Annotated in this window: 61 protein-coding genes (1 of these 61 only partly in view); 35 read left to right on the forward strand and 26 right to left on the reverse strand. The window is 53.2% G+C overall.

Annotated elements, in window-relative coordinates:
* Together PMI17_RS25850 and PMI17_RS25785 are read right to left on the reverse strand one after the other, a co-directional pair.
* A partial coding sequence (locus PMI17_RS25850) for a hypothetical protein (RefSeq protein WP_369751416.1) occupies positions 1-66 on the reverse strand: 66 nt, incomplete at its 3' end.
* A gap of 170 nt (positions 67-236) precedes the next feature.
* A complete protein-coding gene (locus PMI17_RS25785) occupies positions 237-359 on the reverse strand; it encodes a hypothetical protein (RefSeq protein WP_007889544.1) in 123 nt (40 codons plus the stop codon).
* A 330-nt stretch (positions 360-689) separates the two neighbouring features.
* On the opposite strand from PMI17_RS25785, the gene PMI17_RS11310 reads away from it, so the two are divergent.
* Positions 690-1232: a VOC family protein gene (locus PMI17_RS11310; protein WP_036620951.1), complete on the forward strand. Its 543-nt coding sequence runs from the start codon at positions 690-692 to the stop codon at positions 1230-1232.
* On the opposite strand, the gene PMI17_RS11315 is transcribed toward PMI17_RS11310, so the two are convergent.
* Positions 1229-2368 carry a MalY/PatB family protein gene (locus PMI17_RS11315; RefSeq protein WP_007889546.1) on the reverse strand — a complete coding sequence of 380 codons (1140 nt, stop codon included), beginning with the start codon at positions 2366-2368 and terminating at the stop codon, positions 1229-1231. The two genes, PMI17_RS11310 and PMI17_RS11315, sit on opposite strands and share 4 nt — an antisense overlap.
* Before the next feature lie 85 nt (positions 2369-2453).
* On the opposite strand from PMI17_RS11315, the gene cutC reads away from it, so the two are divergent.
* The 3 genes from cutC (at position 2454) to PMI17_RS11330 (ending at position 5010) form a co-directional block, all read left to right on the forward strand.
* The gene (gene cutC, locus PMI17_RS11320; protein ID WP_007889547.1) at positions 2454-3206 is read left to right on the forward strand and encodes a copper homeostasis protein CutC; all 753 of its coding nucleotides are present in this window, start codon (positions 2454-2456) and stop codon (positions 3204-3206) included.
* Between the two features lie 292 nt (positions 3207-3498).
* The gene (locus PMI17_RS11325) at positions 3499-4356 is read left to right on the forward strand and encodes a hypothetical protein (RefSeq protein WP_007889548.1); all 858 of its coding nucleotides are present in this window, start codon (positions 3499-3501) and stop codon (positions 4354-4356) included.
* Between the two features lie 33 nt (positions 4357-4389).
* On the forward strand, positions 4390-5010 hold the full coding sequence (locus PMI17_RS11330) for a LysE family translocator (protein ID WP_007889549.1): 621 nt from the start codon (positions 4390-4392) through the stop codon (positions 5008-5010).
* Between the two features lie 3 nt (positions 5011-5013).
* Here the strand turns inward: PMI17_RS11330 and cmoB are convergent, their stop codons facing one another.
* The 3 genes from cmoB to PMI17_RS11345 form a co-directional block, all read right to left on the reverse strand.
* Positions 5014-5982 (reverse strand): tRNA 5-methoxyuridine(34)/uridine 5-oxyacetic acid(34) synthase CmoB, encoded by a 969-nt coding sequence (cmoB, locus tag PMI17_RS11335; RefSeq protein WP_007889551.1) that lies wholly within the window; start codon positions 5980-5982, stop codon positions 5014-5016.
* Positions 5979-6707, reverse strand: a complete 729-nt coding sequence (cmoA, locus tag PMI17_RS11340; protein WP_007889552.1) for a carboxy-S-adenosyl-L-methionine synthase CmoA — start codon at positions 6705-6707, stop codon at positions 5979-5981. Before cmoA ends, cmoB begins: the two co-directional genes overlap by 4 nt.
* 78 nt (positions 6708-6785) lie before the next feature.
* Positions 6786-7607, reverse strand: a complete 822-nt coding sequence (locus PMI17_RS11345; RefSeq protein WP_007889553.1) for a DUF72 domain-containing protein — start codon at positions 7605-7607, stop codon at positions 6786-6788.
* 232 nt (positions 7608-7839) lie between these two features.
* Between PMI17_RS11345 and aspS the strand changes: the two genes are divergently transcribed.
* The 6 genes from aspS to ruvB all read left to right on the forward strand — a co-directional run bounded on the left by aspS (position 7840) and on the right by ruvB (position 13322).
* The gene (aspS, locus tag PMI17_RS11350; protein WP_007889555.1) at positions 7840-9621 is read left to right on the forward strand and encodes an aspartate--tRNA ligase; all 1782 of its coding nucleotides are present in this window, start codon (positions 7840-7842) and stop codon (positions 9619-9621) included.
* Positions 9621-10052 (forward strand): dihydroneopterin triphosphate diphosphatase, encoded by a 432-nt coding sequence (gene nudB, locus PMI17_RS11355; protein ID WP_007889556.1) that lies wholly within the window; start codon positions 9621-9623, stop codon positions 10050-10052. The genes aspS and nudB overlap by 1 nt, the downstream gene beginning before the upstream one ends.
* Before the next feature lie 241 nt (positions 10053-10293).
* Positions 10294-11037 carry a YebC/PmpR family DNA-binding transcriptional regulator gene (locus tag PMI17_RS11360; RefSeq protein WP_007889557.1) on the forward strand — a complete coding sequence of 248 codons (744 nt, stop codon included), beginning with the start codon at positions 10294-10296 and terminating at the stop codon, positions 11035-11037.
* 37 nt (positions 11038-11074) lie between these two features.
* Positions 11075-11602 carry a crossover junction endodeoxyribonuclease RuvC gene (gene ruvC / locus PMI17_RS11365; protein WP_007889558.1) on the forward strand — a complete coding sequence of 176 codons (528 nt, stop codon included), beginning with the start codon at positions 11075-11077 and terminating at the stop codon, positions 11600-11602.
* 92 nt (positions 11603-11694) lie between these two features.
* Positions 11695-12309, forward strand: a complete 615-nt coding sequence (gene ruvA / locus PMI17_RS11370) for a Holliday junction branch migration protein RuvA (protein WP_007889559.1) — start codon at positions 11695-11697, stop codon at positions 12307-12309.
* A gap of 8 nt (positions 12310-12317) precedes the next feature.
* Complete coding sequence (gene ruvB / locus PMI17_RS11375; RefSeq protein ID WP_007889560.1) at positions 12318-13322, forward strand: Holliday junction branch migration DNA helicase RuvB; 1005 nt, start codon at positions 12318-12320, stop codon at positions 13320-13322.
* Positions 13323-13329: 7 nt separating this feature from the next.
* Here ruvB and znuB read toward each other — a convergent pair whose 3' ends face one another.
* Both znuB and znuC read right to left on the reverse strand, forming a co-directional pair.
* Complete coding sequence (gene znuB / locus PMI17_RS11380) at positions 13330-14115, reverse strand: zinc ABC transporter permease subunit ZnuB (RefSeq protein WP_007889561.1); 786 nt, start codon at positions 14113-14115, stop codon at positions 13330-13332.
* Entirely contained in the window at positions 14112-14867 is a 756-nt protein-coding gene (gene znuC / locus PMI17_RS11385) for a zinc ABC transporter ATP-binding protein ZnuC (protein WP_007889562.1), read from the reverse strand. Before znuC ends, znuB begins: the two co-directional genes overlap by 4 nt.
* 76 nt (positions 14868-14943) lie before the next feature.
* Here znuC and znuA point away from each other — a divergent pair, with 76 nt between their 5' ends.
* From znuA to lpxM, 3 genes are all read left to right on the forward strand, one after another.
* Positions 14944-15915, forward strand: coding sequence for a zinc ABC transporter substrate-binding protein ZnuA (znuA, locus tag PMI17_RS11390; protein ID WP_036620955.1), 972 nt, complete (start codon positions 14944-14946; stop codon positions 15913-15915).
* Positions 15916-15928: 13 nt separating this feature from the next.
* Complete coding sequence (gene mepM / locus PMI17_RS11395) at positions 15929-17257, forward strand: murein DD-endopeptidase MepM (RefSeq protein ID WP_007889564.1); 1329 nt, start codon at positions 15929-15931, stop codon at positions 17255-17257.
* Positions 17258-17383: 126 nt separating this feature from the next.
* On the forward strand, positions 17384-18361 hold the full coding sequence (gene lpxM, locus PMI17_RS11400) for a lauroyl-Kdo(2)-lipid IV(A) myristoyltransferase (protein WP_007889566.1): 978 nt from the start codon (positions 17384-17386) through the stop codon (positions 18359-18361).
* A gap of 24 nt (positions 18362-18385) precedes the next feature.
* Here the strand turns inward: lpxM and PMI17_RS11405 are convergent, their stop codons facing one another.
* From PMI17_RS11405 to PMI17_RS11415, 3 genes are all read right to left on the reverse strand, one after another.
* Positions 18386-19621: an MFS transporter gene (locus PMI17_RS11405; RefSeq protein ID WP_007889567.1), complete on the reverse strand. Its 1236-nt coding sequence runs from the start codon at positions 19619-19621 to the stop codon at positions 18386-18388.
* An 86-nt stretch (positions 19622-19707) separates the two neighbouring features.
* The gene (gene pyk, locus PMI17_RS11410; RefSeq protein WP_007889568.1) at positions 19708-21150 is read right to left on the reverse strand and encodes a pyruvate kinase; all 1443 of its coding nucleotides are present in this window, start codon (positions 21148-21150) and stop codon (positions 19708-19710) included.
* Between the two features lie 107 nt (positions 21151-21257).
* Positions 21258-22112 carry a MurR/RpiR family transcriptional regulator gene (locus PMI17_RS11415; RefSeq protein WP_007889570.1) on the reverse strand — a complete coding sequence of 285 codons (855 nt, stop codon included), beginning with the start codon at positions 22110-22112 and terminating at the stop codon, positions 21258-21260.
* Positions 22113-22484: 372 nt separating this feature from the next.
* On the opposite strand from PMI17_RS11415, the gene zwf reads away from it, so the two are divergent.
* Together zwf and PMI17_RS11425 are read left to right on the forward strand one after the other, a co-directional pair.
* A complete protein-coding gene (zwf, locus tag PMI17_RS11420) occupies positions 22485-23960 on the forward strand; it encodes a glucose-6-phosphate dehydrogenase (RefSeq protein WP_007889571.1) in 1476 nt (491 codons plus the stop codon).
* A gap of 187 nt (positions 23961-24147) precedes the next feature.
* Complete coding sequence (locus PMI17_RS11425; protein ID WP_007889572.1) at positions 24148-24789, forward strand: bifunctional 4-hydroxy-2-oxoglutarate aldolase/2-dehydro-3-deoxy-phosphogluconate aldolase; 642 nt, start codon at positions 24148-24150, stop codon at positions 24787-24789.
* Between the two features lie 71 nt (positions 24790-24860).
* Here PMI17_RS11425 and purT read toward each other — a convergent pair whose 3' ends face one another.
* Positions 24861-26039, reverse strand: a complete 1179-nt coding sequence (purT, locus tag PMI17_RS11430) for a formate-dependent phosphoribosylglycinamide formyltransferase (protein ID WP_007889573.1) — start codon at positions 26037-26039, stop codon at positions 24861-24863.
* Positions 26040-26200: 161 nt separating this feature from the next.
* Between purT and PMI17_RS11435 the strand changes: the two genes are divergently transcribed.
* Positions 26201-26842: a tellurite resistance TerB family protein gene (locus tag PMI17_RS11435; RefSeq protein ID WP_007889574.1), complete on the forward strand. Its 642-nt coding sequence runs from the start codon at positions 26201-26203 to the stop codon at positions 26840-26842.
* Positions 26843-26982: 140 nt separating this feature from the next.
* Complete coding sequence (locus PMI17_RS11440) at positions 26983-29046, forward strand: prolyl oligopeptidase family serine peptidase (RefSeq protein ID WP_007889576.1); 2064 nt, start codon at positions 26983-26985, stop codon at positions 29044-29046.
* Here PMI17_RS11440 and exoX read toward each other — a convergent pair.
* Together exoX and PMI17_RS11450 are read right to left on the reverse strand one after the other, a co-directional pair.
* The gene (gene exoX, locus PMI17_RS11445) at positions 29040-29708 is read right to left on the reverse strand and encodes an exodeoxyribonuclease X (protein ID WP_007889578.1); all 669 of its coding nucleotides are present in this window, start codon (positions 29706-29708) and stop codon (positions 29040-29042) included. The two genes, PMI17_RS11440 and exoX, sit on opposite strands and share 7 nt — an antisense overlap.
* Positions 29709-29711: 3 nt before the next feature.
* Positions 29712-29942, reverse strand: a complete 231-nt coding sequence (locus tag PMI17_RS11450; RefSeq protein ID WP_007889579.1) for a DNA polymerase III subunit theta — start codon at positions 29940-29942, stop codon at positions 29712-29714.
* A gap of 153 nt (positions 29943-30095) precedes the next feature.
* On the opposite strand from PMI17_RS11450, the gene copC reads away from it, so the two are divergent.
* The 7 genes from copC (at position 30096) to PMI17_RS25535 (ending at position 33406) form a co-directional block, all read left to right on the forward strand.
* Positions 30096-30473, forward strand: coding sequence for a copper homeostasis periplasmic binding protein CopC (gene copC / locus PMI17_RS11455; RefSeq protein ID WP_007889581.1), 378 nt, complete (start codon positions 30096-30098; stop codon positions 30471-30473).
* A gap of 3 nt (positions 30474-30476) precedes the next feature.
* A complete protein-coding gene (copD, locus tag PMI17_RS11460) occupies positions 30477-31358 on the forward strand; it encodes a copper homeostasis membrane protein CopD (protein ID WP_007889582.1) in 882 nt (293 codons plus the stop codon).
* 33 nt (positions 31359-31391) lie between these two features.
* The gene (locus PMI17_RS11465; protein WP_036620970.1) at positions 31392-31739 is read left to right on the forward strand and encodes a YebY family protein; all 348 of its coding nucleotides are present in this window, start codon (positions 31392-31394) and stop codon (positions 31737-31739) included.
* A 493-nt stretch (positions 31740-32232) separates the two neighbouring features.
* Entirely contained in the window at positions 32233-32445 is a 213-nt protein-coding gene (locus PMI17_RS11470) for a cold-shock protein (protein WP_007889586.1), read from the forward strand.
* A 2-nt stretch (positions 32446-32447) separates the two neighbouring features.
* Positions 32448-32591: a cold-shock protein gene (locus tag PMI17_RS25710; protein ID WP_101764610.1), complete on the forward strand. Its 144-nt coding sequence runs from the start codon at positions 32448-32450 to the stop codon at positions 32589-32591.
* Positions 32592-32794: 203 nt separating this feature from the next.
* Positions 32795-33118 (forward strand): hypothetical protein, encoded by a 324-nt coding sequence (locus PMI17_RS11475; protein WP_007889588.1) that lies wholly within the window; start codon positions 32795-32797, stop codon positions 33116-33118.
* Between the two features lie 120 nt (positions 33119-33238).
* The gene (locus tag PMI17_RS25535; RefSeq protein ID WP_007889594.1) at positions 33239-33406 is read left to right on the forward strand and encodes a hypothetical protein; all 168 of its coding nucleotides are present in this window, start codon (positions 33239-33241) and stop codon (positions 33404-33406) included.
* 48 nt (positions 33407-33454) lie between these two features.
* Here the strand turns inward: PMI17_RS25535 and PMI17_RS11480 are convergent, their stop codons facing one another.
* The 3 genes from PMI17_RS11480 to PMI17_RS11490 all read right to left on the reverse strand — a co-directional run bounded on the left by PMI17_RS11480 (position 33455) and on the right by PMI17_RS11490 (position 35424).
* On the reverse strand, positions 33455-33733 hold the full coding sequence (locus PMI17_RS11480) for a hypothetical protein (protein WP_007889595.1): 279 nt from the start codon (positions 33731-33733) through the stop codon (positions 33455-33457).
* Positions 33734-33795: 62 nt separating this feature from the next.
* Positions 33796-34569 (reverse strand): hypothetical protein, encoded by a 774-nt coding sequence (locus PMI17_RS11485; RefSeq protein WP_007889596.1) that lies wholly within the window; start codon positions 34567-34569, stop codon positions 33796-33798.
* A 123-nt stretch (positions 34570-34692) separates the two neighbouring features.
* Positions 34693-35424 (reverse strand): trans-aconitate 2-methyltransferase, encoded by a 732-nt coding sequence (locus PMI17_RS11490; RefSeq protein WP_007889598.1) that lies wholly within the window; start codon positions 35422-35424, stop codon positions 34693-34695.
* A 256-nt stretch (positions 35425-35680) separates the two neighbouring features.
* Between PMI17_RS11490 and PMI17_RS11495 the strand changes: the two genes are divergently transcribed.
* Positions 35681-36328, forward strand: coding sequence for a metallophosphoesterase (locus tag PMI17_RS11495; protein ID WP_007889600.1), 648 nt, complete (start codon positions 35681-35683; stop codon positions 36326-36328).
* Positions 36329-36331: 3 nt separating this feature from the next.
* Here PMI17_RS11495 and rsmF read toward each other — a convergent pair whose 3' ends face one another.
* From rsmF to yebS, 3 genes are all read right to left on the reverse strand, one after another.
* Positions 36332-37756 carry a 16S rRNA (cytosine(1407)-C(5))-methyltransferase RsmF gene (rsmF, locus tag PMI17_RS11500; protein ID WP_007889601.1) on the reverse strand — a complete coding sequence of 475 codons (1425 nt, stop codon included), beginning with the start codon at positions 37754-37756 and terminating at the stop codon, positions 36332-36334.
* 72 nt (positions 37757-37828) lie between these two features.
* Positions 37829-40468: a PqiB family protein gene (locus PMI17_RS11505; protein WP_007889603.1), complete on the reverse strand. Its 2640-nt coding sequence runs from the start codon at positions 40466-40468 to the stop codon at positions 37829-37831.
* On the reverse strand, positions 40437-41681 hold the full coding sequence (yebS, locus tag PMI17_RS11510) for a membrane integrity lipid transport subunit YebS (RefSeq protein WP_036620974.1): 1245 nt from the start codon (positions 41679-41681) through the stop codon (positions 40437-40439). Before yebS ends, PMI17_RS11505 begins: the two co-directional genes overlap by 32 nt.
* Before the next feature lie 217 nt (positions 41682-41898).
* Between yebS and PMI17_RS11515 the strand changes: the two genes are divergently transcribed.
* From PMI17_RS11515 to htpX, 4 genes are all read left to right on the forward strand, one after another.
* Positions 41899-42399, forward strand: a complete 501-nt coding sequence (locus tag PMI17_RS11515; RefSeq protein WP_007889607.1) for a GAF domain-containing protein — start codon at positions 41899-41901, stop codon at positions 42397-42399.
* 96 nt (positions 42400-42495) lie between these two features.
* Positions 42496-43173 (forward strand): RNA chaperone ProQ, encoded by a 678-nt coding sequence (gene proQ / locus PMI17_RS11520; RefSeq protein WP_007889609.1) that lies wholly within the window; start codon positions 42496-42498, stop codon positions 43171-43173.
* A 19-nt stretch (positions 43174-43192) separates the two neighbouring features.
* Complete coding sequence (prc, locus tag PMI17_RS11525) at positions 43193-45232, forward strand: carboxy terminal-processing peptidase (protein ID WP_007889610.1); 2040 nt, start codon at positions 43193-43195, stop codon at positions 45230-45232.
* A 220-nt stretch (positions 45233-45452) separates the two neighbouring features.
* Entirely contained in the window at positions 45453-46334 is an 882-nt protein-coding gene (gene htpX, locus PMI17_RS11530; RefSeq protein ID WP_007889611.1) for a protease HtpX, read from the forward strand.
* Positions 46335-46383: 49 nt separating this feature from the next.
* Here the strand turns inward: htpX and PMI17_RS11535 are convergent, their stop codons facing one another.
* Positions 46384-47766: an MFS transporter gene (locus tag PMI17_RS11535; protein WP_007889612.1), complete on the reverse strand. Its 1383-nt coding sequence runs from the start codon at positions 47764-47766 to the stop codon at positions 46384-46386.
* Between the two features lie 193 nt (positions 47767-47959).
* On the opposite strand from PMI17_RS11535, the gene kdgR reads away from it, so the two are divergent.
* Positions 47960-48751: a DNA-binding transcriptional regulator KdgR gene (gene kdgR, locus PMI17_RS11540; RefSeq protein ID WP_007889613.1), complete on the forward strand. Its 792-nt coding sequence runs from the start codon at positions 47960-47962 to the stop codon at positions 48749-48751.
* 36 nt (positions 48752-48787) lie between these two features.
* Here kdgR and PMI17_RS11545 read toward each other — a convergent pair whose 3' ends face one another.
* The gene (locus PMI17_RS11545) at positions 48788-49024 is read right to left on the reverse strand and encodes a YobH family protein (protein WP_007889616.1); all 237 of its coding nucleotides are present in this window, start codon (positions 49022-49024) and stop codon (positions 48788-48790) included.
* Between the two features lie 218 nt (positions 49025-49242).
* Between PMI17_RS11545 and PMI17_RS11550 the strand changes: the two genes are divergently transcribed.
* The 4 genes from PMI17_RS11550 (at position 49243) to rlmA (ending at position 51516) form a co-directional block, all read left to right on the forward strand.
* A complete protein-coding gene (locus PMI17_RS11550; RefSeq protein ID WP_007889620.1) occupies positions 49243-49518 on the forward strand; it encodes a YebO family protein in 276 nt (91 codons plus the stop codon).
* A 683-nt stretch (positions 49519-50201) separates the two neighbouring features.
* On the forward strand, positions 50202-50276 hold the full coding sequence (locus PMI17_RS25390; protein ID WP_110866451.1) for a DUF2627 domain-containing protein: 75 nt from the start codon (positions 50202-50204) through the stop codon (positions 50274-50276).
* Between the two features lie 83 nt (positions 50277-50359).
* Positions 50360-50569, forward strand: coding sequence for a transcription antiterminator/RNA stability regulator CspE (cspE, locus tag PMI17_RS11555; RefSeq protein ID WP_007889622.1), 210 nt, complete (start codon positions 50360-50362; stop codon positions 50567-50569).
* Positions 50570-50709: 140 nt separating this feature from the next.
* Positions 50710-51516, forward strand: coding sequence for a 23S rRNA (guanine(745)-N(1))-methyltransferase (rlmA, locus tag PMI17_RS11560; RefSeq protein ID WP_007889624.1), 807 nt, complete (start codon positions 50710-50712; stop codon positions 51514-51516).
* On the opposite strand, the gene PMI17_RS11565 is transcribed toward rlmA, so the two are convergent.
* From PMI17_RS11565 to manX, 4 genes are all read right to left on the reverse strand, one after another.
* A complete protein-coding gene (locus PMI17_RS11565; RefSeq protein WP_007889636.1) occupies positions 51513-51971 on the reverse strand; it encodes a DUF986 family protein in 459 nt (152 codons plus the stop codon). The genes rlmA and PMI17_RS11565 overlap by 4 nt on opposite strands.
* A 92-nt stretch (positions 51972-52063) precedes the next feature.
* Positions 52064-52909 (reverse strand): PTS mannose transporter subunit IID, encoded by an 846-nt coding sequence (locus tag PMI17_RS11570; RefSeq protein ID WP_007889639.1) that lies wholly within the window; start codon positions 52907-52909, stop codon positions 52064-52066.
* 14 nt (positions 52910-52923) lie between these two features.
* Complete coding sequence (locus PMI17_RS11575) at positions 52924-53724, reverse strand: PTS mannose/fructose/sorbose transporter subunit IIC (protein WP_007889646.1); 801 nt, start codon at positions 53722-53724, stop codon at positions 52924-52926.
* Between the two features lie 58 nt (positions 53725-53782).
* Positions 53783-54754 (reverse strand): PTS mannose transporter subunit IIAB, encoded by a 972-nt coding sequence (gene manX, locus PMI17_RS11580; RefSeq protein WP_007889647.1) that lies wholly within the window; start codon positions 54752-54754, stop codon positions 53783-53785.
* A 510-nt stretch (positions 54755-55264) separates the two neighbouring features.
* On the opposite strand from manX, the gene PMI17_RS11585 reads away from it, so the two are divergent.
* Positions 55265-56364, forward strand: partial view of a TerC family protein gene (locus PMI17_RS11585; RefSeq protein WP_007889648.1) — the 5' portion only. 466 nt of this gene lie beyond the right edge of the window; the window shows 1100 of its 1566 coding nt (coding positions 1-1100); it begins with the start codon at positions 55265-55267; its stop codon lies beyond the right edge, outside the window.

A 56364-nucleotide genomic window follows, 5' to 3' on the forward strand; every position in this document is an offset into this window, starting at 1 on the left:
GGCAGGCGCCCCCGCCGCTACCATTGCCTGACTGACTTTGTCGGAAAGAAGAGCCTGAATATTCACCGCGTTACCTTCATATGCTGAAAAGGCCCGCCTATTGGCGGCGAGCCGATGTCGTCATCCCGCAACTGCGCGGCGGGACGGAAAAATAGGAGGGGAAGTATACGTGAAATGTTAAAGTGAGTCAGCTTTTCGGTATGCTGTAAGGCGCAACATCGGGCCCTCAGCGCCGATTAACGGCGCCGTGGGTGACGACGAGGATTTTTAACGCTTTTGTCTTCACGCACCTTCCAATGGCGGGAAATTGCAAATCCCATTAATGCAATCAGGACCGCGACAACAATGAGCATAGACATAAGGCCGTTCCTTGTAGTTGTGAAACCCAAATTTATAAGAAAGGGTTTCTGGCTGCAATTGTTTGCAACTTAAATAAGAGTTATCTCATTGTATTAACTATTTTCAATAATAACAGTAGTTTAAGTCACTTTCATAAAGTAACTGCTGGACCTGATTTGACGATAAATCCGAAATGAATGGGCAATTTATGCGGTTTCGGGCCTTTTTGATGCGGAAATCGGATGAATCCGACAATTTTGTCAAGCGGAATCAATAGTTATCAATTTTCAAAACGATTAATAAACCTGAACAGATGTAGAGGTAAAAGCGTGACGCAGACCAACTTTCCTATGGAACTTGATGATTTAAAACAAGACTTGACTCATTTTGAGCACTCTTTGCAAGATTTTGCAGAACGCTTGGGTATTCGGTTGGCTGAACATGAGGCCGATCACGTTGCGGTGCGCTGCCATCAAATCGCCACGGCGGAGCGCTGGAAAGCGGGATTTTTGCAAATTGGGAGCCAATTCTCTGAAGCGATCATCAATGGACGCCCAATCTGCCTGTTTAAACTGCATCAGCCATTGCAACTGGCGGGATGGCAAGTCGATGTGATTGAGCTGCCGTGGCCGGGGGAGAAACGTTATCGCCACGAAGGTTGGGAGCATGTGGAGCTTGTGTTGCGCGGCGAACCGGAAACGCTTGGCATGCGCGCGATGGCGCTGCTATCAGATGACGCTCTGACGCAGCCCGGTATCTCGTTCAAAACCAGTGCGCCAAAAGGGGAGAACGAGCGTTTGCCCAATCCAACGCTGGCGGTGACGGATGGGCAAACCACGATAAAATTTCATCCGTGGCGACTGGAAGAGATCGTCGCCAGCGAACAGGCCTAACGCTGCGCGGTGACCGCGCGCTGCAAGCGTGTGACAGCTTGCTCTAGCGTGTCGCGCGTACAGCCAAAGTTGAAGCGTACGAAATTATCGTCACCAAAATCGTGGCCAGGCGAAAAGCCGAGTCCGTGCTGTTCAAAGTAGAGCGCGGGGCTGGCGACCGCTAACTGGCTGGCATCTATCCAGCCAAGATAAGTCGCTTCAGGCGCCGCCATTCGCAGCTCCGGCAGGGCATTTACCTGCGCGACCAGAAAGTCACGGTTGGCGCGCAGATAATCCAGCTGCGCCGTTAGCCAGGCTTCGCCATCACGCCACGCCGCTTCCGCCGCCACTAACGCCAGGATATCAACGCCTGGCACGATACCTTCACGTACGCGTTTGAAGCGCTGGCGTAATTCCGCATTGGGTATAATCGCCATCGAGGCGCCTAATCCAGCAATATTGAAGGTTTTCGAAGGAGATAGCAGCGTAATGCTGCGCTGCGCGGCATCTTCACTCAAGGCAGCAAAGGGAATGTGCTGCACTTCCGGGGATAACAGCAGATCGCAATGGATCTCATCAGAGCAGACGATCAAATCATGTTGCTGCGCAAAGGCCAGCTGGGCTTCCAGCTCCTCACGGCGATAAACCGTACCACCGGGATTTTGCGGATTACACAACATCAGCAGGCGCTCATTGCCCTGCATCTCGGGAGCGTTGAGATCCATTACCCAGCGGCCGTCCTGTAAACGCAGCGGCAGGTTCACCTGCGCGCGATCGGCTAATTTTGCCGCGCCGCGAAACGGTGGATAGATTGGCGTGGGTGCCACCGTCGCTTCGCCTGACTCTGTGAATGCGCGGACCGAAAGATTCAAACCGCACACTACGCCAGGCAATAACACAATCCATTCCGGCTGAATATGCCAGTTGTAGCGCTGCGCTAATCGGGAAAGGGTGATATCAATCAAGCCGGTTGGCGTTGCGCCATAGCCAAAAACGCCGTGTTCGGCGCGCTTTTTTATGGCCTCAATCACGCACGGCGGTGAACGAAAATCGCTGTCCGCCACCCAGAGCGGCAGCACATCACGATCGCCATATTTGTGCCATTTCAAACTATCGCTGTGACGACGGTCTATCCATTGATTAAAATCGAATGCCATTGTGCGAGTTCCACGTAAACTATCCAATTGAGCAGACTAACTGAAGCATTCCTCCCGAGCCAGAAGTCATGAAAAGGAGCAGGGTATGACGATACTGGAAATTTGTTGCTACGGCATCGACTGTGCAATGACTGCGCAGCTGTCCGGTGCCGATCGCGTGGAGCTGTGCAGCGCACCGCGCGAAGGTGGGTTGACGCCTTCAGCTGGCGTGCTGGAAGCCGCACGACGTGAAATTTTGATCCCGGTACATCCTATCGTCCGTCCGCGCGGCGGCGATTTTTGTTACACCCACCATGAATTTGAATCGATGAAATCCGACGTTGCGCTGATGCGTGAACTGGGTTTTCCTGGGCTGGTCATCGGCATGCTGGATGAAGACGCGCATGTTGATATCGCCCGCATGCAGCAAATTATGAAGCTGTGTGATGGCATGGCCGTCACTTTCCATCGCGCCTTTGATTTGTGCCACAGCCCCAAACGTTCGTTAGAGGTGCTGGCTGATTTAGGCATCGCGCGTATTCTCACTTCCGGACAGCAACAGAGTGCCGAAGCAGGAATTGCATTATTACGGGAACTAAATGAACACAGCACGGGTCCGATTATTATGGCGGGTGCGGGCGTACGTTTGAGCAATATCCAGAAGTTCATTGACAGTGGATTGCAGGAAGTTCACAGCTCCGCCAGCCGATTAGTCGCTTCGCCGATGCGCTACCGTAAAGCCGGTGTTTCTATGTGCTCCGAAGCGGAAACCGATGAATTCAGTCGCTACTGCGTTGATGGTGATGTTGTTGAAGCCATGAAAAGCATGACGCAGTTGACCACCGTCCGGGTAGCCTGATTTCACGCCGATTTTGCCGCGCAGCACGCCAGTTCTAATGACGTGATGTTTGCAAGTACCAACCCCAGTTATTCTAACTGGGGTTCTTTTTGCCTGGCATCTTTATACTTCAAGTTACAGATGCGTTGGCTGCGTGCGTTCGCTCTAGTCACTTACGGGTTAAGCTCCTGGGGATTTGCGCACTTGCCGCCTTGCTGTCGTTCGCATTATTTTGGCGAAAGAGTTCACGTCGGCATAGCGTATTCCAGCAAACGATGCTTTGATTACTTATGGCTTCGTACGGATAACCTTCATGAAATCCTTCCCTTGTGCCGTTTTAGTGCTGCTTCTTCCTTACTGCGGCGTCGCGCTGGCGGTCAGCACTGCGTGTCCACCGATGAGCAAAAACATTACCAGCAGCAATAACTGGATCATGCTGGGTGGTGATGCCAAAGGCGCGGTACGTCAGGTGGTGGCGGGCGAATTCGGCAAAGATGTGAACTCGCAAAAGCGCGTGCTCGGCCAGTTTGATCAATGCGGCGATTTGATGGTGGCCGATATCTCCTATGACAAAAATGAAGGCAACGTCATGCTGACCATGGAGCAGCATATTGCTCGCGTACAGCGCGGTTGGGTGGCGGAGTATGCTTATATGGTCAAAGTCATCAAGGCAGGGCAAGAGGAAGTGGTCGACAACCGGCAGGGCACCATTAGCTGGCAAATCGGACAGCATGGCAACATTGTTAGCTCGTCCGATAAATTCACCAGCATGGGCAAAGACGGCTTTACCGATACCACGTATCGCTACGACAAGCAGTTCCGAGTGGAAAAAAGCGTGGCTCGCGGCAGCGATACCATGACCAACGGCGAAAACAGCTGGCGCTGGAATCCGCAAGGATTGGTCACCTCATCCAGCAGCGCGCGCAGCAAAGATACTTACAGCTACGATAACCAGTGGCGGGAACTGCGCCTGAATGGCACGTCGACCACGCCGGTTAGCACGTTGCGCTCGGTCGATGAGTGTCAACTGTGGGATGAAGTGGGCAACTGCACATTGAGTTATCTGCATGAAACTGAAGTGTTTGCTAAAGGCACCATTGAACGCCATCTCAGCTCAGCTTATAAATACCAATACTGGAATTCGCCAGACGAATCAGCCACCCAGGATTAACGCCAAACGCACCTGAGTTAGAGAGAACATCGCATGACACTTATCCTTTCATTCCTCTTCGCCATCACCATTCTTACGCTTACACCCGGCTTTGATACTGCATTAGTGCTTCGTTCCGCCGCCGCGCAAGGCTGGAGACGCGCCTCGGTAACGGCGCTGGGCGTCACGCTGGGTTGTCTGGTATGGGGTGTTGCGGTGGGACTGGGTTTGGGCGCGCTGCTGCTGGCCTCGGAAATGGCTTATAACCTGCTCAAATGGGTTGGCGCGGCTTATCTGCTCTATCTCGGCATCAAACTGTTAATCCATCCGCGCACACAGGCGGAAGAAGGCCAGCGCACCCAGAGCAAAGAACAACGCTATTTCGCCTGCTTCACGCGCGGTTTATTTGGCAACCTGTTAAATCCCAAAGTCGGTGTGTTCTACGTCACCTTCCTGCCACAGTTCATTCCAGCGGGCGCTTCGGTGCCGCTGTGGTGCACGCTAATGGCGCTCACGCATATGCTGATTGGTTTGGTGTGGAATGCGGTGCTGATTGGTAGCAGCCAGTACTTTGCCACGCATCTGCGTCGCCCGGCGGTGCTGAAAGTGATGGATCGCCTAACCGGCTGCGTCTTTATTGGTTTTGCCGCGAAGCTGGCGCTGTCGCGGCGTTAAGCATTACGGCTTACGAGCGACGAGCACCGCGCGCAGCGGCGCGGGATAACCTTCGATGGTTTTGCTGCTGTCATTAGGATCAAGGAATTCGGCCAGCGACTCGCTGGTCATCCAGCTGGTACGTCGCTGCTCTTCAACCGAGGTCACCGCATAATCGACAATGCGCACATCGACAAATCCACACTTCTCCAGCCAGCTTTTCAGCGCCGCTGCAGAAGGAATAAAGTACACATTTCGCATCTGCGCATAACGTTCACCCGGCACCAACACCGCGTTCTCGTCGCCTTCAATCACCAGCGTCTCCAGCACCAGCTCGCCTTCACTGACTAACTGATTTTTCAGCTGCATCAGGTGATCAAGTGGCGAACGACGGTGATAAAGTACGCCCATGGAAAACACGGTATCAAACGCCTGCAACGCCGGTAACTGCTCAATACCCAGCGGCAGCAAATGCGCCCGACGATCGTCGCCCAGCAACTTACGCACCGCTTCAAACTGGCACAAAAATAGCTGCATGGGATCGATGCCGACCACCAGTTTGGCGCCCGCGCCAATCATACGCCACATGTGATAACCGCTGCCGCAACCGACATCCAGCACCGTGCGATGCTGCAAAGGAGAAATGTGCGGTAACACGCGATCCCATTTCCAGTCGGAACGCCATTCAGTGTCGATCTCGGTACCGTACAGCGAATAAGGGCCTTTACGCCACGGCATCAAATTGCGCAGCAGATTCTCAATGCCAAGGCGCTGACGATCGGTCAGATCGTCAACATCAGCGCTCACGCTGTGCAATAAATCCAGCTTCTGTGGCGTCAGCAGCGGCAGATAATCGACCGACTTCTCCCAATCGCGAAACTTGCCGTGCAGGTTTTCACGCTGCCACGCGGCGACCTGGGCAGGTAATACTTCCAGCCAACTGGCGAGCGGGCCGGTGGCAATCTGCTGATAAAAACGGCCAAACTCAATCATTTCAACGCCACCAACGAACCAAAATTAAAGCACTGGAACCACAGCTCCGCATGTTTGAAACCGGCGGTTTTCAGCCGCGCTTTATGCGCTTCTACGCTATCAGTCAGCATCACGTTCTCCAGCATGCTACGTTTCTGGCTGATCTCCAGCTCGCTGTAACCGTTCGCGCGTTTAAAATCGTGATGCATATTGAACAACAGCTCGCCGACCTCGGCATCCTCAAAGCTGAACTTCTCTGACAGCACTAGCGCACCGCCTGGGTTCAGCCCTTGCACAATCTTCTTCAGCAGCGCGAGACGTGCCGGCGGTTCAAGGAATTGCAGGGTAAAGTTCAGCACCACCAGCGAGGCGTTCTCAATGTGGATATCCTGAATATCAGCTTCAATCACCTGCACCGGCGTATCCGCGCGGAAGGCGTCGATGTGACGACGGCAGCGCTCAACCATCGCCGGTGAATTATCGACGGCAATAATCTGGCAGCCTGGCACATGAATATTGCGGCGAACCGACAACGTGGCGGCACCCAGCGAGCAGCCGAGATCGTAAACCTGGCTATTCGGTTGAACGAAGCGTTCTGCCAGCATGCCAATCATCGAAATGATGTTGGAGTAACCCGGCACCGAGCGCTGAATCATGTCGGGAAAGACTTCAGCCACGCGCTCGTCAAAGGTCCAGTCGCCCAGCTTATCGATGGGCGCGGAGAATAGCGTATCGCGATCAGACATAATGAAAGGTCCGGAGAGAAAACGGAAAGGGCGCTATTTTGGCAGAAACGCGGGCAGGCTGCACCCTTTGCGTTACGTCTAGAACAGGCTCGACTGCTGCGGCCAATCGGGCAGATCGCCTAATGAGGGTTCCAACTGCTGCAACTGCGGCCATAGCGCCTGAATCAGGGGAAACACCTCGCCCATATCTGGCGTGTGAATAAACAGCATCGGATCACATTCAGCCTGCCACGCGGCAATTTTGCTGTGCCACGGCTGAAACAGTGGCACGCTCTCCGCCACGCTATCGCTGCCGATAAAACGCACCATGGGTTGCGAGCCGGTTTGCACCGCATGTGGCGGCACGCGCGGCTTCTTCGCTCTGGCCTCAACGGCGGCGGCGGTTTGTGAAGTCGAGGCATGTACCGGGCGGCTATCCAGAATCACCCGATTCACCCCGCGCTCCAGCAAACCGCGATTCAGCGCGCGCTCGGCTTCACCTTTGGCAAAAAACGCCTGATGGCGCACTTCAACGCCGTACTGAAAGATACGCGGCAAACTATCAAGAAATGCCCATAAATCGCTGAGCTGCGCCGGTGAGAATGCGGCGGGCAGCTGTAACCAATATTGGCCGATGCGGTTGCTGAGTGGGTCGAGCAGGCGGAAAAATTCCGTCAGCAGCTCATCGCAGTTTCGCAGCGCGGCTTTGTGGCTGATGCTATCGGGAAACTTAAAGCAGAAGCGGAAATCGTCATGAGTCATATCGCGCCAGCGCAGCACCACTTCCGGCTTCGGCAGCGCATACAACGTGGTGTTGCCTTCAACGCAGCCAAACAGCTGTGCGTAATCGGCTAACGTCGCTAAACCGAACTGTTTCCAGTGCGCATGCTGCCATTGCGGTAATCCAATGCGAAGTGTCAAACGCGAACTCCTGAATCCTTTTGGGCGGGAAAGGGCGGCTTAATGTAACCTGTTTTCATGTCGGCAGGAAAAACAGCGCGATAAAACATAATGTTTTGTCCGCTTTGATCTGGCTCCACTTATCCTGCCTGGGTTTTTCCATTATAATAGCCGCCTTTTTTGCGACAGCATCTCAGAAGGTTACGCGGCCTGATGCTGTCTGGCAGCAGCGGCGAAGTTAAAAGGATACGTTATGCGTACAGAATATTGTGGACAGCTCAATCTGTCTCATGTGGGTCAGCAAGTCACTCTCTGCGGCTGGGTAAATCGCCGTCGCGATCTGGGTAGCCTGATTTTTATCGATATGCGCGACCGTGAAGGTATCGCACAGGTGTTCTTCGATTCCGACCGTCAGGACGCTTTCCAGCTGGCATCTGAGCTGCGTAACGAATTCTGTATCCAGATCACCGGCACCGTACGTGCACGTGACGAAAAGAACAAAAACAGCGACATGGCGACCGGCGAAGTGGAAGTGTTTGCCCATGAGCTGAACATTATCAACCGTGCAGAACCGCTGCCGCTGGACTCAAACCAGACCAACAGCGAAGAAGCGCGTCTGACGTATCGCTATCTGGACCTGCGTCGTCCGGAAATGGCACAGCGTTTAAAAACCCGCGCTAAAATTACCAGCTTCGTGCGTCGCTTTATGGACGACCAGGGATTCCTTGATATCGAAACCCCGATGCTGACCAAAGCCACGCCAGAAGGTGCGCGTGACTATCTGGTGCCGAGCCGCGTGCATAAAGGTAAATTCTACGCGCTGCCGCAGTCGCCACAGCTGTTCAAACAGCTGCTGATGATGTCGGGTTTTGACCGCTATTATCAAATCGTTAAGTGTTTCCGCGACGAAGATTTGCGTGCTGACCGTCAGCCTGAATTTACCCAGATCGACGTTGAAACCTCTTTCATGACTGCCGAGCAGGTCCGTGAAAAGATGGAACGTCTGATTCGTGAATTGTGGATTGACATCAAGGGCGTCGATCTCGGTGACTTCCCGCAGATGACCTTTGCCGAAGCGATGAACCGTTACGGCTCCGATAAGCCAGACCTGCGTAATCCTATGGAGCTGGTGGACGTTGCTGACCTGCTGAAAAACGTTGAGTTCCAGGTGTTTGCGGGTCCAGCCAACGATGCGAAAGGTCGCGTTGCTGCGCTGCGCGTACCGGGCGGCGCTGCGCTGACGCGTAAGCAGATTGATGAATACGGCAAGTTCGTTGAAATCTACGGCGCCAAAGGTTTGGCGTGGATGAAGATCAACGAGCGCGCGAAAGGTTTCGAAGGCGTACAGAGCCCGGTAGCGAAATTCCTTACTGCAGAGATCGTTGAAGCGATCCTGAATCGCACATCCGCACAAGATGGCGACCTGATCTTCTTCGGCGCCGACCGCGCTAAAGTGGTCGCCGATGCGCTGGGCGCACTGCGTCTGAAGGTTGGCCGCGATCTGCAGATCACGGATGACAAAGCCTGGGCGCCGCTGTGGGTGATCGACTTCCCCATGTTTGAAGAAGATGAAGAGGGCGGCCTGGCAGCGATGCACCATCCATTCACTTCGCCGAAAGAGATGAGCGCTGAAGCGCTGGCGACCGATCCGGTACAAGCGGTAGCCAACGCTTACGATATGGTGATTAACGGTTACGAAGTGGGTGGCGGTTCGGTACGTATCCACAGCGGCAAAATGCAGCAGACGGTATTCAGCATTCTCGGCATTACCGAAGAAGAGCAGCGTGAGAAGTTTGGCTTCCTGCTTGATGCGCTGAAATACGGCACGCCGCCACACGCGGGCTTGGCGTTTGGTCTGGATCGTCTGACCATGCTGCTGACCGGCACCGATAACATCCGTGATGTGATCGCGTTCCCGAAAACCACCGCCGCAGCGTGCATGATGACCGAAGCCCCAAGCGAAGCTAATCCAGCGGCACTGCTGGATTTAGGCATTCTGGTGGCACCGAAGAAAGAAAAGTCAGAGAACAAGTAATGGGCTTTAAACATCCGGTATCGGTGCTGGTGGTGATTTTTGCGCGAGATACCGGCCGGGTGTTAATGCTGCAGCGACGTGATGACGATAGCTTCTGGCAATCCGTAACCGGCAGCCTGGAAGCGGGAGAAACCCCGCGCCAGGCGGCGCTGCGTGAAGTGTTAGAGGAGCTCGCCATCGACATTGCCGATGAAAAGTTAGTGCTGGACGATTGCCACAAACAAATTGAGTTTGAAATCTTCCCGCACTACCGTCATCGCTACGCACCGGGCACCACGCACAATCGCGAACACTGGTTCAGATTGGCGTTACCGGCAGAGCGCGACCTGCTGCTCACTGAGCATCTCGCCGCGCGCTGGCTCGATCCCGTCGCTGCCGCAGCCCTCACCAAGTCCTGGAGTAACCGCCAGGCAATTGAAGAATTTATCTGAATGCTCGCCGCCGCGCGTTATTCCAGCGGCGAATGATTTAAATTCTATAAATCGGGTGAGTTTTCAATAAACGCACCGAACAATATCGAACAGTCAGGCGTAATCGTCGCCGCGAGGTTGTCCACCGCCAGCGCACAGCAACCGGAGCGTACTTATGTACGTGAGGATTGCGAGCACTGCCGGGGGACAAGATCGCAAGTAAGATAGCCTGCACCCAGTAAAAGATCGGAGAATATGCAAGATGGCTGGACACAGTAAATGGGCGAACACCAAGCACCGCAAGGCTGCTCAGGACGCTAAGCGCGGTAAAATCTTTACCAAAATCATTCGCGAGCTGGTGACCGCCGCGAAACTCGGTGGCGGCGATGCCGGCTCCAACCCGCGTCTGCGCGCCGCAATGGACAAAGCGCTATCTAACAACATGACGCGTGACACCATGAACCGTGCGATTGCACGCGGCGTGGGCGGTGAAGATGATTCCAACATGGAAACCATCATTTATGAAGGTTACGGTCCGGGCGGCTCAGCGGTGATGATTGAGTGCCTGAGCGACAACCGCAACCGTACCGTGGGCGAAGTACGTCATGCCTTCACCAAAACCGGTGGCAACCTCGGAACTGACGGTTCAGTTTCTTACCTGTTCAGCAAGAAGGGCGTTATCTCCTTCGCGCCAGGCCAGGATGAAGATGCGGTAATGGAAGCGGCGCTGGAAGCCGGCGCAGAAGATGTCGTTGCCTATGACGACGGCGCGATCGATGTGTTCACCGCGTGGGAAGAGATGGGTGCGGTGCGTGATGCGCTGGAAGCGGGCGGCCTGAAAGCGGATAGCGCTGAAGTCTCAATGATCCCTTCAACCAAAGCCGAAATGGATGCCGAAACTGCGCCGAAACTGCTGCGCCTGATCGACATGCTGGAAGACTGTGATGATGTGCAGGAAGTTTACCATAACGGTGAAATCTCTGATGAGATCGCAGAAACGCTGTAATGGCGTTGCTTAAAACCCCCATCACCGGAGACGCGCTGTGGCGATAATTCTCGGGATCGATCCCGGCTCGCGCGTCACCGGTTACGGTGTCATCCGCCAAACCGGCCGCCAGCTTACCTATTTAGGCAGCGGCTGTATCCGCACTAACGTCACCGATCTGCCGTCACGTCTCAAACTGATCTATGCAGGCGTCAGCGAAATCATCACGCAGTTCTCACCCGACTACTTCGCTATTGAGCAGGTATTTATGGCGAAGAATGCCGACTCAGCGCTTAAGCTGGGCCAGGCGCGCGGCGCGGCAATTGTCGCCGCGGTGAATCATGATTTGCCGGTGTTTGAATATGCGGCGCGTCAAGTGAAGCAAACCGTGACCGGAACCGGTGGCGCAGAGAAAAGCCAGGTGCAGCATATGGTGCGCACCTTGCTGAAACTGCCGGCCAATCCGCAAGCCGATGCCGCTGATGCACTGGCCATTGCCATTACGCATTGCCATATGAGTCAAAACGCTGCACGTATCAGCGATAGCAAATTGGTGATGACGCGTGGTCGTATGCGGTCGGGTTAGCGGAAACCCAATACACAGCGAAGCTGGATATTCATCCAGCTTTTTTTATGGTATATACACAGGCTTACTTATCAGATTAAGGAACTGCTCAGGTGATTGGTCGTTTACGAGGCAATATTCTGGAAAAACAGCCGCCGCTGGTGTTAATTGAGGCGCACGGTGTCGGCTATGAAGTGCACATGCCAATGACCTGCTTTTACGAGCTGCCGGAAATTAATCAGGAAGCGATCATCTTTACCCAGTTTGTGGTGCGTGAAGATGCGCAGCTACTGTTCGGTTTCAATAACAAGCAGGAACGCACGCTGTTCCGCGAGTTAGTGAAAGTAAATGGCGTAGGACCAAAACTGGCGCTGGCGATTCTGTCTGGCATGTCGGCACAGCAATTCGTCACTGCGGTTGAGCGACAAGAGATTGCATCACTGATTAAACTGCCGGGCGTGGGCAAAAAAACCGCCGAACGTTTGATCGTGGAAATGAAGGATCGCTTCATCGGTATGCATGGTGATCTGTTTGGTGGCGATTCAACCTTTACGTTAACGACGCCATCTGCTGCGCAGGATAACAATGATGCTGAAGCGGAAGCGGTTTCGGCGCTGGTTGCCCTTGGTTATAAACCACAGGAAGCCAGCCGAATGATCAGTAAAGTGGGTAAACCCGATGCGGATTGCGAAACCCTGATTCGTGAAGCCCTGCGCGCAGCTATTTGAGGTAAAGCATGATTGAAGCCGATCGCCTGGTCTCGGGCAGTTCCTTTAATGAAGAAGAAACGCTCGACCGCGCCATTCGCCCTAAGCTACTGACGGAATATGTTGGCCAGCCGCAGGTACGTGAGCAAATGGAGATTTTCATCCAGGCCGCGAAATTGCGTGGCGATGCACTCGATCATCTGCTGATTTTTGGCCCACCGGGATTAGGTAAAACCACGCTGGCCAACATCGTGGCCAACGAAATGGGCGTTAACCTGCGCACCACTTCGGGGCCGGTGCTGGAGAAAGCCGGCGATCTTGCGGCGATGCTCACCAATCTTGAACCCCACGATGTGCTGTTTATCGATGAAATCCATCGCCTGTCGCCGGTGGTGGAAGAGGTGTTGTATCCGGCGATGGAAGATTATCAGCTGGATATCATGATCGGTGAAGGTCCGGCTGCGCGTTCGATCAAGCTCGATCTGCCGCCGTTTACCCTGATTGGCGCTACAACGCGCGCCGGTTCATTAACCTCACCCCTGCGCGATCGTTTCGGCATCGTCCAGCGCCTTGAGTTCTATAACGTGCCCGATTTGCAACACATCGTCGGTCGTAGTGCGGCTTGTCTGGGACTCGCGCTGAGCGAAGAGGGTGCGTTAGAAATTGCGCGTCGCGCGCGCGGTACGCCGCGTATCGCCAATCGCCTGTTACGCCGTGTACGTGATTTCGCTGAAGTTCGCGCCAACGGCAACCTGAGCGGTGAAGTGTCAGCCAGCGCGCTGGATATGCTTAACGTCGATAGCCAGGGCTTCGATTATATGGACCGCAAGCTGCTGCTGGCGATTATCGACAAGTTCTCGGGTGGTCCGGTTGGGCTTGATAACCTGGCGGCGGCGATTGGAGAAGAGCGGGAAACCATCGAAGATGTGATTGAACCCTTCCTCATCCAGCAAGGGTTCATTCAGCGCACGCCGCGCGGCCGGATGGCAACGCAGCATGCCTATAAACATTTCGGTATCAGTCGCGAAGAGTAAACCGGCGCTAGGCCGCCGGTTTTTTTGCCATGCTAAAGATGAACAGCACCGCAGCGCATAACACCACTGAAGGTCCGGCTGGCGTATCGTAATTAGCGGAGAAGGTCAGTCCGCCGGTGACGGCGATAATACCGATAATCACTGCATAACCCGCCATCTGTTCCGGCGAGCGCGAGAAGCGCCGTGCCGTGGCTGCCGGAATAATCAGCAACGAAGTAATGATCAACGCACCAACAAACTTCATGGCTACACCGATGGTTAACGCCGTCACTAACATCAGCATTAAGCGTGTGCGTTGAATATTAACGCCATCAACCTGCGCCAGTTCCGGACTGATCGTCATTGACAGCAGGGAACGCCACTGCCACGCCATTACTGCCAGCACAATCGCTACGCCGCCGCCCATCATCCAAAGATCATCTGGGGTTACTGACAGCAGGTCACCAAACAGATAGGCCATCAAATCCACACGCACGCCTTGCATCAGGCTAACCACCACTAAACCCAGCGAAAGCGCACTGTGCGCCATAATGCCGAGCAGCGTATCAATAGCCAAATGCGGACGACGTTCCAGCCACACCAATCCTAACGCCAGACACACAGTAACCATAATTACCGCGTAATAGGGATTAACGTTGAGCAGCAAACCAAACGCCACGCCAAGCAGCGATGCGTGGGCGAGGGTATCGCCGAAGTAGGACATGCGGCGCCAGACGACAAACGAGCCGAGCGGACCGGCCGCCAGCGCCAGCAAGACGCCGCCCAGCCAGCCAGGTAATAACAGTTCAATCATGACGGGCCATTTCCTTTGCGCAGAACAATACGTCCCTGTAAATCGTGACGATGATTATGGTGATGGCGATAGATCGCCAACTGCTGCGCGCCGCGTGGGCCAAACATCGCGATGAATTCCGGATGCTGTGACACCGCTTCCGGCGTGCCGGAACAGCAGATGTGATGATTGAGGCACAATACCTCGTCGGTTTTCGCCATCACCAGATGCAGGTCGTGTGAAACCATCAGCACGGCACAGTTCAGCTCGCGACGCAGCTGGTCGATCAAATCGTACAGCGCAACCTGGCCATTGACGTCAACGCCCTGCGTCGGCTCATCCAGTACCAGCAACTGAGGTGCATTAAGCAGGGCACGCGCCAGTAAAACGCGCTGGGTTTCACCGCCGGACAGTTTTTGCAGCGGCGCATTGAGCAGATGCCCAGCCTGCACGCGTTTTAGTGCGGGTAAAATGGCATCGCGCTTGGTACCGCGCGAAAGATGCATAAAGCGCTCAACGGTGATGGGGAGAGTGGGATCGATATGCAGTTTTTGCGGCACATAACCGATGCGCAAATTAGCGGCTCGCTTGACGCTACCGCTGGTAGGTTTAAGCAACCCGAGCACCGCACGCACTAGCGTAGATTTGCCGGCGCCATTTGGGCCAAGCAGCGTGAGAATTTTTCCCGGTTCGAGTGTCAGGCTAACGCCTGCAAGCACTGGACGCTGGGAGAACTTCACGGAAATGTTTTCAAGGGTTACAAGTGGCGACATGATATTTACGGTTGCATTGAATTTCGAATGTTATAATATCACATTCCATCACCGGGTCACGATGGAATGACGTATTATGTTACACATTAAAAAGCGCCTTGTTTTCACCCTTACTGCTGCGGCAATCGTTGCCTCAAGCGCACTGCCCGCGCGTTCAGCGGTAGTGGCATCAATCAAGCCAATCGGATTTATCGCAGCCGCCATCGCTGATGGCATTACGCCTGTTGAAGTATTGCTGCCTGATGGCGCATCAGAACATGATTATGCCTTACGTCCTTCCGATGTAAAACGTATAAAAAACGCAGACTTAGTCGTTTGGGTAGGACCAGAAATGGAAGCCTTTTTGACCAAGTCGGCGGCAGAATTACCCGCCAATAAAAACCTCGAAATTGCTGCTTTGCCAGGCATAAAACCTCTGTTGATCAGCGGCGATGAAGATGATGATGAACATGAGCACGATCACGATCATAACCATGACTCAGAAAATTCTGAAGACCAGGACGCGTCTCATGCACATCACCACCACGGACAGTTTAATATGCACCTGTGGATGTCACCTGACATGGCCATACAATCTGCGGTTGCAATCCATGGAAAATTATTGGAACTTATGCCGCAAAGCAAAGCCAAACTTGACGCTAATCTGCAGGAATTTAAGGCAGAATTAGCCGATGCAGACAAACACATCGGCGCGCAACTCGTGCCTGTGCGGAACAAGGGTTATTTCGTTTTTCACGACGCTTACAGCTACTTTGAAAAACATTACGGTTTGTCGCCTTTAGGGCATTTTACCGTTAATCCTGAGATTCAGCCGGGCGCTCAGCGTTTACATCAAATACGAACACAGTTGGTTGAGCAGAAAGCAGTATGCGTTTTTGCTGAGCCACAATTCAGACCGGCCGTCATCGATGCCGTCTCCCGCGGCACTAGCGTGCGTAAAGGTACGTTAGATCCGCTGGGAACAGACATCAGCTTATCTAAAGACAGCTACGTGAAGTTTCTCACAGAGTTGTCGAGCCAGTATGCGAGCTGCCTGAATGGAGCATGAGGAATAAGTAAAAGTGCAGCAGATAGCCCGCTCTGTCGCCCTCGCATTTAATAATTTGCCGCGCCCCCACCGCGTTATGCTGGGTTCATTAACCGTAGTCACTTTGGCCGTCGCTGTATGGCGGCCTTACGTTTATCATCCTCGTGATGTTGCGCCCATCGTGAAAACCATCGCGTTGGACAAAGACGAACTACGTACACTGTTGCCGGAAGCCAGTGAACCGATCGATCAAACCACGGAAGAGCCGGAAGAAGATATTCCTGCTGACGACATTGATAAAGACGTCCCGGACAATCCTAACATCCACGATTACACCATCTCTTCGGGTGATACGCTAAGCAGCGCCCTGAATCAGTACGGCATTGAGCTGGGTGATATCAACGCGTTGGTAAGCAGTGATAAAGATCTGCGTAATATGCGCGTCGGTCAGCAGCTGAGCTGGACGCTGGATGCGGATGGCCAACTGCAAACCTTCAGCTGGGAAATCGATCGTCGTGAAACCCGTACTTATCAGCGTGCAGATAACGGCAGCTTTAAGATGCAGCAAGAGCTGCAAAAGGGTGAATGGCAGAACAGCGTGCTGAAGGGTGAAGTGCGCGGTAGTTTTGCTGCCAGCGCTCAACGTGCAGGCTTGAGCAGCGCTGAGACCAGTAACGTGATCAAAGCGATGCAGTGGCAGATGGATTTCCGTAAACTGCGCGCCGGCGACGATTTTAGTGTGCTGATGTCGCGTGAAATGCTCGGTGGAAAAAGTGCGCAAAGTCAGCTGCTGGGCGTACGTTTACGCTCCGGTGGCAAAGATTATTACGCTTTCCGCGCCGAAGATGGCAAGTTCTACGATCGTAATGCATCGGGTCTGGCACGCGGCTTTATGCGTTTCCCAACGGTTAAGCAGTATCGCGTTTCCTCAAACTTCAATCCACGCCGCCTCAATCCGGTGACGGGCCGTATCGCACCCCATAAAGGTGTCGATTTTGCGCTGCCGATTGGTACGCCAGTGTTGGCCGTTGGCGATGGTGAAGTGGTGATGGCGAAGAACGGCGGCGCTGCCGGTAACTACGTAGCGATTCGTCATGGTCGTCAGTATATGACGCGTTACATGCATCTGAGCAAAGCGCTAGTTAAACCGGGGCAAAAAGTGAAGCGTGGCGATCGCATTGCGCTTTCAGGTAACACCGGACGTTCGACCGGTCCACATCTGCACTACGAAGTGTGGATCAATAACCAGGCGGTGAATCCACTGACGGCGAAGTTGCCGCGCATGGAAGGCCTGACAGGTAAAGATCGCAGCACGTATATGGCGCAAGTCAAAACCTGGTTGCCGCAGTTAACGTTGAAATAACGCATTATTGTGCGCAGACGGAAAAAACCGACGGATTCTTCGTCGGTTTTTTGCTATCTGGCGCATGAAGATTGCAAATTTAATCATCGTCACTATTATTGACCGGTCATTGACAGAGGCGAGTGCATGGAAACCCGAAAGAAAAATAACAGTGAGTTTATTCCCGTTTTTCAACGTTCATTTTTAAAGCCGAAATACTGGGGCAGCTGGTTAGCGGTTGGCGCGCTGGCTGGTATGGCATTACTTCCCGCCAGCGTGCGCGATCCGATTCTGGGCGGATTGGGCAAGTTCGCCGGTAAGCTGGCGAAAAGTGCGCGGCGTCGTGCGCTGATCAATCTCTACTATTGCCTGCCGGAACTGAGTGAGGCGCAGCGCGAAGAGATTGCTGATCGTATGTTTGCTACTGCACCGCAGGCGATGGCCATGATGGCCGAGCTGGGCCTGCGCAATCCTGAGCATGTGCGTAAGCGTGTTGAGTGGCACGGTAGGGAAATTATCGAGCAACTGCAGGCAAATAAAGAAAACGTCATATTCTTAGTGCCGCACGGTTGGGGCGTGGATATTCCGGCTATGTTGCTGGCGTCTGAAGGCCAAATGATGGCGGCCATGTTCCATAACCAAAGCGATCCGTTAATGGATTACCTATGGAACACGGTGCGGCGTCGCTTTGGCGGTCGCATGCATGCACGCAATGATGGCATCAAGCCGTTTATCGCGTCCGTGCGTCAGGGATATTACGGCTATTATCTGCCCGACCAGGACCACGGCGCAGAACATAGTGAGTTTGTCGATTTCTTTGCTACTTACAAAGCCACATTGCCTGCCGTTGGGCGCCTGATGAAAGTGTGCCGCGCGCGCGTGGTGCCGTTATTCCCGGTGTATAACAGCAAAACTCATCGTCTGGAAATCTATGTGCGTCCACCTATGGACGATCTGCTGGATGCCGATGACCACACATTGGCACGCCGCATGAATGAAGAAGTGGAAGTCTTCGTGCGTCCACATCCTGAGCAGTACACGTGGATTTTGAAGCTGCTAAAAACGCGCAAGGAGGGAGATATTGAACCTTATGCGCGTAACGATCTTTATCCACGCAAGAAATGAGAAAGGGGCCGTTTGGCCCCTTTCTCATTCTACCTCTGCGACATGACTGCGACGTTTACGTTCCCGCAGGAACAGCGTCACCAGCGCAAACCACAGCACGCCAGCCGCAAAGTTAATGCCGCTAAACCAGGGTGTTCCGCCGCTGAAGTAGCCACTTTTTGCCAGTTCAATGCCGATCGCTAACGTCAGAATACTGATCATGCCAAGCATCGCCGCAACGCTGCCTTTGCCCTCATTGCTAGAGTAGAGCGTCAGGCGATACAGACCGGCGTTTACCATACCTGCGCCAAATGCGTACAGGCTTAAACCGGCGGTGAGCAGCAAATAAGTATGGCTGTCGAGCAGGTTGGCCAGCAGTGAAATGCTTAGACCAATCAGAATTGGCCAGGCGGCAAATTTCACCGGTTGCTCAATGGGTACGCGACCCGCCAATTTACCCAGCGTGATATTGCCGGCAATCATTGCCAGAAATACCGGCAGCTGTAGCAGCGCGTACTGCATCCGCGATAATCCTTCATCGTGCATTAAAATCACCGGCGAAAGCGCCACCCACGTGAGGATCGGGATAAATACCAGGCCGATCGCGAACGATCCGTACATCACCTGGCGATCGCGTGCTAAGCGGGCATAGCCGCGCGCCAGCGTCGGCAGGGCGATAGAGTGGCTGCGGTCGCCAGCGGTTTCGGGCATCACGCGCCACAACAGGGCAAAAGCAACCACGCTGCAAATGGCAAACAGCCAAAACATGCTGCGCCACTCGCCAACGGTAAGCCACGCCGCTCCGGCCAGTGGTCCCGCTAAAGGTGCCAGCAGCGCAACGTTAGCCATCAGCGCCATCATGCGTACCGCCAGGGCTTCCGCAAAAGCTTCCTGCACTGCCGCGTAGCTGACTGCGCCAATGAAGCACAGGCTAATGCCCTGAATGAAGCGTAGCGCGACGAACTCTTCAATGCTGCTAACCCAGGTAGTCAGAATGCAGGCGGCTGCAAAGAACAGAATGCCAAACAGTAATACCGGGCGGCGGCCATATTTGTCAGAAAGCGGGCCCAGCAGCCATTGCAGTACCACGCCGCCCATGAGATAGGCGGTCAGCGAAGTGGATACCCATTCGGGGCCGACGCTGAATTCAGAGGTAACCAGCAGCATGCCGGGCTGAATCATGTCATGCGCGATATAGGTCGCAAATTCAAACAACACCAGGGCGAGTGGAAACAGCAGCACGCGCCCGGTAAGTTGGGTTATAGGTTGATAGCGGGCCATTTGGCCTCCTTGTCAAAAAAATAAAAACGCGACTGCCAGGCAGTCGCGTTTGTCCATGTTGTTACAGCCGCTGTCAGACGTGCGTATTAATCTACGCGCAGCACACGGCTGGTATTGGTGGTGCCGGTGGTCGACATCACGTCGCCTTGGGTGACAATCACCAGGTCGCCTGAAACGAGGAAACCTTTTTCGCGCAGCAGGTTCACTGCATCATGCGCAGCGGCAACGCCATCATTATTGCTGTCGAAAAATACTGGCGTAACGCCACGGTACAGCGCGGTTAGATTCAGCGTACGTTCGTGGCGTGACATAGCGAAGATCGGCAAACCAGAGGTGATTCGTGAAGTCATCAGCGCAGTGCGGCCCGATTCGGTCATGGTGATGATGGCAGAAACCCCTTGCAGGTGGTTGGCTGCATACATCGCCGACATGGCAATCGCCTCTTCAACGTTATCGAACTGCACCTCAAGGCGGTGCTTAGAAACGTTAACGCTCGGGATTTTTTCTGCACCAAGGCACACTTTTGCCATCGCTGACACGGTTTCTGCCGGATATTGACCCGCTGCGGTTTCTGCTGACAGCATCACCGCATCCGTACCATCCAGCACCGCGTTTGCCACGTCCATGACTTCTGCACGCGTAGGCATTGGATTGGTGATCATCGATTCCATCATCTGCGTCGCGGTAATGATGGTGCGGTTCAGCTGGCGCGCGCGACGAATCAAGGCTTTCTGAATACCGACCAGTTCAGGATCGCCAATCTCCACGCCCAGGTCACCACGCGCCACCATCACCACGTCAGAAGCCAGGATGATGTCATCCATCGCTTCCTGCGAGGCAACCGCTTCAGCACGTTCAACTTTAGCCACCAGCTTAGCGTCACAGCCCGCATCACGCGCCAGACGACGCGCATAATTCATATCTTCGCCATTGCGCGGGAAAGAGACGGCCAGATAATCAACGCCGATTTTGGCGGCGGTAATAATATCGACTTTGTCTTTCTCCGTCAGCGCATCTGCTGAAAGACCACCACCGAGTTTGTTAATGCCTTTATTGTTGGAAAGCGGGCCGCCGACGGTGACTTCGGTGAACACTTTTACGCCCTGAACTTCCAATACTTTCAACTGAACGCGACCATCATCCAGCAGCAGGATATCGCCCGGCACCACGTCTTCTGGCAGACCTTTATAGTCGATACCGACTTTCTCTTTGTCGCCTTCGCCTTTGCTCAAATCGGCATCCAACAGGAAACGATCGCCGACGTTGAGGAATACTTTGCCTTCTTTGAAGGTCGATACGCGGATTTTAGGACCCTGCAGGTCACCCAGAATTGCCACGTGGCGGCCAAGTTTTGCGGCAATTTCACGCACTTTATTGGCACGCTGCTGGTGATCTTCTGGGGTGCCGTGGGAGAAGTTGAGTCGTACAACGTTTGCACCTGCCGCGATGATTTTTTCGAGGTTGTTGTCGCGATCGGTAGCTGGGCCGAGGGTTGTAACGATCTTGGTTCTTCTGAGACGTCTGGACATGAAGGACTCCGTTAGCAAAGTATCGTGTCGCTCTCAAGTGACACGTAGTGTTCATCTATTCTATATGATCGATGGGCTGTGATTCGACTCACATTGTGAATGTGATGTTAATTATTTTCCTGCACCTGCTTTTCCAGGCGCGAATCTTTTAGCGCTTCTTTGACCCGTTTCAAATTTTCACGGAAAGAGGCGCCGCGCTCAAGGGTAAACCCTGTCGCCAGAACATCCACCACGGTTAATTGTGCCAGGCGGGAAACCATCGGCAGGTAGATATCGGTATCTTCAGGCACATCCAGCGTCAATGCCAATGTGGCTTCCGCCGCCAGCGGGGAACCTGGAGAAGTGATAGCCAGCACAGTGGAAGCGTTTACACGCGCCAGGCGAGCCAGTTCTATCATATTTTTGGTGCGGCCAGTATGCGAGATGAGAACAAATACATCATTTGGTCCACTATTTATGCAACTCATGCGCTGGATCACAATATCCTCTGACCAGATGACCGGCAGATTAAAGCGCAGAAATTTGTTGGTGGCGTCGTGTGCCACCACGGCTGACGCGCCAAGGCCGAAGAAGGCGATTTTATGTGCCTGCGTCAGGGCCTGAACGGCCTGACGAATGATCTGTGAATCGAGTTGCTGGCGGACGCGACTCAAACCCGCCAGCGCGGAATCAAATATTTTATGGCTGTAACTTTCGACACTGTCATTTTCTTCCACATCGCGGCTGACCCAGTTCGGACTTTTGACCAGGCTCTGCGCGAGCTGCAGTTTGAAATCAGGAAAGCCGCGCGTTCCCATGCGGTGACAGAAGCGGTTTACCGTGGGTTCGCTCACCTCGGCAGCACGCGCCAGCGTGGCGATGCTGGAGTGCATTGCCTGTTGAGGCGCGGCAAGAATTTGCTCTGCCACTTTGCGTTCTGATTTACTTAGCGCGTCTAATTGCGCCTGAATCTGTTCCAGCATGGTTTAACCTAATGAGCGTCAATCACTTTTCAGCGTTCATCAATCAATGAAATCGCTGCCAATTGACAAGAATATACCGTGTAATAGCACCTCGCACGCAGCGGAGGACAAATGTAAACGCGAATTTTTTGCGATACTTTGATCGCTGACGTGTTTTGCCTCGACAAATATCGAAACAGAAAATGTGGCCAAATGGCACGCTACACCACACTTAACACCTTTATTACGTTCACAGTTAACGCCAGCAAAGCGCCGTGTTCGGGTTGTCCTGGCGCGGCGAAAAACGTACATTGTGCTGTAAGAAAATTACAATAAGGGCCCGGCGTGATGAGAACGCTCAAGCCGGGTATATCCTGCAACGAGGAGAGGAAAATGGCGGTTACACAAACAGCCCAGGCATGCGATCTGGTGATTTTCGGTGCCAAAGGCGATCTTGCACGCCGTAAACTGTTGCCATCACTGTATCAGCTGGAAAAAGCCGGTCAGATTCATGAAAGCACTCGCATTATTGGCGTGGGACGCGCGGACTGGGACAAAGACGCGTATACCAAAGTGGTGCGTGAAGCGCTGGAAACCTTCATGAAAGAGAAGATCGATGAAGCGCTGTGGGATACGCTCAGCAGCCGTCTCGATTTTTGTAACCTCGACGTTAATGACACCTCGCATTTCACCAAACTGGGCAAAATGCTTGACCAGAAAAATCGCGTCACCATTAACTACTTCGCTATGCCACCCAGCACCTTTGGGGCGATTTGCGACGGACTGGGCGCGGCTAAGCTGAACGCCAAACCGGCGCGCGTGGTGATGGAAAAGCCGCTCGGAACGTCATTAGAAACCTCGCAAGAGATCAATGACAGCGTGGGCAAATACTTCGAAGAGAGCCAGGTCTTCCGTATTGACCACTATCTTGGTAAAGAGACGGTGCTCAACCTGCTGGCGCTGCGTTTCGCCAACTCTATCTTCGTGAATAACTGGGATAATCGCACCATCGACCACGTGCAAATCACCGTGGCAGAAGAGGTCGGCATCGAAGGCCGTTGGGGTTACTTCGACAAAGCCGGCCAGATGCGTGACATGATCCAGAACCACCTGTTACAGATCCTCACCATGATTGCCATGTCACCGCCGTCCGATCTGAGCGCCGATGCGATTCGTGATGAGAAAGTAAAAGTGCTGCGTTCACTGCGCCGTATTGATCAGACTAACGTGCGTGATAAAACCGTGCGCGGCCAATACACCGCAGGCTTTGTGCAGGGCAAAAAAGTGCCGGGCTATCTGGAAGAAGAGGGCGCGAACAAGCAGAGCGCGACCGAAAGCTTCGTTGCCATCCGCGTGGATATCGACAACTGGCGTTGGGCTGGCGTGCCGTTTTATCTGCGCACCGGCAAACGCTTGCCGACGAAATGCTCTGAAGTGGTGGTTTACTTCAAGAATCCAGAGATGAATCTGTTCAAAGATTCGTACGCTGAGCTGCCACAGAACAAGCTGACCATTCGTCTGCAGCCGGACGAAGGCGTGGATATCGAAATCCTGAACAAAGTGCCGGGACTCGATCACAAGCATAAACTGCAGACCACCAAGCTGGATTTGAGCTACTCCGAAACCTTTAACCAGTCGCATCTGGCCGATGCTTACGAGCGTCTACTGCTGGAAACCATGCGCGGTATTCAGGCGCTGTTTGTCCGCCGTGACGAAGTTGAAGCGGCGTGGGGCTGGGTCGATTCCATCATTGATGCCTGGAACGCCGATGCCGAGGCGCCGAAGCCATATCAGGCCGGCACCTGGGGGCCGGTTGCCTCTGTCGCGATGATTACGCGCGATGGCCGTTCCTGGAACGAGTTCGAATAAGCGCATCAAACCAAGCCCGCCGAATGTGCGGGCTTTTTTTCGTCCAAAATTCATTTTTCTTAAAAGTGAACCTGGGTTTCAAAAAATTTTGATATCCGATGGACGCCGCTCCAACCGATCTTGTATGGTAGAGCCCAATTATTGACAGCGTGGCCGTGCGCCGGGCTGATGCAACTAAGGAAACGTGATGAAGAACTGGAAAACAAGTGCTGAACAGATCCTGAAAACGGGCCCGGTCGTGCCGGTCATCGTGGTTAATAAGCTGGAACACGCGGTGCCGATGGCAAAAGCGCTGGTGGCTGGCGGCGTGCGTGTGCTGGAGGTGACACTGCGTACGCCGGTAGCGATGGATGCGCTGCGTGCGATGATTAAAGAAGTGCCAGAAGCGATAGTAGGCGCTGGTACGGTGATTAACACGCAACAGCTCAAAGAAGTCACGGATGCGGGCGCGCAGTTTGTTATCAGCCCAGGTTTGACTGAGTCGCTGCTCAAGGCAGCGGTGGAAGGTCCGGTACCCTTAATTCCAGGTATCAGCACGGTGTCAGAATTGATGACCGGTATGGATTATGGATTGCGTGAGTTTAAGTTCTTCCCGGCGGAAGCGAATGGCGGCGTAAAAGCGCTGTCGGCGATTGGTGGCCCGTTCCCACAAGTGCGTTTCTGCCCAACCGGCGGCATCTCGCCGGCCAATTATCGTGATTATCTGGCGCTGAAAAGCGTGCTGTGCATTGGCGGTTCGTGGCTGGTGCCGAATGATGCGCTGGAAACCGGTGACTGGGATCGGATTACGCGCCTGGCGCGTGAGGCGGTTGAAGGAGCAAGAGCGTAGCGTCATTTAACAGGTGCGCAGGGTATGCGCACCTTACGGCTTCGGGTCGCCACGCATGGCGACCTGTTAACCTAACCTTCCACTTTCACCGCTGCCGCACTGGCAACAGCGCGCGCGATAGCGTCATCGGTGCTTTCACCGGTCGCTAATGCGACACCTAAGCGACGCTGACCGGCGATTTCCGGCTTACCAAACAGGCGCAGCTGCAAACCTGCACCCAGCGCGGCTTCGATATTAACAAACTGCACGTTCTGGCTGTTCAATTCCGGCAGGATAACGGCCGAAGCCGCCGGGCCATATTGACGAATGCCGCCAATCGGCAGGCCGAGGAAGGCGCGTACATGCAGCGCGAACTCCGAAAGATCCTGAGAAATCAGCGTTACCATACCGGTATCATGCGGACGCGGTGACACTTCGCTGAAGATAACCTCATCACCGCATACGAACAGCTCCACGCCAAACAGACCGTAACCGCCGAGTGCTTTCACCACCTTAGCGGCGATATCCTGTGCGCGTTGCAGCGCCAGTTCACTCATCTGCTGCGGCTGCCACGATTCACGATAATCGCCATCTTCCTGACGATGACCAATCGGTGCACAGAAGTGGATACCATCAACCGCGCTGATGGTCAGCAGGGTGATTTCGAAATCAAACTTCACCACGCCTTCGACGATAACGCGGCCCGCACCGGCGCGTCCGCCTTGCTGGGCATAATCCCAGGCTTTATCCAGCTGGCTGGCTTCGCGGATAAAGCTTTGGCCTTTCCCGGATGAGCTCATCACGGGTTTGACGATGCACGGGAATCCAATGGCATTCGCCGCAGCGACAAAGTTCGCTTTGCTATCGGCAAACTGGTAGGTCGAGGTCGGTAGGGACAACTCTTCCGCCGCCAGACGACGAATGCCTTCGCGGTTCATGGTCAGCCGTGCAGCGCGCGCGGTGGGCACCACTTTCTGGCCTTGAGCTTCCAGTTCCAGCAGTTTTTCGGTGGCGATAGCTTCAATTTCTGGCACCACAAAGTGCGGCTGTTCCTGCGCAATCAGCGCGGCCAGTGCATCGCCGTCCAGCATATTGATTACGTGGCTACGATGCGCGACGTGCATGGCGGGCGCATCGGCATAACGATCCACCGCGATCACTTCCACACCAAGACGTTGGCACTCCAGCGCCACTTCTTTGCCTAATTCGCCTGAACCTAACAGCATGACACGCGTAGCGGCAGGGCGCAGCGCGGTTCCGAGAGTCGTCATAATTTCACCTTAGCAGTCAAAATGCGCGCGCAGTATAAACGAAAACGTTTGCGTACTCACGCTTTCGGCTTCATCAGGTTTGCCATACTTTTCTCGCTCTGACGTTAACTGACACAGCCTGCGGCAGCATGGTGAGCGGAAATTTAAACGGGAGTTAAACAATGAGCAATTGGCTGCAGCAAATTCAATCGGTGCTGGCGAAAAAGAGTGGCGAAGGAAAATCCGGTGGATTGAGCGATATGTTGGCACCTGGCGCGTTAGGCGGTCTGGCGGGCTTGCTGGTCGGCAGCAAATCCACGCGTAAGCTGCTGACCAAATACGGCGGCAAAGCCTTGCTACTAGGCGGCGGAGCGGCGGCTGGTGCGCTGCTGTGGAATAAATATAAGCAGCGTATCCGGGAAACTCATCAGGATGAGGCCGGTTTCGGCCAACTGCAAACGCCGATGGATCAACGCGCAGAACGCTTAGTGACGGCGCTGGTTTTCGCGGCAAAAAGCGACGGTCATATTGACGATGCCGAGCGCGCGGCGATTGAACAAAACGTTCAACAAGCCGGTTATGGCCCACAAGCCGAAGCTTTGATTCAGCAGGCGATGAACCGTCCGCTGGATCCTCACTGGCTGGCGGCGGATGTTAAGAACGAAGAAGAGGCGCTGGAACTCTATTTCCTAAGCTGTGCAGCCATTGATGTCGACCACTTTATGGAGCGCAGCTATCTCTCCGCGTTAGGTGATGCGCTAAAAATTCCGCAAGATGTACGCGATGGTATCCAGCGCGATATCGACGCGGAAAAAGCCGCGTAATCTGCTACAAAGGCTGCGTCCGCAGCCTTTATTTTTGCTGGTTGGTTTATCCTGCGCTGGGTGATGATGCTTGCAGCTTGGCATCAAGCGCGATTAGTGCCACGCTTGCTGGATATTGTCTTTCAGGGAGAAGAGCCTAAATGAATCAGCCCAACGCGAAAAAAATCCCCCATGTGATGAGCCTGCACGGTGAAACGCGCATCGACAATTATCACTGGTTGCGCGATGACGATCGCGAAAATCCTGAAGTGCTTGCCCACCTGCACGCTGAAAATGATTATGGCCGCGCGATGATGGCCTCGCAAAATTCGCTACAGGATCGGGTGCTAAAAGAGATTGTCGATCGTATTCCCCCGCAGGATCACTCGGTGCCGTATGTGAAGAACGGTTATCGCTATCAAAGCCGCTATGAAGTGGGTAACGAATATCCCGCCTATTTCCGTCAACCGATTGAGGCACCGCTTGATGAGCCGTGGCAACTGCTGCTAGATGGCAACCAACGTGCGTCCCACAGCGACTTTTACACCATGGGGGCGTTGGCAATTACGCCGGATAACCAGGTGATGGCGCTGGCGGAAGATTTCCTTTCGCGCCGTCAATACGGCATTCGTTTCCGTAATCTGCAAAGCGGCAGTTGGTATCCGGAAGTGCTGACGAATGCTTCCTCCAGCGTGGCCTGGGCCAACGATTCGCGCACGCTCTATTACGTGCGTAAACACCCGAAAACCCTGCTGGCTTATCAGGTATGGCGTCACGAATTGGGGCATCCGCAATCTGACGATCAGCTGGTGTACGAGGAAAAAGACGATACTTTCCATCTTAGCGTGCACAAAACCACGTCAGAGCACTTTATTCTGGTGGCGTTGTACAGCACCACCACCAGTGAAATCCTGCTGATCGATGCGGAATATCCCGATGCACAGCCGCAAACGTTTTGTCCGCGGCGTCGCGATCACGAATACAGCATTGACCACTACAACCACCAGTTTTATATCCGCTCGAATCGTGATGGTAAAAACTTCGGCCTGTACCGCAGTGCGTGGCTGGCCGAAGCGCGCTGGCAAGCGTTAATTCCAGCGCGGGACAACGTAGTACTGGAAGATTTCCAGCTGTTCCGTCATTGGCTGGTGGTGGAAGAGCGCCAGCACGGCGTTAATACCTTGCGTCAGATTAACTGGGAGAGTGGGGAGAGCTTTGGCATCGCCTTTGACGATCCGGCGTACGTGACCTGGCTGGCGTATAACCCTTCGCCGGAGAGCGACACGCTGCGCTACGGCTATTCATCGATGACTACGCCGACGACGCTGTTTGAGTTGAATATGGAAACGGGCGAACGCCGCGTGCTGAAACGTACGTCGGTGCCGGGCTTTAAATCTGAGGATTTCAAAAGCGAGCATCTGTGGATCACGGTGCGTGATGGTACGGAAGTCCCGGTTTCGCTGGTGTATCACCGCAAGCACTTCCAGCGTGGCAACAATCCGCTGCTGGTTTATGGTTACGGCGCCTACGGCAGCAGCATGGATGCCAGCTTTGGCACCAGCCGTATCAGCTTGCTCGAGCGTGGATTCGTCTACGCGATTATTCATGTGCGCGGCGGCGGTGAACTCGGTCAGCAGTGGTATGACGGTGGCCGCCTGAAGAACAAAATCAACAGCTTCACCGACTTTATCGATGTCACCGAAGCGCTGGTGGCAAAAGGTTACGGAAATCCACAGCGGCTGTACGCCATGGGCGGCAGCGCCGGAGGGTTACTTATGGGTGGTGTCGTGAACATGGCACCGAATCTGTTCCACGGTGTGGTGGCACAGGTACCTTTTGTGGATGTCGTGACCACCATGCTCGATCCATCGATTCCGCTCACTACCGGCGAATACGATGAGTGGGGCAATCCCGAGCAGGAAGAGTTTTACCACAGCATCCGCCAGTACAGCCCGTATGACAACATCGAAGCAAAAGCCTATCCACACTTGCTGGTTACCACCGGGCTGCACGATTCTCAGGTGCAGTATTGGGAACCGGCCAAATGGGTGGCGAAATTACGCGAGTTAAAAACTAACGATTCGTTGCTATTACTGTGCACCGAGATGGATTCCGGCCACGGCGGTAAATCGGGCCGTTTCAAAGCCTATGAAGGCGTGGCGCAGGAGTTTACTTTCCTGATAGGTCTGGCGCAGGGGAGCTTGCCAGACCGTACCGATTACTGATCGCTTTTAACGTACTTGCGAAGCGCCTGCCGCAACGGTGGGCGCAAATCGCGCACATTTTCCAGCACCCAGCGCAGATAGCCGGGATCTTTACGCGCAATGCTGCCAATGCTTTGACCGCGATACTTCCCGAACGGGAACACATCACCACTCACGGCTGCCGGTTGGCACAAATTCGCCATCTGCTCGGCATTCCAGCCCGACGTTTCCATAATGCGGATCAGTAGCGCGGCGGTGACGTAGCAGTCATACAACGCGCGGTGTGCATGCAGCTCGGCTGGAGGTGTGACGTCCAGCTTCAGGCTATGACGCAATGCCTGATTGCCGTATTTGATGCCTGGCCACAACTGACGCGCCAGCGTCATGGTGCAGATCCATTCGCCCGGCATGGTTGGCAGCATACGGCGATCAAAACTGGCATTGTGCGCGACATAATGCGGGCTGCCGTGATAGCGGCCAATCGCTTCTTCGATAGTCGGTTTGCCAACCACCATCGCTTCAGTAATGCGATGCACCGCCATCGCCTGGCGGCTGATCGGGCGGTCCGGGCAGATCAAATCACTCATGGGATTGACGATTTGACCGTCAATGACATCCACTGACGCCACTTCAACCACGCCGCCTTGCAGGCCACAGGTTTCGGTATCGATAACACGTAACATAGATTACTTCTGCTTAGGTTCGTAGGGCAGGCGTGACAGGCTGAGCGATGCCTGGCGGTAGTTCATCAGACGTTGACGAAACCATTCACGCAGCGCCTCTGGTTGCTCGCGCTCCACCATTTCGGCAATCACGGGCATATTGTAGCGCTCTTTAAAAGCCACGCCCGCGGCGGCCAGATCGACATTCACTTTGTCTTTCTCTTCCTGCGACAGCAAGGCAAGGTTTTGACTCATACTTTCCTCCAGATAATCAGGGGCAAAAGTAATGGTTTCGGACCGAGGGATCAAGGAAATTGGATCGCACCGCAAGTCTCGACACCTGCGGATCGGCGGCGTATCCTGCTGCCACGTTTGCGGTGCACTGCCGCAGTTAAAAGGGAAGAAGTGATGAAGAAAACTGCGTTTACCCGAGTTGTGGCGCTGTTGCTGGCGTCATCAACGCTGGCCTTCAGCCAGTTTGCGCTGGCTCATGCTCACCTGAAAACGCCGGTTCCGGCGGATAAAGCCGTGGTGGAGCATTCCCCGCAGAATTTAACGCTGACCTTTACTGAAGACGTTGAAGCCGCGTTTAGTGGCGTAGAAGTGCTCAACGCGCAACATCAACCCATGCCGGTGGGGAAGGCCAGGCTTAACAACAAACAGCACGATCAGCTGATTGTACCGATCAGCCAACCGTTGCCGTCGGGTAATTATCAAGTGAACTGGCATGTGCTGTCAGTTGATGGCCACAAAACCAAAGGCAGCTACGCATTTAGCGTGAAGTGATCAATGAGTTTGAGCACGCTGTGGATTGGCCTGCGGGCGCTGCATTTCTTGTCGGTGTTACTGCTCGCTGGCAGCGCCTGCTACACCGCGCTGCTGGCACCGCGTCGCTATCGCCTGGTGCTGGCGCAGCGTTTAGATTTGATTTTGCGTACCAGCGCGCTAGTGAGCTTGCTCAGCGCCGTGCTGATGCTAGCGACACAAACCGGTTTGATGAGCGGTGACTGGCGAAACATTAGCGATAGCGAGACGTGGCGCGCCGTGCTGAATACGCGTTTTGGCATGGTCTGGCGCTGGGAAATTGTCTTCGCACTGCTTGGCACGCTGACACTATTGCTACGTGGCAGGCTGCGTCAGCAATTGCTGCTTGTTAGCGGTGTATTGCAACTGATCGCTCTGGCAGGCGTAGGACATGCAGCAATGCGTGATGGCTGGGCCGGCATGCTGCAGCAAGCAAACCATGCGCTACATCTGCTTGCCGCCGCGTTCTGGGCGGGCGGTTTACTGCCGCTGCTGTTACTGATGCGTGAAGCACGACAGATCGAATTCCGTGCCGATGCTATTCGCTGCATGATGCGATTTTCCCGCTACGGACATTTAGCCGTTGCGCTGGCGTTGTTCACTGGAGTCGTTAACAGTCTGCTAATAGCCGGTTCACCGCGCGATTGGCAAGTTACACCGTGGAGCGAGCTGCTGGTGGTGAAAGTGCTGCTGGTAATGTTGATGATCGCTATCGCGCTGACCAACCGCTATCTGCTGGTTCCGCGTTTCCGCCGGGCGGCCAGTCATGCATCGCAACTGTTTATTCGCCTGACGCAGCTAGAGCTGCTGCTGGCCATTATTGTTATTGGGTTAGTGAGCGTGTTTGCCACACTCTCACCGGCCTGAATGTGTCATTAAAGAAGATGAAATGAGGTCGATATTTTGCTGAAGAAACTGATTCCAGCTTGCGTATTGATGGCGCTGTGCAGCCAGGCGATGGCCGCACAGATTATTACCGTCAGCCGTTTTGAGATTGGCAAGGACAAATGGCCCTTCACCCGTGAAGAGGTGATGCTGACCTGCGAAAAAGACGGAGCGCTGTTTGCTATCAATCCCGGCACGTTATTGCAGTATCCGCTCAACGATAAAGCCTACGCGCGCAAGACTGCCGGGCAGGGCACGCTGCAATCCATTGACACCATCGTGGCCGAAGACAAAGCGCATCCAGGTCAGAAAATGAGTCTGCAGCCGATCGTCGATCGCGCACAGCAACTGTGCGGCAAGTAATCTCGGTATAAATCAGGCGTGGCGCACATTTCTGCCGCTACGCTTGTTCTCAGGTTATGTCAACGCGATCACAGAGTTGATACCTTTGCTTACCGAACAGCGCAGTTGGCTGGAAAACCACCAATCCTGGTCTACCATTAAATGGCAAGGCGTCCTCGCCTGCAAAAATGCCAACTTTTAGCGCACGGCTCCTAAAGAGCCATTTCCCTGGACCGAATATAGGAATCGTATTCGGTCTTTTTTTATCTGCATACCTTTGCCATCTTTTATCATTCATTAAATTAAAAAATATTATCGCTTGCTTGTGGCATGGATAAATGCGTTAATGCTCCGTCGGTCTGAATAGCAGACAGTTAGAAGGTTAGTTCCCATTGTATTTCTCATCCCAGTTAGTGCCGCTTCAAGCCCTTTCTCTTTGAGTCTTATCCTAAGTTCTGATTCGTATCTGCAACTCGGCCCTTACGCCAATAGGCTCATTTAAAAGGTAAAAATTATGTCTAACAAAATTCTTGGAACGGTAAAATGGTTCAACTCAGAAAAAGGCTTCGGCTTTATTTCTCCTGAAAATGGCAGCAAGGACGTTTTCGTCCACTTCTCAGCCATTCAGGGCACAGATTATCGCTCACTTGATGAAGGTCAGCGTGTTGAGTTTTCAGTTGAAGATGGTCCAAAAGGTCCGTCAGCAACAAATGTATTAGGTCTGTAATTATTCGCATTTATAATCGTTTAAGATGTCCGCATTGCCAGAGTTCACAATATCGCACCTCCGCGTTCGATATTACTAAAATGAACCCCCATGGCGCTAAATGTATTTTCTGCAAATCATCAATGATTGTGTTGAAAACTGCATAATAACGGATTATCTCTCCTGATTTTATATTGGGAGTTATCAGGCGATTGCCTGATATAAGTATCACTAGCACTGCTTCGGCAGTGCTTTTTTTTGCGCTAAATACCGCGCTTTAGCACACTTATTCCTCTGATCGCTCTCGCCTTCACGTGATACATTCCTTGCCATCAAGTTACTTCACCTCAAATCAATGAGAATTAAGAAGATGCTTAAGTCTATGGCTATAGTCGCCATGCTGCTGCTTAGCGGTTGTGCACTAAAACAGTATCCGCAATCTGCCAAGGTGAGCGATGCCGAAGCGCAAACTTATGACTGCGCAACATTGAACCAGGAGATAGCTAAATCTCTTAGCGTGCAGCAGCAGATTGATAAAACAGGCGAATTTGATGCGCTGACGGTGCTCGGTTTCGTGGGTGATTTTGGCATCGGTAATGGCATTGCCAAAGCCAGCGCTAAGCATAACGCCGCGGCGCGATTATCACAGTTACAGGCGCTGAAATCGGTGCGTTGCCCGTCTAATGGTGCCTAATTATCACCAGCCAGACAGATAGCCAGTAGAAATGTGAGGCCAAAAAGCTGCAGTCAGCATGCGCAAAAAATGGTATAACGTTGGCGCATCTGTTTTATTGCCGGCTAATAAGGACCCTTCATGGCAAATACACAATATCTTCTCTGGGTAATGATTGGCACATTAACGCTGCTGAGTATCTTTATTGGTGTGGTAGTGGGTCGGGCAAAAAACCCGCGCATCGGCACAATAACCTTCGCCGGTTTATTGGCCTTTTTCTTGCTGGCAATTTTCCTGATCACGCGTTAGAGCTAAAACAGATAAATGCCACACGTCAGCTGTGGCAATGATTTGGCGTTACGGGGCAGGATGCAGAGCAGCGCGGTGTTGAGCAATCAGTTGCTCCGCCAGAGAGCGATCTTCTTCATGTTGTGAAATGTAATGCTCATACGGATCTTTCACGCCCAAACTTTCAATATAATCGAGATGAGCCTGTTTTATTTCCCGGTTGATATATTGAATCACCTCTAAACCTGACTCATCGGCATAGGCCGGCGCTTTGCTTTTAATTGCGCGAATTAATTCCACGTTATTTTGCATAAACACTTCCAGATCAATTTTATAATAGTCTTTCATTGGCTCGCTCCTGTAGACATCATCAATATCTAACCTTAGCAGAGCATTATCATCGATTGTGACTATCCATGCGCAACATCCCAGCCGCTGCCGTTGCGAATGTGTCCCCAGCAAGGAGTAATGTCCTGTTCTAACTGATAAATCAGAGCCAATATCAAATTCAGGTTATAGCGGGTTACTTCGTTATGTTGTGTGATGCACGGCGATGCGGACTCGATCAAATTGAAGTTACGGTATTTCTGCAGCAGCGCCAGGTTGGGAAAAATTTCCTGTTCACGTTGGTAGTCGGCAAGGGCAGTAAAAAGATAGATATTTTTATCTGTATGGCGATCGCGTCGTAGGGTATTTGGCAAGAGCTTATTTAATAACGTCACTGCTGCGGGGGTAATGGTGCCCATCATGGCTTCGCCTACTTTTGGCCACATAGTCTCCGCATAATCACCTAGATAAAATTGTGGCACGGCAGTAATGATGTTTTTAATGTTATGCCGGACGCCAAAGTAGAGTGCCGCACTGCCGCCTTTAGAGGCGCCGAGTATCGAAACATTTGCCGGTGTGGTCAGTTCTATTACCGAACGAATCAGTTGGCTCACGCCATGCTCAATATCGAAGTTCATATTGTTGCACAGGTAGTAAGCGGGCAGCCCCTGGAAATCATCTTTGATCCACAACACCGCCGATCGTGTATGTTGCAACAGCGTAAAGTCGTAGATGGTGGGATCTGGCAGGTTAAAACCCGACATGACGATCAATAAATGCCGATTATCTTCGGCTGCCGGTTTATAGCGATAATGGATATCGAGAGCGGGACGAAAGTTAAAGATGTAGTCAGTCAAGATAAGCGGCTCAGAAAAGGAGTTCACCGATTAAAGACGACATTTCTGCTGGATAATTAAATGACGTGGGTGAACGGCAGAAAAGCTTTAATTGGGGCTGCAGAGCGCAGCCACTTTTGGAATCTAACGAGGTTTACGCGCAGCCAGTAGAAACATCATTGGGCGATCGCGCTCTTCTGCCAGGGCGGGATTCTGTGCTAACTGTGCTTCATCGGGTCCCCATTCATCAAGATGGACGATCTCAAATCCTGCGGCAATCAGTGCATTAATCCAGGTAGCCAGTTTGCGATGCTGTTTTTTTACGCCATCGGCAAACCAGTTGCTGATGCGCTCACCCTCCTGCTGATAGTGATTCACCGGCCAACTACGCTGCTGTTGATCATCAATTATCCACTGCTGCGCCGTTGGCGCGGTGTAAATCGGATGCTCGCATGAGAACACCAGCGCACCACCTGGCGTTAAGGCATTGAACAGGGTGGCGAAGAGCGTATCAATGTTGCTGAGATAATGCAGCGCCAGCGAGCTGTAGGCGAGATCAAAGGTTTCGCTGAGTTGCAGCGTTTCTAAATCGGCACGCTGATAGCGAATGCCCGTTCCTTGAGTCATGGTCGCGGCTTGCGCCAGCATCTTCTCTGAGACATCGAGCCCCAGTACTTCACGCGCGCCTTGCTGTTGTGCGTAACGGCAAAACCAGCCATAGCCACAGCCGAGATCGAGAATGCGTTTGTCATCCAGATCGGGCAGTAATGCGCGCAGTGCGGGCCATTCCGGTGCGCCGTCCAATCCCTGCACTGAACGTGGCAGCGTGGCATAGCCGGCAAAAAAATGCGGGTCGTCGTAAATATTCTGGCTCATACAGGCTCCTTTATATGATGCGCAAAGGAGTTTAGGCGTTTAGCGAGGAAAGTAAAGCTGCGTAATTATCCCACAAATAACAGATGCACCAGGCGAGCCAGCGTTTCGAGCAGCAGCAAGCTGCCGATGAAGATAACGATCAAGACACCAATAAATTGTTTACGGCCGCTCATGCTGTTCCCTCCGCTGGCTAAACCTCACCGGACTATACTTTAAGCCGGGCTCACTAAACTTCCAGTCAACCGGGGAAGATTACATGCTTTACCAACGGGTAAGTGCGCAAATGTGGCGAAACATTTGGGTGGTGGGCGATTTACACGGCTGCCGTGCCCAGCTTGATGCGCAGCTCCTCAAGCGGGATTTCGATAAGCAGCAGGATTTATTGCTGTCGGTGGGCGATTTGATTGATCGCGGGCCAGACAGCCCCGGCTGTTTAGCGCTATTGCAAGAACCCTGGTTTCGCTGTGTGCGCGGCAATCATGAACAGATGGCGCTCGCCGCGCTGGATGGGCGCGATCAGACCTTGTGGATGATGAACGGCGGCGAGTGGTTTTGGCAGTTGAAGGGCGCAAAGTTAATCGCTGCGCGCCATGCGTTGAAACGCTGCGCCGATTTACCGTTGGTTTTGCATCTGGAATTCGGCGACCGCGTAGTGGTGATTGCTCACGCCGATTATCCTGCCAGCTATTATGCACTGGGGCAGGATGTCGATTGGCAACAGGTGGTGTGGAGTCGCGATCGGCTGGGACGCCATCAACGTGGCGCTTCGGCAAACATTGCGGGCGCCAGCGATTTTTACTTCGGCCACACGCCGTTGGAGCAACCGCTGCATGTGGCGAATCAGCATTATATTGATACCGGCGCGGTTTTCGGCAACTGTCTCACGCTGGTAAAATTACAGTAATGCTTAGCGGAACAGACGCCCGTCGCGCACCAGCTCACGCGGATAACTGTTTTTAATCCGATTGCCGACTTTTTTGGCCAATCCTAAAGGCTGTGACTGATAGGTCACAATCACCTCATCGCGATTCGGTAACGACTCAGGATGAATATCCTGACCGCGATACCAGGTTTCTGCCTCCGCATCGGTAAGGGCAAAATCCAGCGCGCTGCCTGGCTTACTCAACGCGACAACGGCTTCATGCTGCCAGCGATAACCTTTCGGGAAGGTTTCTGCCAGCTTAAGGCCGATACGCGAGAAGCGCACTTTACCCAGCCAACTTTCCAGCGCTGCCGGGAAGAGCCACAGCTCTTTATCGCGATGCCACAGCGTGTGATTGTCATCCCATTGCAAGCCTACTTTTGCTGCTGCCTGCTGTACCTCGGCGCTGAGCTTACGGCTGGCCGGTGAGAAGGGCAGTTTGCCCACTTTATAGGTCGGTGCGGGCAACACGGGAATGCTGGCGGTTTTACGCAGGCGCGCCACAAAGAAGCCTTCGCTATCGAAAATTTGCGGGAACACGTGCAGGAAACCTTCCGGTGTTAAAGCCTGATCGGCGCCAGCAAATAGACCATTCAACGGCACAATTTCTACCGCATCGGGATAACGCTGTTGCAACCAGTGAATCACCTGCTGGTTTTCAATCTGATTGAGCGTGCAGGTCGAGTAGATCAGCGTGCCGCCGGGTTGTAATGCATGGAAAGCGCTGTCAATGAGATCGCGCTGGGTTTCAGCGATCGCTTCGGTGCTGGCCAACGTCCAGTTACGCAGCGCATCGGCGTCTTTACGCACCACGCCTTCGCCAGAGCAGGGCGCATCCAGCAGAATGGCATCGAAACGTTCCGGCAGCGCCGCGCCAAACACCCGACCATCAAAATGGGTGAGCGCCACATTGCTCACGCCGCAGCGGCTGATATTGGCGTGCAGCACTTTGACGCGACTGGCGGAATATTCGTTGGCAAGGATGGCGCCTTCATTGCGCATCAGTGCGGCCATCTGCGTGGTTTTGGAGCCTGGTGCTGCAGCCACATCCATCACCTGACGCGCATCGGGTGCGGCGTCAAACAGTGCGGTAACCGGCAGCATCGAGCTGGCTTCCTGAATATAAAACAGCCCGCTAAGGTGCTCCGCAACGCTACCTAGCGGCAGCGACTCATCGTCACGCTCAATCCAGAACCCTTCGGCGCACCACGGAATGGGTGACAGCCGCCAGCCATAATCAGCGGTGCGGACGAGGAAATCATCCACGCTAATTTTTAAGGTATTAACGCGTAAGCTGCGGCGCAGCGGTTGCTGGCTGATGGCGAGAAAGCGTTGCAATTCAGCGTCATCAGCGAGGCTGGCGCGCATTAGCGCGAGGAAATCTTCGGGAAAGCGATCGGACACGGGCATCTACCGGGAAACAAAATGAGCGCGAAGTGTAACATGCGAAAAAGAATCGGGCAGCCAGGCTGCCCGATTTGCTTAAGGTTGATTAGGATCCGGAATCGCCGTGCCCCAATTGCGCCACTCTTTTGGCGCTTCATCCTGCAGCAGGAAGTGTTTGTTGGCGCCGGCCTGTGGTGCTAACGGTACCGTTGGCGGCGTTGCAAACTGCACACCGCCGCGAATGAATTGCTGGAAGGTACCGGTTTTCAACACGCCGCCGATCAGGCCGAAATCGAAGTTATAACCGGAAGCCAGCCAGAACACCGAGTTGTTACGTACCAGATGCTGGTATTTCTTGCTGATACGCAGCGCGATCTGTACGCGATCGGCCATGTTACCCAACGATGTGCCGGTCACGGTACCAACTTCAACGCCACGGAACAGCACCGGCGTTCCCACCGACAGCGATCCCGCGTCAGCGGCATCGACATAAATCGTTAAGCCGTTAAGGTAACGAGAATCGGTGATAGTGCTTTCCTGCAGTTCAAAGGTGCGCGCTGGAGAACCTTTGCCCGGATCAACGTTGAGGTAGGGCTGCAGCAGCGTTTCGATATGATTAACCCCTGCGGCAGAAATCTCCGGCGACACCACCGAGAAGCGGCTGCCGATGCGCGCGAAGTCCTGCACGTATTCCGGATAGAGCACCGCTTTTGCTACCACCTGATTGTTATCAGAACTCAGCGCCAGCGATTCAACCTGACCGATGTTGATGCCGAGATAGCGGATCGGCATACCCGCAGCCAGTTTGCTGGCATCGAAGGTGTGCAGCGTAATCTGACTGCCGACGGCACGCGCCACGGTTTCTGAAGAGTACAGCACGCGCTTCACGCCTTTCACCGCCTGCGCTCCGGTCAGATTATCAAAACTGATCGCACCTTTAAGGGCGCGGTTGAGCGGAGATGCCTGCACCGTCAAACCGCTGCCGTTGAGCTGCACTTTGGCACCACCTTCGGCCCAGAACACGCTCTCGCTGGTGAGTAACTTGCGATACTGCGGCTGAATGTGAATCGAGATTTCAAAGGCATCCGCGCGCGGCACGACATCAACCACTTCACCCACCTGGAATTTGCGATACAGCAGCACCGACCCGGCCTGCACATCTGGCAAGCTGTTGGCGGTCAGCTTCAGTGTGGTCGGTGGCTGTTCGCCGACAATACCTTCCTCCGCACGTTCCGCATCGGCATATAAAGGATAACGACTGGACGGATTGCCTTTCGCGCCTGGAATCAGGCGAATGCCACCATCGACCCATTCGCGTGCGCTGGCACCCAGCACCTGCATACCATCAAGGCCAAATTTCACGTCGAGGCGGCTATTCACCACAAATTTACTGTCCGCGTGCACCAGCTTGCGGTGTTCGGGATTAATGGCGGCGACGAAGCTGATGCCATTCTCATCCAGCGTACGTGAAATCACCTGACCAATTTTCATGCCATACAGCATCACCGGCTGGCCCGCATCAATGCCATAGGTTTCCGGCGCGCTGAGTTTTACCGTCAGCACATCGGGCTTTTGCAATAGCGTTTCGCTGGCGGGCAGCACGGTGAATTGATCCTGCGGCTCGCCTTCGCCGGGCACCAATTCGAGGGTGTTGCCGGTCAACAGACTGCTAAGGTTGGTATCAGTCAGGCTAATTTTCGGTGTGCGCATTTCAATGCGCGTGCCGCTGCGCATCAAACTGGTTACCGAAGGGTCAACCGTGAGTTCGCCAGTGACTTTACCGCCATCCTGCAGGTTAAGTTTGGTCAAGGTGCCGACTTCCAGGCCCTGATACATCAGCGGCGTGCTGTCGACTTTCAGATTGTCGCCGCTCGGTAAATCAAGTTTGACCTGAACCCCGCGCTGACTGCGCGCTAAATCCGGGTAGAGTTGATAGGTGGCATCGACGTTTGCCTGCTGCCCGTCATTGGGGGAATCGAAGGCAATCGCGCCGTTGACGAGGGCGGCCAGACTTTCCAGTTTTACCTTGGCACCGCTCAGGCTGACATCCGCATCAACGCCGGAAACGTTCCAGAAGCGGCTCTGCTTTTTCACCAGATTGATGAAGCGACGCTCAATCAGCACATCGATGGTCACGCCATCGGTGCTGTTATTCAGGCTGTAATCGTAAACACGACCGACCGGAATTTTGCGGTAATAGACCAGTGAACCGGTATTGAGTGAGCCAAGATCCGGCGCGCGCAGATGAATCAGCAATTCACCGGTATTGACGCGATATTTCGGTTGGGTATCTAACGCGGTAAAGCGTTCGCTCTCTTTGCCTTTGCCCGGCATCATGCCGATATAGTTACCGCCGACTAATGCATCAAGTCCGGACACGCCGGCCAGTGAGGCTTTTGGCGTCACCAGCCAGAACTGCGTGTCTTCACGCAGCGCATCGCGCATATCGCTCTTGATACTGGCTTTGATCTGGATGCTGCGATAATCATCGCTCAGCACGATGCCTTGCACCGTGCCCACTTCCACGCCCTGATATCGAATCGGCGTGCGGCCGGGCACGATGCCGTCGGCGGTCTGGAAGTTAATGGTGATCGTCGTACCGCGCTCTTCATAATTGGTCCATAACAGCCAGCCTGCGATCAGCAAAGCGATAATGGGCAATAACCAGAACGGCGAAATCTTGCGCTTATTGCGCAGATTGGCGCTAGTCGGTGTAGTCGGCGTTTCCTGTTGCATGTGCATCCCAGATCAGGCGGCTATCAAGCCACTCTACAGCCATAATGGTCAGGACAACGGCAGCGCCAAAATAGAAGGCGGCCGGTCCCATGGTAAAAGCCAGTAACTGATCACGATTGACCAGCGACATGGTTAACGCAATCACGAACAGATCCAGCATTGACCAGCGACCCACCCAGGTAACGGCGCGCAGCAGACGAATGCGGGTTTTTAAGCCCTGTTCGCATTTAAAATGAATACTGAGTAGTAACGTCAGCATCACTAATACTTTGGTAAACGGCACCAGAATACTGGCAATAAAGACCACCGCAGCGACCGGCACATTGCCGGATGCCAGGCCCAGAATGCCGGAGAAAATGGTGTCTTCGCGGCGTGCACCGTTAACGTAAACCACCGAAATAGGCAGTAGATTGGCGGGAATCAGCAGCACAATTGAGGCGATCAGCGCCGCCCAGGACTTCTGCAAACTGTGGCGACGGCGATAGTCGAGTGGTGTATGACAACGCGTACAGCGCCCACGCGCATCGGGCACGCCAGTTTGATGGCAGTTGAGGCACACTTGCCACTCTTCCGGCGGCGAAGTGGGCATGGCTTGCGGATAATAGTGTTCCCATAACTGCTCGACGTTAAGATGAATCAGCGTCAGCAGGCTGAGTACCGTCAGCGCTATATAGGCCACTAAGCCATAACCCACTTCCAGCGCGGCGTAATCCTGCACCTTTATCGATGCCACTGCCACGCCGACCAGATAGATATCCAGCATTACCCACTCTTTCAGCTTATCGAGCATCAGCAGGACCGGACGCAGGTTCATACCGAGCGCGTTACCCACCCACAGATAGAGAATGCCCGCCACCAGCGTGACCGGCGCGCCGATGGTACAGAACGCGACCATCGAAGCGGTCAGCGTGTTGCCCTGCTGTGCCATCTGAATCACACCTTCCAGCAGGCTCGCGTTAATACGCATTCCGAGCAGGCGAATATCGACCAGCGGCAAGCTAAAGGCGAACGGCATCAACACGATCATCACCATCGCCATGGCGGTGAGGCGGGTCATTGACCAGTCACGTCCGCTCTGTATTTGTGCATGACAGCGTGGGCAATAGGCCGTCTGATGCGATTTCACATCCGGTAAGGAAAAAAGGGTATCGCATTGCGGACAACGCTGATAACGTGCGTGGGGCAACGTCTGGCTGATAGCGTGAATTTTCATAGGTGACGCGAGTGCCCATCGTTCGTTACGTTTACCGGCATGCTGAGTAGAGCCATTCTGCCTGCAATAATCGGTGGTACAAGAATATCCTTCATCACCGACTGCTAAGGGTATAGTAACTAACTCAATGATTCACCTTATGCGCCTGGATTATTAGTGCTTATTTTAACAACTGAGTGACAACAAGGTCACCACAGTGACGAGTTATGGTTGAACAATGAACAAAAAAGCTTTTTACGAGGATTTGAATCGTGATGTCCGCGCCCTGTTGGCGGGTGAAACCTCGTTCCTCGCAGCGCTCGGCAATTGCAGTGCGCTGTTATTTGAACGCCTGGAAGGTGTGAACTGGGCTGGATTCTATTTGCTGACTGAGCCGAATACGCTGGTGTTAGGTCCTTTCCAGGGCAAAATTGCTTGCGTACGCATTCCGGTGGGTAAAGGCGTGTGCGGTACCGCAGTGGCTGAGGACAAAGTGCAGCTGGTGGAAGACGTGCATGCGTTCCCGGGCCATATCGCCTGTGATGCAGCAAGCAACGCCGAAATCGTGATTCCTCTGAAAGTGAATGGCACTCTGGTGGGTGTTTTAGACATTGATAGTACGGTTTATTCTCGCTTCGATAGCGAGGATGAAGCGGGGCTGGTGGCCCTTACCGACGGGCTTTGTGAAGTGCTGGCGGGCAGCGACATCGTAAAATTTATTCAGCTGACGCACAGCTAATCGACTGGATCACATAGCATTTGGCGATGTTGTCATTATAATGTCGCCTGTTCATGCCTGCTCTGGTCGGCAAATCCGTTGTAATCAGGAAATTTCATGGAAAATCAACCTAAGTTGAATAGCAGTAAAGAAGTCATCGCCTTTTTGGCGGAGCGTTTTCCGCAATGCTTTAGCGCCGAAGGCGAGGCGCGTCCGCTCAAAATCGGCATTTTTCAAGATCTGGTCGAGCGTGTTCAAGGCGAACTGAGCCTGAGCAAGACGCAACTGCGTTCTGCCTTACGTCTATATACCTCTAGCTGGCGTTATCTTTATGGCATCAAAGCAGGTGCCATTCGTGTTGATCTCGACGGTAACGCCTGTGGCGTGCTGGATGAGCAACACGTAGAACATGCGCGCAAGCAACTGGAAGAAGCCAAAGCTCGCGTTCAGGCGCAGCGCGATCAGCAGAAAGCGAAGAAGCGTGAAGCCGGTGAAGAGACCGCTGAACGTCGTCCGCGCAAGCCTGCTCCGCGTAAAGCTGCCGAAGGTGATGCACCGCGTAAGCCGCGTCCACAGGCTCCGCGTGCGGCCTCTGCTGAACGTAGTGCTCCGCAGCCACCGCGAGCCAAACCTGTCACTGATACCTCAACGCTGCAGCCTGGCCAGAACATTAAAGTGACTGCAGGCAAAGGTGCAATGGACGCTACCATTCTTGAAATCACCAAAGATGGCGTTCGGGTTCAGCTCGCTTCCGGCATGGCAATGATTGTGCGCGCAGAACATTTGCAGTTCTGAAACGGAGGCTGACCCTGGCATGAACAATTTTTTAAAGATCGGTATGATCGCGGGCCTGCTATTAGCAGGCCCCACCTTTGGCGCAGACAACATTACCCGCGCCGACCAGATTCCCCAATTGCATGAAGATCCACAGCATCCCACCGTTAGCGAACGCGTTACGTCACGTTTCACCCGCTCTCACTATCGCCAGTTCGATTTGAATCAGGACTTTTCTGCGAAAATCTTTGATCGCTACCTGAATCTGCTGGACTACAGCCACAACGTGCTGCTGGCATCGGATATCGCGCAATACACCGATAAAAAAACCTCCGTTGGTGATGAGTTCCGCAGCGGTAAGCTGGATGTGTTTTACGATCTCTACAATCTGGCGCAGAAACGCCGCTTTGAGCGCTATCAATATGCGCTGAGCGTGCTGAGCCGCCCAATGAATTTCACCGGCAATGACACCATTGACATTGATCGGGCAAAAGCGCCCTGGCCGAAAAGCGTGGATGAGCTTAACGCGCTTTGGGATGCCAAAGTTAAATATGACGAACTGAGCCTGAAGTTGGCCGGCAAAGATGAGAAAGAGATTCGTGAAACGCTGACCAAACGTTACAACTTCGCCATTCGTCGTCTGGCGCAAAGCAACAGTGAAGATGTGTTCCAGCTGGCGATGACCGCGTTCGCGCATGAAATCGATCCGCACACTAACTATCTTTCACCGCGCAACACAGAACAGTTCAATACCGAAATGAGCCTGTCGCTGGAAGGTATCGGCGCCGTGCTGCAGATGGACGATGATTACACGGTGATCAACTCAATGGTGGCGGGTGGTCCGGCTGCGAAGAGCAAATCGATCAGCGTGGGCGATCGCATTGTTGGCGTTGGCCAGCCAGGCAAGCCGATGGAAGACGTTATCGGCTGGCGTTTGGACGATGTGGTTTCAAAAATCAAAGGACCGAAAGGCAGCAAAGTACGCCTGGAGATCCTGCCAGCCGGTAAGGGTACCAAAACCCGTACTGTAACGCTGACGCGTGAGAAGATCCGCCTGGAAGACCGTGCCGTTAAAGGCACCGTACATAACGTGGGCAAAGAGAAAGTCGGCGTGCTCGACATTCCTGGCTTCTACGTTGGTCTGACTGACGATGTGAAAGTACAACTGCAAAAACTGCAGAAGCAGAACGTCGACAGCGTAGTTATCGATCTGCGTACCAATGGCGGCGGTGCACTGACCGAAGCGGTTTCACTGTCCGGTCTGTTCATTCCGAGCGGTCCAGTGGTGCAGGTTCGTGATAACAACGGTCGTGTGCGTGAAGACAGCGATAACGATGGCATTGTTTACTACAAAGGTCCGCTGGTAGTGCTGGTTGATCGCTTCAGTGCTTCGGCATCGGAAATCTTCGCCGCTGCGATGCAGGATTACGGCCGTGCGCTGATCGTAGGTGAACCCACCTTCGGTAAAGGTACCGTGCAGCAGTATCGTTCTCTAAACCGCATCTACGATCAGATGCTGCGTCCGGAATGGCCAGCGTTAGGCTCGGTGCAGTACACCATTCAGAAGTTCTATCGCATCAACGGTGGCAGCACCCAGCGTAAAGGCGTAACGCCGGATCTGCTGATGCCTACCGGTGTTGAAGCGGCAGAAACCGGCGAGAAGTTCGAGGATAACGCGTTACCTTGGGACAGCGTGAATGCGGCAAGCTATACCAAAACGGGCGATATTGCCCCGCTGGTACCGCAGCTGACTAAAGAGCATGCCGATCGCATCGCTAAAGATCGCGAGTTCCAGTACATCATGAAAGATATTGCGCGTTTCGACGCAATGAAGGACAAGCGCAATATCGTGTCACTCAATCTCGCGCAGCGTGAGAAAGAGAATCATGAAGATGATGCACTGCGTCTGGAGCGCATTAATGCGCGCTATCAGGCGGAAGGCAAAGCACCGCTGAAAAGCATCGAAGATCTGCCAAAAGACTACAAAGAGCCGGACCCTTATCTGGATGAAACGGTGAAAATCGCTAATGACATGGCGCAGCTGGAGAAATCTCAGCCAGCTGCTCAGGCCGCGAAATAGCTCCTCGGCATCTGAAACAGCACCGCTTCGGCGGTGCTTTTTTTTACACTCAACTTGTTGTTAAGACCTGCTAACGCACGGTATCGCGCTCTTTACGACTCAATGTAAAGTTATGTCTTTTTAGGCACTTAAAGATTAAGGTTGCTTGAAAAGCGCGGCAATGACCATAGGATAGATATCCGCGCATAAGCGCGTGCACAACTGAGGAAGATTAACGTTTATGATGCGTATTGCTCTTTTCCTGCTCACCAACTTAGCGGTGATGTTGGTTTTCGGACTGATCTTGAGTCTGACAGGAATCCAGTCAAGCAGTGTTCAGGGTCTGATGATTATGGCAGGTCTGTTTGGCTTTGGCGGTGCGTTTGTTTCACTGCTGATGTCCAAATGGATGGCGTTGCGCTCTGTCGGTGGTGAAGTGATTCAACAACCCCGTAATGAGACGGAACGCTGGCTGATGGAAACCGTCGGCCGCCAGGCACAACAGGCTGGCATTGCTATGCCGCAGGTGGCGATTTATCACGCGCCCGATATTAACGCTTTTGCGACTGGCGCGCGCCGCGATGCGTCGCTGGTTGCCGTTTCAACCGGACTGTTGCAAAACATGAGCCGTGATGAAGCAGAAGCGGTGCTGGCGCACGAAATCGCCCATATTGCTAATGGCGACATGATCACCATGACGCTGATTCAGGGTGTGGTGAACACCTTTGTGATCTTCATTTCACGTATTCTGGCGCAGATCGCCTCGGGCTTCCTCTCCGGCAATCGCGACGGTGAAGAGAGCAGCAACGGTAATCCAATGGTTTACTTTGCGGTGTCGATGGTGCTGGAGTTGCTGTTTGGTTTCCTCGCCAGCATCATCACCATGTGGTTCTCGCGCCATCGTGAATTCCACGCCGATGCAGGTTCAGCCAAGCTAGTAGGACGCGAGAAGATGATCGCTGCACTGCAGCGTCTGAAAACCAGCTACGAGCCGCAGGAACCAAGCAGTATGATGGCGTTCTGCATCAACGGTAAAAACAAATCGTTGAGCGAGCTGTTTATGTCGCACCCGCCGCTCGATAAACGTATCGAAGCGCTGCGCAGCGGTGAATACCTGAAATAGTTGTGAGACACAGCATAAACAAGGGCGCCTGATGGCGCCCTTGTTATTTCTACGATTCAGCTGGCTGACGGGATTGCGTCATGCGCGCCAGACTTACCACGGCAGCGACGGTGGCAAAGCTACCGGCTAACACCAGCGATGCATGCGTACCGCTGTCGTTGAACAAATTAAACATCAGCGCCACCAGAGCTGCGCCGCTACTTTGTCCGACCAACCGTGCAGTGCCTAACATACCGCTGGCGCCACCGCTGCGATTACGCGGTGCAGCGGAGATAATGGTGTGATTATTCGGTGACTGGAACAAGCCAAAACCGGCACCACAAAGCATCATGCGCCAGATAATATCGGCATCGGTTGGCTGAGTGGGCAGCAACGCCAGCAGGAACAGACCGGCAGCGAACGTGGCTAATCCCAATCCGCCCAAAAGCCCGGCATGGAATTTTTCGATCAGTCGACCGGCAATCGGCGCCATTACCATTGTCGCTAACGGCCACGGTGTGAGAAGCAAGCCAGTTGCCACTTCATCACGACCCAATACATTCTGCAGGAAGAATGGCAGTGCGACCATCGCCAGCATTTGTGCGCAAAACGAGCAGATTGAGGTACCAATTGAGAGAGAGAAAATTGGAATGCGCAGTAAATCGACCGGCAGCAGCGGCACCGGCATCGATAACTGACGACGAACAAACACCACACCAACTAACACTAACGCCACCAGTTCCGCCACGATCAACCAGCCATTTTGGCCCTGAGAGAAACCACTGAGTGCAGAAATCAACAGACCAAAGAACAGCGCATTCATGATGGCACTCGGCATATCAAATTTTTGCTGCTTAGCTTTCTGCGTATTATCTGGCAGGAAGCGCAGCGCCAGCCACAATGCCAAGATACCCAGTGGGATGTTGATGAGGAATAGCCATTTCCAGCTGGCGACAGAGAGAATCGCCGCCGCCACGGTTGGTCCTGCAGCGCTGGAAACGGCAACAATCAATGAGTTGATCGCCATACCGCGCCCGAGAAAGCGCTGCGGATAGATGATGCGTATCAGCGCGGTGTTGACGCTCATGAGTGCAGCACCACCAAAACCTTGCAGTACACGCGCCACCGTCAGCATATTCAGTGACGAGGAGAGGGCGCAAAACAGGGATGTGGCGATGAACAGCGCCAATCCGACCTGATAGATGCGGCGATAGCCGAGCATATCACCGAGAAATGACAGCGACAGCAGCGAAATCACTATAGCAATTTGATAAGCGTTAACGATCCAAATCGATTCGGCCGGACTGGCGTTAAGTTCGCGTGCAATGGTCGGCAAGGCAACGTTAGCGATAGCGCCGTCCAGCACCGCCATCATGATGCCCAAAGCGATGGTGATAATCGCGCCATAACGCTGCGGAATAGGTAATCCATCCTGAGAAACGGTAGCAGACATAAATAGGATAAGTGAAGGAAGTGAATATCATCATGCTAATCAATTCGCTGCGGAAAAGCACCGCATTCATTGACATAAAATTACGTGTGGATGTGTCACTTAACCTGAGTCGTTGCTGCAAACCTGCTGAAACGCATATACTGCCATTTCTGTTCCGTTTTTTTTGAAACACCGTTGAAAAAGGATATGCATCATGGCGAACAATGATAATGATAAACAACCAGACTCCGTTTCATCGGTGATGAAAGTGTTTGGCATTTTGCAGGCGCTGGGTGAAGAGCGCGATCACGGCATAACCGAATTATCCCAACGGGTAATGATGTCGAAAAGCACGGTTTATCGCTTCCTCCAGACCATGAAATCGCTTGGCTACGTGGCGCAGGAAGGGGAAAGTGAGAAATATTCGCTGACGCTGAAGCTGTTCGAGCTCGGTGCCAAGGCCCTGCAGAACGTTGATTTGATTCGCAGTGCCGATATCGAAATGCGAGAACTTTCGCGCCTGACCAAAGAGACCATTCACCTCGGCGCGCTGGAAGAAGACAGTATCGTTTACATCCATAAAATTGATTCGCTCTATAACCTGCGTATGTATTCACGGATTGGACGCCGTAATCCGCTGCACACCACCGCCATTGGTAAAGTGTTACTGGCGTGGCGCGATCGAAGTGAAGTGCAGGAGATCCTGAGCGAGGTTGAATTTCGTCGTAGCACGGCGAAGACCATTGTTAGCGCCGATGCGTTGCTGGCAGTGTTAGATCAGGTCAAAGTGCAGGGATTTGGTGAAGATAATGAAGAGCAGGAAGAGGGCTTACGCTGCATTGCAGTACCGGTTTTTGATCGCTTTGGTGTGGTCATTGCCGGGTTGAGCATCTCTTTCCCAACCATCCGCTTTTCCGAAGAAGGGAAAAATGAATACGTTGCGATGTTGCATCGTGCAGCACGCAATCTGTCAGAGCAAATGGGCTATCACGACTACCCTTTTTGACAGGAATAACGGGCTGTTGCCAGCCCGCTTAAACACTTAATTGTCGACCACTTCACCACTTTTCTTGAGTAACGGACAATCCGTTACGCCAACAATGCCGCTGTCTGTGTGCAGATACTGCGCCGTGATCATACCGCGCGCGGTCAGATAGCTGCACTGCAGCCCCAATCCCGCCGCATTCTTATTGCTGCCGGTAAGCACGCCATAGCCTGTCAGCAGCATGGCTAACCAAACCAACGCAACCAGCATAATTGTCCGAATGAGTAGTTTCATCTTTTCTCCTTGTGATACATAACGCAGCTCTCCCGTAGTTGCTGCCAAACCTACTGTAGCAGCATGCCTCGCTTTAGCCATCGAATCGATCAGAGATAACTGAAAGAGCGAGCAGGGCGGGATATTCTGCTTTCAGCGGCTACCCATTATCTTTTGCGCTAGCAACGAGTAGAATCAGCGGCGGAGTAGATGTTTGATTTTTGACTATAGAGGCAGTTATGAACGAATTAGCCGCAAACACCAGTCCGCTGTTCACCTATGGCGTCCTGGCCATCATCATTATTGTGGCCTTTATTGCCTGGTTTTTCGTCAATCGGGCTAGCGTGCGCGCCAGTGAGCAGATCAGCCTGCTGGAAGCGTTAATAGAAGAGCAAAAGAAGCAGAACGCGCTGCTGCGACGTTTAGTAGAGGCGCAGCCATCTACAGCAAAACCCAACGCGGATGAAGACGCGGATGAAAAACACGATTTTATTCGGATGATACCGGAACGTTAAGCATTAAGTAATACGCTTCAGCCATGATAACGGCGACCGCTTGCGCACTGAAATGGTGCGCAGCAACCTGAGTTACAGTAATTGAGCAGGATGTTCTAACAGCGAAGCGTTGCGGTTTAGCCTGGATGGTGAATATCAACCAGGATTAATCCTAAGGCGATTTTGTTAAATCAAGCTCAATGATGTTTTTTTTAACATTTAATTGTTGGCTGCATAGTTAAAATTGAGATAAATGCCACGTAATGTTAATGCGTTTAAATGGGGCGTATATTATTCCGGCCTCCTGATTTTGGTGCAAAACAATTAATAACTTATACCGGCTAAATCTATTTGTACAAGATTTGTACAGGGCGGGCTTGTTGTGCAGCAAGCTGAATTTTTAGTGGAATATTTTATTGATGCCATATTAGTGCAATATTTTTAGCGTAATGTTAACCGCTTAAATTGTACCGAATTAACTGTTACCGCTGCGCTTGACGAAGCAACATTCTGACGCTAAGTATACTGACTGATAAACCTTTTTCTGGCGGTTAATGCAGGTTGCGGCATTATCTACGTGAGTAAGTCGCTCGATGTATTAACTAATTATGTGCGTCACGTCGATCACTGTTTAAAAATGGCTTGCCATTAATTTGCGGATATGTGATAACAAATCGTGGGTCAAACGAGGTACAGTTCTGTTTATGTATGGCATCTTCAGTAAAGAAGTTACGAGTAAAGACGTTGACGTTGAATACCGCTTCCTTGCCGAACCTTAAATTAGTGCCTCATTCAGTAATGTCTCTGGTTTATCTGTAAGTCTGCCTGCGGGCAATATAATCATTGAAAGGAAATTTGCGAAATGGCAAAGATTAAAGGTCAGGTTAAGTGGTTCAACGAGTCTAAAGGTTTTGGTTTTATTACTCCTGCTGACGGCAGCAAAGATGTGTTCGTTCACTTCTCTGCAATCCAGGGCAATGGTTTTAAAACGCTGGCCGAAGGCCAAAATGTTGAGTTCGAAATCCAGGACGGCCAGAAAGGTCCTGCTGCGGTCAACGTTACCCCAATCTGATTTCGCCCTCAGGCTCGGTGCCATGCACCACTGAAACGAATCTTAAAGCCCTGTTCAATGAACAGGGCTTTTTCTTTAGGCTTTCTGTCGTCAAACGATCAAGGTAAACTGCGCCGCGTAAAGCTAACCCGGAGTTGTCTATGTCGTTGATTTGCCCACTTTGTCAGCAGCCACTATTACAGCAGGCCAACAGTTTCCGCTGCGATGCCGGCCACCAATTTGATCAGGCCAAAGAAGGGTACGTCAATCTGCTGCCGGTGCAGCATAAAGGTTCGCGTGAACCGGGTGATAGTGCAGAGATGCTGCAGGCTCGTCGCGCATTCCTTGATGCCGGACACTATCAGCCTCTGCGCGCTGCCGTCGCGGGAATACTTACTCAGCATCTCAGCGACCAAGCCGCGCAGGTATTAGATATCGGTTGCGGTGAAGGCTATTACACTGCAGCGATGGCGGAAGCACTGCCTCAGGCACAATTATGGGGTCTTGATGTGGCGAAGGCGGCGATTCGCATGGCATCCAGGCGCTATCGCGAGGTGAAATTTTGCGTGGCATCCAGCCAGCGCTTACCCTTTGCGGATGCGTCTTTAGATGGCATTGTACGCATCTATGCGCCCTGTAATGAAGATGAATTGCGCCGTGTGATTAAGCCTGGCGGATTGCTGATAACCGTTACGCCTGGCCCGCAGCATTTGCAGCAGTTTAAGGCGCTGATTTATCGTGAGGTACAGCTGCATGCGGCGGAAGAGAAAATGTACCCTGGCTTTAAGCAGGTCGATCAACAAAACCTGCATTACGCTATGACATTGAGTGGGACAGCGGCAGTGAGCTTATTGCAGATGACGCCGTTTGCCTGGCGTGCGCGTGAAGAGGTGTGGCAAAACCTCGCGGCATCCAGCGCGTTTAACTGCGATGCTGATTTTACACTGACCTTGTGGCAGCGTGATTAACGCGCTTCCACCAGCGTGTGGTAAATTTTCTCCAGATCATCCAGTTGTTTGACGGCAATCAGCAGGCGGCGTTTTTCGAGCTGCATCACCAGAATGCCGTCCTCCGAAAGATTCATACTCTGAATACGGCGATAATCGATCCACACGCCGCCAAAAAATAGACCTCCATCCTTCATCAGCAGTTTTGGACTGCGAATCCAGAATAACCAGATCGACATAAAGCACAGCACCATCAGCAAATTGGTGGTGAGCTGCGTGCCATGGTTATCGATGTTGTTCCACAGCAGTATAAGCAGCAGGACCACGAAAATGGCGCTATCGATCTTATGTCGGCGACGCAACGCCACGCGAAGTTTGGTTGGGCCATTGCGGCGTGGCAGAATCGCTTCATCATAAATAGCGAAAAGTACCAGGCCGGCAATCAGCACGGCAATAAGGGCGTCAGTCAGTGACATTAGGTGTTCTTCCTCAACCGAAATTACCTCAACGTGGGCGCTCAGGTAATGCCGTTCGAAAATAGCCGGGAGACACGCTCCCGGCTTGATGATTACAGACCGAGCAGGCCGATCCAGTAACCGAAGATCCCGATGGCGAAGAAGCCAACGATAATCCACAACGCGTTAACCTTACGGCGCAGCAGCCACATACAACCAAAGGTTAGCAGCAGCGGAATCAGTCCCGGCATCAGCTGATCGAGAATGGATTGTACCGTGGTGACGGTCGTTTTACCGGTCTGGTCGGTAATCCGCGAGACCACCAGCGGCACATTCACATGCGTCCACTTGTTGACCAGCGCCCCCATGACAAAGAGGCCGAGAATCGACGCGCCCTCCGTCAGTTTCTGTAGGAAACCACCGCCCATATCGCTAACGATATCGACGCCTTTACGGTAGCCGTACGCCACGCCGTAATAACGCGTCAACAGACGTACCGCGTTAAACAGGATGAAGAACAGCAGCGGACCCAGCAGGCTGCCACTCATCGCGATACCTGCACCGAGTGCGGCAAATACCGGACGAACCGTACCCCAGAAGATCGGATCACCCACACCCGCCAGTGGGCCCATCAGACCCACTTTAATACCGTTAATTGCGGCATCGTCAATTGGCGCACCGTTAGCACGCTGTTCTTCCATCGCCATGGTCACGCCAAGTACCGGCGCCGCCACATACGGATGCGTGTTGAAGAACTCGAGGTGACGTTTAATCGCCTGTTTACGCGCGTCGTTGTTTTCCGGATAAAGACGGCGAATCACCGGCACCATTGAGTAACAGAAACCCAGCGCCTGCATGCGTTCAAAGTTCCACGAACCCTGAAACAGGTTAGAGCGCAGGAACACACCGCGGACATCGCCAGGGGTGAGCTTCTTAGGAGTATTCGTTGTATCAACCATGATTTCACCTGTTCCTAGTCGAGTTCGTTATCGAGGTCATTGTTAGCAGGACCGGCGTTTGCAGCGCCTGCAACGCGGTTATATTTCGGTGCCAGCTGGATATACAGCACCGCCATCACCACGCCAATCACGCCGAGCGCGACCAGGTTGAAGTTGGTGAAGGCTGCAGTAACGAAGCCAAGGTAGAAGAACGGCATCAGGTAGCCTGCGCGCATCATATTGATGACCATCGCGTAACCGACTACCACGATCATGCCGCCAGCGATATTCAAGCCATTGGTGACCACTTCTGGGATGGAGTTCAGCAACTCCTGTACGATGCTGGTGCCGACGGAAATCGCCACAATCAACGCTGGAATGGCAATACGCATCGCCTGCAACACCAGCGCCGAAACGTGGATCCAGCTAATTGCGCTCAGATTGCCTTTCTCCGCAGCTTTGTCAGCGGCGTGCTGGAAGGCGACGGTGATGGTACGCACGATGATGGTCAGCACCTGTCCCGCGGCTGCCAGCGGAATGGCCAACGCGATACCGGCACCGACGCTTTGACCGCCGGCAATGACCAGAATGGTCGAGATGATAGAAGCCAGCGCCGCATCGGGTGCAACTGCTGCACCGATGTTCATCCAGCCCAGTGCGATCATCTCCAGCGTACCACCGATGATAATACCGGTTTTCATGTCGCCAAGAACCGCACCAATTAAGGTACAAGCCACCAGCGGACGGTGGAACTGGAACTCATCAAGAATCGATCCCATCCCGGCGATACAGGCCACAATAAATATCAAAATGATTTGTAGCGTGGTTATCTCCATTGCATTTCTCCTCTGCAAGGTCTGTAAAATTCGCCCACGTATGCAGGCAAAGGGCGAACTACGGATTGACCTTGGCGATCAGGTCCATCATTTTCAGTCGCTGATCGCTGGACACTTTACGCACTTCCAGTTCGATACCGCGCTCGTTAAGTTTGCGGAACGCGGCGATATCTTTTTCATCAACCGATACCGCGTTGTTCACCTGGGTTTTGCCCTGGCGGAACGCCATGCCGCCAATATTGACTGACTTGATGTCCACGCCTTGCTCAACAATCCTCACTACATCGGTCGGATTGGTGAACAACAGCATCACTTTGTCATGACCATATTTCGGGTTATTCCAGACACGCACCATTTTGTCGACATCCACCACGTGCGCGGTTACGCCCGGCGGTGCGACTTGGGTGAGCAACGTTTTACGCACATGATCGTTAGCCACTTCATCACTGACGACGATGATGCGGGTTACGTTGGTCTCTTTCGTCCAGCGCGTTGCCACTTGTCCGTGAATCAAGCGGTCATCGATACGCGCAAGGCCGATTTTCATATGATCGCCCGGAGCCATTGGCTGTTGTGGCTGAGCAGGGGCTTTCGCCACCACCGGTGCCGCAGCCGCAGCTGCTGGAGCAGGCGTTTCGGTTTTAAGGGCTTTAACACCTTCACGACCGGCTTCTACCGCGATGTGAATCAGTTCTTCCAGCGATGGGTTGTCATCGCGTCCCATCAGCGTTTCCACCAGCATCGGGATGTTGACGCCAGCGATAACGTCGTAGCCAGGCTTATCCACCACAATACGGCTTGCCGCATTAAACGGACTACCACCCCAGGTATCGACCAGGAACAACACGCCCTTTGACGTGTCGAGATCTGCCAGCCGCGCCTGATACTTTTCGATTAGCGTTTCTGCATTTTCGCCGGGAACGAAATCAATCCATCCGACATTTTCCTGCTCACCCAACAGCATTTCTGCTGTTTTAAGCAACTGTTCTGCCGCCCAGCCATGTGTACCAATTACAATAGCAATGGTCACTTGCTACCTCCGTTCGCGTGAGAGATTCTCTGGCATTGCCGGGAATCATTGAAAATTACCGTTAGTGTTTCAGGTGGATCGTTAGGTCTAAGATGAAGAAAAGCATCAATAAATAAAACGAAACTATCCGCTGCACAGCGATAAGGTCGCGATTTATTTTAGTGATCGAAAAAATAAATTATGTGATGTTTGTCAGCTATTGAGAGCGTAACGGCGCTAATATGCACTTTTGTTCGTTATTCATGCGATTGCGTAGATATTTGTAAATGTAATAAATTTTTTTGACGTCGTTGATGTAACTGATACATTAGCCATCTGTTTATTACTCAGGAGTACCGGGCTTCAGCTCACCTTTATGGACCGTCACCGACGTCGCTCAACATGTTCTCTGCGCGTTCCTGCGCACGTTTCCACGCTCTCCAGCGTTATCACCGCCTGCAACGATCCCTCGTCTCGCCCTCTGGCGCAGACTCAATTTCGTGCGCCCGTTAGTTCGGCAAGGAGTCATTGATGGAATTTCTCTTCGACCCCTCAATCTGGGCGGGTTTGCTCACGCTGATCGTGCTGGAGATTGTTCTCGGCATTGATAACCTGGTGTTCATCGCCATTCTCGCAGACAAATTGCCGCCGAAGCAGCGTGATAAAGCCCGTCTTATCGGCCTGTCGCTTGCACTGGTGATGCGTCTGGGCCTGCTGTCGCTCATCTCATGGATTGTTACGCTGACGCGGCCCCTATTCAGCGTAGGCGATTTCAGCTTTTCTGGACGAGATTTAATTCTGTTGTTCGGTGGTTTGTTCCTGTTATTCAAGGGAACCATGGAACTGCATGAACGACTTGAGAGCCGCGGGCATGAACATCAAGGCAATAAGAGCTATGCCAGCTTCTGGGCGGTGGTGATTCAAATCGTGGTGCTCGATGCGGTGTTCTCACTCGATGCGGTGATTACCGCCGTCGGGATGGTGAACCATCTGCCGGTAATGATGACCGCGGTGGTGATTGCGATGGGCGTGATGTTGCTGGCCTCAAAGCCGCTGACGCGCTTTGTCAATGAACACCCAACGGTGGTGGTGCTGTGTCTGAGCTTCCTGTTGATGATCGGTTTGTCGCTGGTGGCCGAAGGTTTTGGTTTCCACATTCCGAAAGGTTATCTGTACGCTGCGATTGGCTTCTCAATTATTATTGAGCTATTTAACCAGATTGCGCGCCGCAACTTTATTCGCCACCAGGAACATCGCCCGATGCGTGAACGCACCGCCGAAGCGATTCTACGTCTGATGGGTGGACGCCAGCGTAAGCAGTCAGCCACGACAGAAGAAAATGCGTTGACCGAAGCGATGCCGCAGGAAGCGTTTAAAGATGAAGAGCGCTACATGATTAACGGCGTGTTGACGTTATCGCAGCGTTCCATCCGCAGCATCATGACGCCGCGCGGTAATATTTCGTGGGTGGATGTATCGCGTCCGCTGGATGAAATCCGTATTCAACTGCTGGATACGCCGCACAGCTTGTTCCCGGTATGTCGCGGTGAGCTGGATGAAATTATCGGTGTGGTGCGTGCGAAAGAGCTGCTGGTTGCGTTGGAACACGGTATGGATGTCGCAACCTTTGC

Source organism: Pantoea sp. GM01 (assembly GCF_000282675.1).
In the GTDB taxonomy this organism is placed as follows: Bacteria; Pseudomonadota; Gammaproteobacteria; order Enterobacterales; family Enterobacteriaceae; genus Pantoea; species Pantoea nemavictus.

Excerpts from the sequence above, each read along its gene's own strand:
- nudB (WP_007889556.1), top strand. The coding sequence starts at position 9,621 with ATGGGCTTTAAACATCCGGTATCGGTGCTGGTGGTGATTTTTGCGCGA.
- PMI17_RS11505 (WP_007889603.1), bottom strand. The coding sequence starts at position 40,468 with ATGCAACAGGAAACGCCGACTACACCGACTAGCGCCAATCTGCGCAAT.
- yebS (WP_036620974.1), bottom strand. The coding sequence starts at position 41,681 with ATGAAAATTCACGCTATCAGCCAGACGTTGCCCCACGCACGTTATCAG.
- PMI17_RS11575 (WP_007889646.1), bottom strand. The coding sequence starts at position 53,724 with ATGGAGATAACCACGCTACAAATCATTTTGATATTTATTGTGGCCTGT.
- htpX (WP_007889611.1), top strand. The coding sequence starts at position 45,453 with ATGATGCGTATTGCTCTTTTCCTGCTCACCAACTTAGCGGTGATGTTG.
- znuC (WP_007889562.1), bottom strand. The coding sequence starts at position 14,867 with ATGTCGCCACTTGTAACCCTTGAAAACATTTCCGTGAAGTTCTCCCAG.
- PMI17_RS11480 (WP_007889595.1), bottom strand. The coding sequence starts at position 33,733 with ATGAAAGACTATTATAAAATTGATCTGGAAGTGTTTATGCAAAATAAC.
- PMI17_RS11495 (WP_007889600.1), top strand. The coding sequence starts at position 35,681 with ATGCTTTACCAACGGGTAAGTGCGCAAATGTGGCGAAACATTTGGGTG.
- PMI17_RS11545 (WP_007889616.1), bottom strand. The coding sequence starts at position 49,024 with ATGAAACTACTCATTCGGACAATTATGCTGGTTGCGTTGGTTTGGTTA.
- znuB (WP_007889561.1), bottom strand. The coding sequence starts at position 14,115 with ATGATTGAACTGTTATTACCTGGCTGGCTGGGCGGCGTCTTGCTGGCG.
- pyk (WP_007889568.1), bottom strand. The coding sequence starts at position 21,150 with ATGTCCAGACGTCTCAGAAGAACCAAGATCGTTACAACCCTCGGCCCA.
- PMI17_RS11360 (WP_007889557.1), top strand. The coding sequence starts at position 10,294 with ATGGCTGGACACAGTAAATGGGCGAACACCAAGCACCGCAAGGCTGCT.
- PMI17_RS11550 (WP_007889620.1), top strand. The coding sequence starts at position 49,243 with ATGAACGAATTAGCCGCAAACACCAGTCCGCTGTTCACCTATGGCGTC.
- kdgR (WP_007889613.1), top strand. The coding sequence starts at position 47,960 with ATGGCGAACAATGATAATGATAAACAACCAGACTCCGTTTCATCGGTG.
- zwf (WP_007889571.1), top strand. The coding sequence starts at position 22,485 with ATGGCGGTTACACAAACAGCCCAGGCATGCGATCTGGTGATTTTCGGT.
- exoX (WP_007889578.1), bottom strand. The coding sequence starts at position 29,708 with ATGTTACGTGTTATCGATACCGAAACCTGTGGCCTGCAAGGCGGCGTG.
- ruvB (WP_007889560.1), top strand. The coding sequence starts at position 12,318 with ATGATTGAAGCCGATCGCCTGGTCTCGGGCAGTTCCTTTAATGAAGAA.
- PMI17_RS11415 (WP_007889570.1), bottom strand. The coding sequence starts at position 22,112 with ATGCTGGAACAGATTCAGGCGCAATTAGACGCGCTAAGTAAATCAGAA.
- rsmF (WP_007889601.1), bottom strand. The coding sequence starts at position 37,756 with ATGCCCGTGTCCGATCGCTTTCCCGAAGATTTCCTCGCGCTAATGCGC.
- PMI17_RS11310 (WP_036620951.1), top strand. The coding sequence starts at position 690 with ATGGAACTTGATGATTTAAAACAAGACTTGACTCATTTTGAGCACTCT.
- PMI17_RS11450 (WP_007889579.1), bottom strand. The coding sequence starts at position 29,942 with ATGAGTCAAAACCTTGCCTTGCTGTCGCAGGAAGAGAAAGACAAAGTG.
- PMI17_RS25535 (WP_007889594.1), top strand. The coding sequence starts at position 33,239 with ATGGCAAATACACAATATCTTCTCTGGGTAATGATTGGCACATTAACG.
- cspE (WP_007889622.1), top strand. The coding sequence starts at position 50,360 with ATGGCAAAGATTAAAGGTCAGGTTAAGTGGTTCAACGAGTCTAAAGGT.
- PMI17_RS11435 (WP_007889574.1), top strand. The coding sequence starts at position 26,201 with ATGAGCAATTGGCTGCAGCAAATTCAATCGGTGCTGGCGAAAAAGAGT.
- proQ (WP_007889609.1), top strand. The coding sequence starts at position 42,496 with ATGGAAAATCAACCTAAGTTGAATAGCAGTAAAGAAGTCATCGCCTTT.
- copC (WP_007889581.1), top strand. The coding sequence starts at position 30,096 with ATGAAGAAAACTGCGTTTACCCGAGTTGTGGCGCTGTTGCTGGCGTCA.
- rlmA (WP_007889624.1), top strand. The coding sequence starts at position 50,710 with ATGTCGTTGATTTGCCCACTTTGTCAGCAGCCACTATTACAGCAGGCC.
- PMI17_RS11470 (WP_007889586.1), top strand. The coding sequence starts at position 32,233 with ATGTCTAACAAAATTCTTGGAACGGTAAAATGGTTCAACTCAGAAAAA.
- cmoB (WP_007889551.1), bottom strand. The coding sequence starts at position 5,982 with ATGATTGAGTTTGGCCGTTTTTATCAGCAGATTGCCACCGGCCCGCTC.
- znuA (WP_036620955.1), top strand. The coding sequence starts at position 14,944 with ATGTTACACATTAAAAAGCGCCTTGTTTTCACCCTTACTGCTGCGGCA.
- PMI17_RS11405 (WP_007889567.1), bottom strand. The coding sequence starts at position 19,621 with ATGGCCCGCTATCAACCTATAACCCAACTTACCGGGCGCGTGCTGCTG.
- PMI17_RS11425 (WP_007889572.1), top strand. The coding sequence starts at position 24,148 with ATGAAGAACTGGAAAACAAGTGCTGAACAGATCCTGAAAACGGGCCCG.
- purT (WP_007889573.1), bottom strand. The coding sequence starts at position 26,039 with ATGACGACTCTCGGAACCGCGCTGCGCCCTGCCGCTACGCGTGTCATG.
- PMI17_RS11490 (WP_007889598.1), bottom strand. The coding sequence starts at position 35,424 with ATGAGCCAGAATATTTACGACGACCCGCATTTTTTTGCCGGCTATGCC.
- cmoA (WP_007889552.1), bottom strand. The coding sequence starts at position 6,707 with ATGTCTGATCGCGATACGCTATTCTCCGCGCCCATCGATAAGCTGGGC.
- PMI17_RS11565 (WP_007889636.1), bottom strand. The coding sequence starts at position 51,971 with ATGTCACTGACTGACGCCCTTATTGCCGTGCTGATTGCCGGCCTGGTA.
- PMI17_RS11440 (WP_007889576.1), top strand. The coding sequence starts at position 26,983 with ATGAATCAGCCCAACGCGAAAAAAATCCCCCATGTGATGAGCCTGCAC.
- lpxM (WP_007889566.1), top strand. The coding sequence starts at position 17,384 with ATGGAAACCCGAAAGAAAAATAACAGTGAGTTTATTCCCGTTTTTCAA.
- PMI17_RS11330 (WP_007889549.1), top strand. The coding sequence starts at position 4,390 with ATGACACTTATCCTTTCATTCCTCTTCGCCATCACCATTCTTACGCTT.
- PMI17_RS25785 (WP_007889544.1), bottom strand. The coding sequence starts at position 359 with ATGTCTATGCTCATTGTTGTCGCGGTCCTGATTGCATTAATGGGATTT.
- prc (WP_007889610.1), top strand. The coding sequence starts at position 43,193 with ATGAACAATTTTTTAAAGATCGGTATGATCGCGGGCCTGCTATTAGCA.
- PMI17_RS11315 (WP_007889546.1), bottom strand. The coding sequence starts at position 2,368 with ATGGCATTCGATTTTAATCAATGGATAGACCGTCGTCACAGCGATAGT.
- PMI17_RS11535 (WP_007889612.1), bottom strand. The coding sequence starts at position 47,766 with ATGTCTGCTACCGTTTCTCAGGATGGATTACCTATTCCGCAGCGTTAT.
- aspS (WP_007889555.1), top strand. The coding sequence starts at position 7,840 with ATGCGTACAGAATATTGTGGACAGCTCAATCTGTCTCATGTGGGTCAG.
- PMI17_RS11475 (WP_007889588.1), top strand. The coding sequence starts at position 32,795 with ATGCTTAAGTCTATGGCTATAGTCGCCATGCTGCTGCTTAGCGGTTGT.
- PMI17_RS11325 (WP_007889548.1), top strand. The coding sequence starts at position 3,499 with ATGAAATCCTTCCCTTGTGCCGTTTTAGTGCTGCTTCTTCCTTACTGC.
- cutC (WP_007889547.1), top strand. The coding sequence starts at position 2,454 with ATGACGATACTGGAAATTTGTTGCTACGGCATCGACTGTGCAATGACT.
- PMI17_RS11570 (WP_007889639.1), bottom strand. The coding sequence starts at position 52,909 with ATGGTTGATACAACGAATACTCCTAAGAAGCTCACCCCTGGCGATGTC.
- PMI17_RS11515 (WP_007889607.1), top strand. The coding sequence starts at position 41,899 with ATGAACAAAAAAGCTTTTTACGAGGATTTGAATCGTGATGTCCGCGCC.
- copD (WP_007889582.1), top strand. The coding sequence starts at position 30,477 with ATGAGTTTGAGCACGCTGTGGATTGGCCTGCGGGCGCTGCATTTCTTG.